We start from the raw sequence: 57,671 nt of genomic DNA on the forward strand, positions 1-57,671 counted from the left end.
CGTGGTTTCGCTATGGCGGTGCATCTGGGTGGAATAGGCATGGATCTGGTACCGGCTCGCATCATGCTCGCGCATCACCGGCTCGATAAAAAAGGCGACCGGATGAAAACGCAGGTCCGGCGAGACATAGCCGATGCGCAGGGGCCGTTCGGGATCGAAGGATTGCCGCCACTTGCGCGCCTGCGCTTGGGGAAATCGGGCCGCCTGCTTTATGTGAGCCTGATATAGCGCCTCCGGCGACAGCGCCGGGTCGTAGCAGAGCGTGAACAGCAGGTTGGATAGATAGGCCGGCTTATCCGACAATTCCGCTGCGCGGCGAAAATGCGCGATGCTTTCTTCCTGCATGGCCAATTCGGACAAGGCCAGGCCCAGGCCATTATGGGTGGAGGCGACTTCCTCCACCGCCAGCGCGGCACGGAAGTGCTGGACCGCCTTTTCCAGCTGGCCATCGCCGGCATAGCTGCCCGCCAGGTGGTAATGCAGTTGCGGCGAGCCGGGTGATTCAGCCAATAGCTGCTCGAAACGTTCGATGGCGAGTGGCCACATTTCCGCCTCGGCGGCGGAATGCGCCAGTCGCAGACGGGCTTCGGCCATATCGGGCGCCAGTTCCAGCACCTTTTGCAGGATGTCGATCGCGGCATGCGGGCAATGCCGGCATTGCAGGCAGCTGGCCAAGGCCAGCCAGATATCCGCCCGGGTAGGCGCTAGCCGGCTGGCCGCCTGCAGATACAGTTCCGCGCTCAGATAGCGCTCTGCGGCCAGCAGGCGGCGGCCGGCAGCGAATAGAAAGAGATGCAGGCCAACTCCGCGCAACAATGCTGCCCCCGCTTGCCTCATCCCAGCCCCCGCTTCCGGTCCCTTATCCGTCCGGCAGCTTAGCCGCTGCGTGGCCAGGATGCACGAACCGCTATCCGCTCGCGGCATTCGCACTACACTGACGAACGAGGGACGTTGCGCGGCTTGCGAATGTATCCGATGCTTCGCTCCGGCATTGTTCCCGACGGGGTTCGCCAAGACATGCTGCATATCAATCCGGAACTACTGAGCAACTCCAGCCAGTCCGCCTACGGACGGGCATTCGAGCAAGGCTATCGTGGGCTGCGCTTCGAAGGCGCCCTGGAGCAGGAATTCCAGCGCTTCTATCTGAGCACCCATCTGGTGCGCCTGCGCTGGGCCGGCTTTCTGGCGATTACCTTGTTCGGCCTGTTCGTGCTGGTCGATGTCTTTACCCTACCCCTCTACGTGTCGCAATGGACGGCAAGCATACGGCTGGGTCTGATCATCCCCGCTTTCGGCGTGGGGCTATGGATCAGTTACCGCAGCGAATGGCACCACCATCTGCAGCTGTCGGTATTTATCGCTGCATTGATCACCGGCCTGGGTACCGTGGGGGTGATTGCGGTCGCGCTGGCACAGAACTATCCCATTCCTTACGAAGGCATCCTGCTGGTCGCGCTGTTCATCTACTTTATCGCCTGCCTGCAATGGTGGCGTGCCTTGCTGGCCAATCTCGTGACGGTGCTGGCCTTCGTGATCATGGAAGCCCTTTGCCAGACCGACCCTTCGCAGCGGCTTTACCAGATCATCTTTATGTTTACCGCCAATGCGGTGGGCGCGACCGGCAGTTATTTTCTCGAATACAGCACCCGCACCACCTTCCTGGTGCACGCCCTGCTCAATGAGCTGGCCGAACGCGACGGCCTGACCGGCCTGTATAACCGGCGTACGCTGAACAACCACCTGGACAAGGTATGGCGACAAGCCATCCGCGATGGCCGCCAACTGGCCCTGGCCATGATCGATGTCGATTACTTCAAGCGCTACAACGACCACTATGGCCATGCCGAAGGCGACCGCGTGCTGAGACAGGTGGCCGACGTCATTGCAGGCCAGGCTCGCAGGCCGCTGGACCTTGCCGCCCGCTACGGCGGCGAGGAATTCGCCCTGGTCTGGTACCAGCCCACCGCCAGCGAGCTGGCGCCCATGGGCGAGCAACTCAGGGAAGCCATCGCCGACCTATGCCTGCCGCATGCAGGCAGCGAAACCGGCCGGCTCAGCGTCAGTATCGGCATCGCCCTGTTGCGCCCCTCGGGGGAACAACATGCCGAAACCTTGCTACGCGCGGCGGATACGGCTCTGTACGAAGCCAAGCAGGCGGGGCGCGACCGGGTCGTGGTGGTGGGGACGATTTAAGGAAAACGGCGGTACCGGACGATACGCTTGGCTATCCTGTGCATCGCCGTACGCGGGCGGATGGTCAGGAGGCGGTTCGGATGAGGGCGGCTGGAGGAAGGGGCGATCGGCGCAGAGTGACCACATAAAAGGAATACCTCGGTCATTTAGAATATGGAATGTTCAACCTTAGGGATAAAGCGGTCCGAATCGCTATTCCGTTCCTGCCTGAATTTTCCGTAAACCAACGCATCTATATAAGCGACTTGAGAGTGCATGGAGTTCAGGTTTTTGCCTGATTGGCAGGTGAAGGCGCTAAGCGTTAAAAAGTCAGGCGCACATTTGGTATCGCCCTGACAACCCATTAACGTCCGCCTTCCACACACTGCCGCCATGAGCACCTCGACCCCGCACGATGCGCTGTTCAAGAATTTTTTGACCGATCCCAATACGGCGCGAGATTTCCTGAAGGTGCATTTGCCGCCTGCGCTGCGCGACCGGTGTGATTTGAGTACGCTGCGATTGGAATCCAGCTCCTTTATCGAGCCGGATTTGTGTGCCTTCTACTCGGATATCCTGTATTCGGTCGAAACCGCCGGCCAGGATGGGTATATCTACGTGTTGATCGAGCACCAATCGACGGCGGAAAGGCACATGGCTTTCCGGCTGATGCGTTATTGCATTGCCGCGATGCATAACCATCTGAAACAAGGCAATGATCGCCTGCCCTTGGTGGTGCCGCTCCTGTTCTACCACGGCCGTGCCAGCCCTTACCCCTACAGCACCGACTGGTTCGAACTTTTCGATCAGCCCAAAACCGCCATCGAGCTTTATACCCGCCCCTTCCCGCTGGTCGATATCACGGTGATACCGGACGAAGAAATCCTCCAGCATAAGGGGATTGCCCTTTTAGAGCTGGTCCAGAAGCATATTCGCCAGCGTGATATGCTGCAATTTGTTGAGGAACTGATCTGGTTGATGCAGTCAAATCCATGTACCCCCGATCAACTGAGAAGCCTGCTGAATTACATCACGCAAGAAGGGGGTACCAGTCAGCCTCAAGTGTTGTTTGAAGCCTTGGCAAGTGGTGCGCCACAGTATGGGGAGTTTGTGATGATGACTATTGCTGAAATGTTTGAGCAGCGTAGCCTGGAACGCGAGCAGCGCGGTCTGGAGCAAGGTCTGGAGCAAGGTCTGGAGCTTGGTAGGCAAAAGCTGATACAAGTCGCTCGCGGGATGCTGGAGAAGGGTATGGACAAAGCCGCTGTGATGCAGCTAACCGGCATTGGCGAGTCGGATCTGGAGGAGTAAGCCACGATGGCCGGGTGTGGATTGCTTGGCGCTAAAGCGCCAACAACCACGCACCACCCGCAAGGAGTAGGCCGTGGTTGTAAGGCGCTAAAGCGCCAACAACCACGCACCCGGTACGGTTCGGTGCTTTAGGTCAGCGAGCGTTCATCAATGCCTTGCAGGTATCGAGCATACGATTGGAATAACCCCACTCGTTGTCGTACCAGGCCATCACCTTGACCAGCCGGTTATTGGTGACCTTGGTCTGGCTGGAGTCGAAGTTGCTGGACGCGCGATTGTGGTTGAAATCCACCGAAACCAGCGGCTTGGTCACGTAGCTGAGGATGCCGTCCTTGGAGGCTGCCGCGGCCGCTTCCAGGATGGCGTTGACTTCCTTGACGCTGGTATCGCGGCTGGCGCTGAAGACCAGGTCGACCAGCGAGACATTGATGGTCGGCACGCGTACCGCCAAGCCGTCCAGCTTGCCGGCCAGTTCCGGGATCACCAGGCCGATGGCGGCGGCAGCGCCGGTCTTGGTCGGAATCATGGACATGGTGGCCGAGCGGGCGCGGCGCAGGTCGCTGTGGTACAGATCGGTCAGCACCTGGTCATTGGTATAGCTGTGCACGGTGGTCATCAAGCCGGCTTCCATGCCCAGCGCGGCATGTAGCGGCGCCACCAGGGGCGCCAGGCAATTGGTGGTGCAGCTGGCGTTCGAAATGACCGTATGTTCCGCTTTCAACACCTGGTCATTGACGCCATAGACGATGGTGGCATCGACATCGTCGCCGCCCGGGGCGGAAATCACCACTTTCTTGGCGCCGGCGGCCAGGTGAGCACTGGCCTTGGCCTTGCTGGTGAACAGGCCGGTACATTCGAATACGACATCCACTCCCAGTTCGCGCCAGGGCAACTGGGCCGGATCGCGCACGCTCAGGTAGCGGATGCGGTCGCCGTTGACCAAGAGATGTTCACCCTCGTAGCCCACCTCGGCGGCGAACTTGCCATGCACGGTATCGTATTCGGTCAAATGGGCATTGACCTCGATTTCGCCCAGGTTATTGATGGCGACGATCTCGAATTCGTCACGGCGCTGATATTCGTACAAGCCCCGCAGCACATTGCGGCCGATGCGGCCATAACCGTTGATAGCGATACGTATGGTCATATTCTTTTCCTTTTACCTGGGTTGGGCGATGGGCATATCGCTGGGGGAGGCTAATGTCGTTAAACCTCTGTGGGTCTTTCTTATTGCATCGTAACGGTCCGTCTCATGGCACCTCGTGGCCCGAGGCGGCTTCCAACAACTCGAACCAGGCTTGCCGGTCCAAATCCAGCGCCTGGGCGGCCTGCAACTGCTTGATCCGGTCCAGCTTGCCCGAGCCGATCACCGGATGGATACCGGCCGGATGGCGCAGCAGCCAGGCGATGGCCAATTGCTCGGGGCTGGCATTCAATTCCGCCCCCAGGCGTGCAAGTACCGCGCCCAGGCCGCTGCTGGCCGGCGCTGCCGCCAGGCGGCCACCGCCCAAGGGCGACCAGGCCTGCGGCATCACGCGCCGTTGCTGGCACTGGTCCAGCGTGCCGTCGAACAGCGCGTCGGTGTGCAGCAAGGACAACTGGACCTGATTGGCGGCCAAAGGTTCTTCGAGGCGGCTTTGCAGCAGCTCGAACTGGCGCGGCAGGAAGTTCGATACGCCAAACCGCACCACTTTGCCGGACTGCTTGAGCTGGGCGAAAGCCGCGGCGACTTCGTCGGCATCCATCAGCGGGTCGGGACGGTGCAATAGCAGCAGGTCGAGCTTTTCCACGCCCATGGCGGACAGCGAGTTGTCCACCGAAGCGAGGATATGGGCCGTGCCGGTGTCGTAGTGCTTGACCCGGTGGGCGGGCCGATGGGCACTGCGCAGCGCGATGCCGCACTTGCTGATTACCCGGATACGCGAACGCAGGCCGGGCACGGTCTTCAGCGCCGCGCCGAACATGGCTTCGCACTGGTAGTCGTGGTAGATATCGGCCAGGTCGAAGGTGTCGATCCCCAGCTCCAGGCAAGCTTCCACCAGGTCGGCCACCTCGGCGGGCCGCATGCCCCAATCGCCGATGCGCCAGATGCCCATGATCAGGCGGGAAAATTCCTTGTCCACGCGGTGGTCCCCATCATTCCGATTGACGATCAATCCATTGCTTCCAGTAAAACCGTGCCGGCCGCTTGCAGCTTGACTCGGCCTGCGATGACCGTGACGCTTGCGCCACTATAGGCATCACGCAGCTTTTCGCCGTCGCGGAACACGTCCTGCACCGGAATCTCCACCGCACCGGTGGCAAAAGGCGCCGCCACCACACGGTCTTGTCCCAGGACCCGCGCGAAACTGTAGGGCATCTGGCTTAAGCGCTGATGACTGCCCCGTGCCAGCGCCACGTGACGGGCGCGGAAGCTGCCCAGCTTTTGCCAGTGGGCCAGCACGGCAAGGTCGGGACTGGCCCAGTTCATATCGGATCGGGTGGCCTGTTGGGGGTCGCCCGCGCTGGCCGGACCGGCCGGACGCGCGCTTTCGTCGCCATAGAATATCTGCACCCCGCCCGGCGCCAGCAAAAGCGCGCTGCCGGCCTGCATCAGGCGGTCGCGGCGATAGAGCCGGGTATCGTGGGAAGAGAGATAGGACAGCACATCGAAAGTGCGCCCGCCGGCCCTCCCCGCCGCCAGTGCGAGGGCGTATTCGCTGTACAGACGATCCAGTTCGGCCGGCTCGTCCAGTTTGCGGTCCTGCAGATCGAAATTGATCAGGCTGTCGAAGCCCTGCTGATAGTAGTCATCGCGCTCCACCCCATGCGGGAACACCTCGCCCACCATCCAGAACGGCGCGTCATCCACCTTCTTCCGAGGGTGGCGTGCCTTCCAGTCGGCCAAGGCCGCGTTGGAGGCCGTCTTGAGTGCCTGCCAGCTAGCCGGTTCAACGTGTTTGGCGGTATCGCAGCGGAAGCCGTCTATGCCGTATTCGCGTACCCAGTCGCTCAGCCAGCTGACCAGGTATTCGCGCACCGTGGCATTCGGCAAGGGTTTAGCGCGGCTATCGCTTTTGCCCGCCAGGAACGGGGGCAGGCCCACCGGCTGGGCGTTATCGGTCCGAAAGTCCGGCAGAAAAGCCAATTGCTTGCTGAAATCGTCACTGCCGCCTTCGCGGTAGCCCGCCAAACCGGCGCGAACCCAGTCGCCGCCCCACCACTGCGCCCAGCGCTGCTTGTCGGCGTTGTAGTCTATCCAGCCGTGGTAATCGGACAGCGTGTATTTTTGCGCCGCCTCCGGCCAGAGCACCGGAATGGACAATTGCGTGGCGGTCTCGATATCGAGATAGCCGGGATGATTCATGACGACATCGAACAACACCCGGATGCCTTGGGCGTGCGCGGTATCGACCATTTCGCGCAATTCTTCCGCCGTCCCCATATTGCGGTCCAGCACGGTGTAATCGAGGGCGAAATAACCGTGGTAGCCATAGTGCTTGAACTCGGCCTTGCCACCCTGCACCCAACCATGGATCTGTTCGTAGGGCGCGCTGATCCACAGCGCGTTCACGCCCAGGCGCTGAAAGTAGCCTTCCTTCAAGCGGCGGGTCAGGCCGGCCAGGTCGCCGCCGTGGAAGCTGCCGATCTCCTTATCGCCGTCCGGGCTTCGGCCATAGCTGCGGTCATTGGCCGGATTGCCGTTGAGAAAGCGATCGGTCAATACGAAATAGACGATGGGATTGGCAGCCATACCGGCCACGGGCGAGGTCTCGGCCGCGATGGGCGCGGCCGGGGCGACGGCTGGCCGGGGCATGCCCGCACAGCCGGATAAGCCAAGCAGCGCCACTGCCAGCAGCAAGGATTTGCACGCCATACCGCTTATCCCTTGACGCCACCGGCAGTGAGGCCGGCGGTCATCCAGCGCTGTGCCAGCAGGAAGACCAGGGAGATAGGCAAGCCGGACAGGATGGCGGCAGCAGCGAAGTCTCCCCACAGGTACTTCTGCTCATACAAGAACATCTTGATACCGACCGCGATAGTGAGTTGGTCCTGTTGCTTGAGCAGCACCGAGGCGATCGGATATTCGTTCACCCCCTGGATAAAGGCCAACAGGAACACCACCATCAGGATGGGCACGGCCATGGGCAGCAGGACGTGGCGGAAGGCCTGGAAAGGCGTGGCCCCATCGACCTTGGCGGCTTCCTCGATCTCCACCGGAATGGTGTCGAAATAGCCTTTGATGGTCCAGATATGCAGGGCGATACCGCCGGTATAGGCCAGGACCAGGCCGCCATGGCTATCCAGTCCCAACCAGGGCACATAGTTGCCCAGCTGATCGAAGATGGCATAGATGGCCACCAGGGCCAGGACGGTGGGAAACATCTGTATCAGCAGCAGGCCATTGACGAGCTGGGTCTTGAACACAAAGCGCATGCGGGCGAAGGCATAGGCGCAGGAGGTGGACAAGACCAGTCCGATCACGCCCGAAAGCGCGGCCACCTTGATGGAGTTCCACAACCACAGCAGTACCGGGAATTCCGGCTGGATCAGGCGGCCGTCCGGCGCCTGGTAGGCGATACCCAGGGCCAGCTTCCAATGCTCCAGGCTGATCTGGCTGGGAATCAGGTCGCCCGAGGCGAAATTGCCGGGGCGCAGGCTGATGGCCAGGATCATCAGGAAGGGGAACAGGATCAGGCCGATAAAGCAGATCAGGCCCAGATGGGCAGCCAGCACCCGCCAGCGGTGGGATTTGTCGAGAACGATAGCCATATAACAGTACTCCCCAGGCCGGCACCAAGCCGGCCTTCTTCAATAAAGCGGCAGCAGGCTAGTGCGCCCCGCCCTGGTTTGCCTTGGTCAGCCGCAGATTCAGTAGCGACAAGGCCGCCACCATCAAGAACACCACGGTGGAAATCGCCGCCGCCAAACCGAAGTTCTGGCCGGAATCCTGGAAGGCGATCCGGTAGGTGTAGGACACCAACAGATCGGTGGTACCGGCCGGCACCTTGGTATCGAGGAAGTCCGGCCGGCCATTGGTCAACAAGGCGATCAGCACGAAGTTGTTGAAATTGAAGGCAAAGGCCGAGATCAGCAGCGGCGTGATGGGCTTGACGATCAGGGGCAGCGTGATCTTGAGGAAATTGGTGACCGGACCGGCGCCGGCAATGGCCGAGGCCTCGTACAGATCGGCCGGAATGGCTTTGATCAGGCCCATGCTGAGCAACATCATATAGGGGAAGCCCAGCCAGGTATTGACGATCAAGAGCATCACCTTCGCCAGGAAAGGGTCGGTGAACCAGTGTGGCTTGATGCCCAGCAGCCCTTCCAGGATCAGGTTGATCTCGCCCGCGTTCTCGCTGAACAAGCCCTTGAACACCAGGATGGAAATAAAGCCCGGTACGGCATAGGGCAGGAACAGCAGTACGCTATAGATCTTGCGAAAGCGCAGCGCTTCCCAGCACATCAGCGCCGCCAGCACGAATCCGACGGAGAAGGCGAACAAGACGGTCAGCGCCGAGAACAGCACCGTCCAGCCGAAGATGCGCAGGAATGGATCGCTGAACGAGCTGTCGGTAAAGATCCGTTTGAAGTTGTCCCAGCCGACATTGACCTTGAAACCGGGCTGCAGCGCTTCGCCGCCGGCGGTTTCAAAAAAACCGGTCTGGAAATTCGGCTTGATCGACGTGCCGTCCTGCTGGTTCTTGAAGCTGCCGTCGGCACTTTCGACATAGAGTTTGCGCACGGGAGCGAACTCGCGCAGACCGGACGCGCTGGCCGACTGGCCGCCGGGCAGCTGTAGCGTCAGCTGTTTAAGGGCTTTCAGATGGGCGATCAGGGTGCGGGTATCGACCGGCTCGCTCAGGGGCGCGTCGCTGCTCTCCTGCCGCTTGGCGGGCACGCTCACCGCCAGGGGCTTGAGGGCCAGCGGGCCGGTGACGAAGACATCGCCCTTATCGTTCTCAAGACGCAGGCGGTAGCTCGGCCCATCGGCGTGCAGCGTGAAGGCATAGCTCTCGCCATCGACCACATAGCTTTCGTCCAGGAAATACTGGCGCGCACGCTCGAAGCTCAGCAGGTTTTTCGAGCTGTAGTTGCTGAAGCCTATGCCGAAGGTGTAGGCCAGCGGGAACAGCACGAACACAACCGCCGCCAGCAAGCCGGGGAATAGGTAGCGGAAGGCGTAGGCCTTGGCGGAACTGTAGACGAAGACCGCCACTCCCAGGATGGCCAGGCAGACCACCGCCAGCAGGGCTTGCCCCGCGAGGTAGATCTTGAAGGTGAGAAACAGCCCTGCCAACAGGACGAAGCCCGCGACCAGCAGCAATATCCAGTGTTCCAGCTTGCGCGTCATGCTCGTGTCTACTTTTTGAATTGAAACAATCTCCCGCCGCACCGAGGCGGCGGTAGGCTGTGGGCCGGAATCATCCGGCCCACGCCGGTACTAAAGCCCGTTCAGACGATCACTGGCCCTTGATGCGCTTGGCAGCGGCGTCCAGGCCATCCTTGGGCGACTGGCGTCCGCCGGTCACGTTCTGCAGGGCCGAAGCCATCGACGACCAGAAGCGGCCCATTTCCGGGTTGTTCGGCATGGGGTTGCCGGCCTGGGCCGAAGCCATGGTCGCCATGATATTGGCGTCGCCGGCCAGTTCCTTGAAGAAGGCCTTGCTGGCCGGCACGCCCAGCGGCACGTCGGCGTTGATGGTCTTCAGGCCGTTCAGCGACAGCAGGTGGTTTTCGATGAAATCGACCGCGATCTCCTTGTTCGGCGAGGCGCGGTTGACCATGCAACCCAGCACGCCGACAAAAGGAGCGGCCTTCTTGCCCGCCACGGTGGGGATAGCCGCCACGCCGAAGTTGATCTTGGCGTTCTTCAGGTTGTCCCACGACCACGGGCCGTTGATCATCATGGCGATATTGCCCTTGGCCATGCCCGCTTCCATCTCGGCGTAACCGGCGCCCTTGGGCATCGCACCGCTGTCGATCAGACCCTTCAGGGTTTCCACGCCCTTGAGCGCGCCGGCATTGTTGACGCCGGTGTCGGTGGCGTCATAGCTGCCATCGGCCTTCTGCTTGAATGGGTAGGCGCCACCGGCGGCCAGCAGCGGCCAGGTGAAGAAGGTATTGGTGTAATCCCACAGAATGGCCTTCTTGCCCTTGGCGGCCAGCTTCTTGTCCAGCGCGGCGATTTCCTCGAAGGTCTTGGGCGGATTCGGCACCAGGTCCTTGTTGTAGACCAGCGAGACCGCTTCGATGGCGATCGGGTAGCCCCAGGTCTTGCCACCCAGCGAGAAGGCCTTCCAGGCCAGCGGATCGATCTCTTCCTTGATTTTCTTCGACGGTGTGACCGGGCTCAGCAGGCCGGCTCCCACCCACTCGCCGGCGCGGTCGTGCGGCCAGCAGAAGATATCCGGGCCCTTGCCGGCCGAGGCGGCTTGCTGGAACTTGCCGGTGGCGTCCTCCGGGTGCTCGACCAATACGGCCACGCCGGATTTCTTGGCGAAATCCTCGCCCACCTGCTGGACACCCTTGTAGCCCTTGTCGCCATTGATCCACAGCAACAGCTTGCCGGCTTCCGCCGCGTGCGCCGTACCGAAGCTGGCGGCGATCACTGCGGCAATCATGGTTTTACAATTTACGGTCATGGTCACTCCATTCGTATTGTCGTTGAGGTAAAACCGGTTCGTTGACCGGCGTTTACGCTGCCGTGTGCCGCGCGAATGCGGCACCGGCCTCGTTAAACAAGTAACAGCGGTTGGCTGGCAGCTGGACGGTGATGGTTTCTCCCGCCTTGGCGGCATGGTCGGCATCGGCGCGCACCACCAGGTGCTCGGCAGCGCCCGCCACCTGCAGATACAGTACGGTCGCCTCGCCCAGGTGCTCGACCGCGATCAGTTGGCCGCTGATGGTATTGCCTTCGCCGCCGAAGCAGCCGTGTTCCGGACGGATACCGAGGGTGACGCGGGCACCCACCTGTCCGTCGCGCGCATCGACCGCGGCGCCGACCTGGCTGCCATCCGCCAATTGCACGGTGGCCAGTTGGTCGGTAGCACTCAGCAGCCGGCCTTCGATGAAGTTCATCTTGGGGGAGCCGATAAAACCCGCCACGAAAAGATTGCGCGGGTGGTGGTACAGCGCCAGCGGCGAGCCCACCTGCTCCACGTTGCCGGCATTGAGCACCACGATGCGGTCGGCCAGGGTCATGGCTTCGACCTGGTCATGGGTGACGTAGATCATGGTGGTATTCAGCTCGCGATGCAGCTTGGTGATCTCGATCCGCATCTGGACCCGCAAGGCGGCATCCAGATTGGACAGCGGTTCGTCGAACAGGAATACCTCGGGCTTGCGCACGATGGCGCGGCCAATGGCTACCCGCTGCCGCTGGCCACCGGACAGCGCCTTGGGCTTGCGTTCCAGCAAGGGCTCGATCTGCAGGATCTTGGCCGCCCTATCCACCGCCTGCTTGATCTCGGCCTTGCCGACGCCGGCCAGCTTCAAACCGAACGCCATGTTCTCCGCCACCGTCATATGGGGGTACAGCGCATAGCTCTGGAACACCATGGCCACGCCACGCTGCGAAGGGGGTACGTCATTGCAGCGCTTGCCCTTGATCATCAGATCGCCGGCACTGATATCTTCCAGGCCGGCGATGGTGCGCAGCAGCGTGGACTTGCCGCAGCCGGACGGGCCGACGAACACCACGAATTCCCCGTCGCGGATGTCGAGGTCGATGCCGTGCAGCGTTTCGATCTCGCCGAACGATTTGCGGATGCCGCGCATCACTACTTCGGACATGTTTCTCTGCTCCCTTGTTGGGTTCCAGCCTCCCGAGGGAGCCTGGTCAATTCTCGATACGGGCGAACAAGCCGCCAAAGCCATCCAGCGCCAGCTCGCCATCCGCCAAGCTACCGCCGCCCAGGCCATGGCCCGTCAGCAGCCGCGCCGACCGTAGCTTCCTGGGCAGCGTGAACGAAACGGGCCGAGCACCCAGGTTAAACGCGCATACCACCGTTTGCCCGTTCAGTTCGCGGGTAAACAGCAGCAGCGGCTCCGGGCAATCGATAAAGGCGATATCGCCGGTCTTGAGCACGTCCTGCTGCTTGCGCCAAGCCAGAAAGCCGCGGTAAAAATTGAGCGTCGAGTCCGCATCGCCTTCCTGGCTATCCACTGCCCGCGCCAGGTGCGCCTGCGGTACCGGCAGCCAGGGTTTGGCGCTGGAAAAACCGCCATGCGCCAACTCGCCCTGCCAGGGCATGGGTGTACGGCAGCCGTCGCGGCCCTTGAAGTCCGGCCAGAACGTGATGCCATAGGGGTCTTGCAGCTGTTCGAAGGGAATATCGGCCTCGCGCAGGGCCAGTTCCTCGCCCTGGTAGATGCACAGGCTGCCGCGCAGGCTGGCGGACATGGCCAGCAGCAGCTTGGCTCTTTGCGCATCCTCGGCCGGCACGCTGCCGGCCTGGTTCCAGCGGCTGAGCACCCGGGCAACATCGTGGTTGCCGATGGACCAGCAGCCCCAGCCGGCACCGCCGTCCTGCTTGCCGGTCTTTTTCAGCTGGGCCTCCAGCTCCTCGACCTGCTGGCGGATATAGGCGGCCGAGCCATCGCCGGTCAGCAGGTTGAAGCTGTAGGCCATATGCAGCTTGTCGCCGCCCGAAGTGTATTGCGCCATCAGCTTGAGCGAGTTGTCGTCGCCGACCTCCCCTACCGAAGCGGCGCCGTATTGATCGAGCAGCTGGCGCAGTTGCCGCAGGAAGTCGATGTTCTCGGCTTGCGATTTATCGTATTTGTGCGCTTGCAGACCGTAGGGGTTCTCGGCGCTGACGGTCTTGCTGTCGCGCGAACGGGCCGGCGGGTTGCGGCGCAACTTGGCATCGTGGAAATGGAAATTGCAGGCATCGAAGCGGAAGCCATCGACGCCGCGCTCCAGCCAGAAGCGAACCGTCGCCAGCATGGCGGCCTGCACGGCCGGGCTGTGGAAGTTCAGATCGGGTTGGCTGGAGAGAAAATTGTGCAGAAAGTATTGGCGCCGGCGGGATTCCCACTGCCAGGCCGAGCCGCCGAATACCGACAGCCAGTTATTGGGCGGGGTGCCGTCCGCTTGCGGGTCGGCCCAGACAAACCAGTCCGCCTTGGGATTGTCACGGCTGCTCCGGCTCTCGCGGAACCAGGCATGCTGGTCCGAACAATGGCTCAGGACCTGGTCGATGACGACCTTGAGGCCCAGCTCATGAGCCTTGGCGACCAATGCATCGAAGCCGGCCAGATCGCCGAACAGCGGATCGACGTCGCAATAGTCCGATACGTCATAGCCGAAATCCTTCATCGGCGATTTGAAGATGGGCGATATCCAGATCGCGTCGATGCCAAGGCTGGCCACGTAGGGCAGCTTTTCGCGGATGCCGGCCAGGTCGCCCACGCCGTCGCCATTGCTATCGGCAAAGCTGCGCGGGTAGATCTGGTAGATCACGCCGCCGCGCCACCAGTTCTGAGGGTGTTGTTGTGTCATGCCATTCGCCGGATTGAGTGCGCGACAAAACCGCCCGCCTCCGCGACAGGCGGAGACGAGCGAATTCGCTCTTTCAAGACTTTGCAGCCGGGCAGCCCAAGGGCTACCCGGCGTCAGCTTGGGGGACTAGCCGTGACGGCTTACCACCAGGCTTCCATCTGCACGCCGTAGGACGAGCCGCTGGTCTTGTTGGCATAGGCCGCAGCGCTGTCATGGCCACCGGCTACGCCGCCGGGGTATTTCTGCGTGGCGCCGCTCATCTGCGACAGGGCCGACTTCTGGGCCGCATCGTTCCACTTGGCATAGGTGTAGTAGGCACGCAAGACCGGGCGGGCCCAGAAGCTCTTGCCCATCGACAACTGCGGAGCGATGGTCAGCTTGCTGATGCGCTGGGTATCGCCGGCCGAGGGCTTGACGCTGGTGGTACCGGCTTCCAGGGCCAGGCTGTAGTTCTGGCTGAAGTGGTAGACCGGCCGGGCGATGGCGGTGAAGGTCTTGGCGGCCTTGGCATCCTTGTACTTCTCCTGGCCGTAGCCGAGGAAGACAGCGCCGTTCCAGTTGCTGTCCTTGGGTTCGAACACCAGGTGTTCGATCACGCGCCAGGACTTCTTGCTGTCACCGGTGAAGCCGGCGGACTGGTCGAGGTTGGCGGCATCCTTGGCATACTGGAATACCACGCTGTTGAAGCCACCCAGGTCGAACGGGTTGTCCTGGCTATGCGCCACGGTGAAACCGAAACCGTTCTTGCCGTCGGCCTTCTGGCCGGCGGCGTTCTTGGCGGCGTTCTTGCCCACCAGGTTCACGCCGAATTCCAGCGAACCGCCAGGATTGGCGGCGATGCCTTCGATACGGAAGTCGTGGTTGGTAACGGCCTTGACGTCATCGCCGTTATTGCGCATCAGCGCATAGGAGAATTTGCCGAAGCCCAGGTCGACATTCTCGATACCCGCGCCAGGGCCGGTGTTGGCCGACCAGAAGAAGTCGGCGATATGCACGTCGTGACGCTTGTAGAAGCGCTTACCGGCCCACAGGCTGGCCTTGGACAGCGCGCCGGTGCCGATATTGCCGGCTTCCACCCACACTTGGCGCCAGGCCGGGGTGGCTTCTTCCCAGTCACCCTTCTGGGCGGTGGAGAAGGCCAACATTTGGTGGAAACCGAAATTCATGCCATCGCTCTCGCCCATCTTGGCGTCGAACGACAGTTCGCCATAGGTCTCGCATTCATTGCCCAGACGGCCGGCACTGGCTACCTTGCCGCCGAAAGCCGGTGCGCCGGCCAGGCCGAAACAGACTTCGCGGCCACCTTCGGACGCAGCGCCCGAACCGCTACGGATGTAGCCATGGTAATCAACGGCGGCAGCCATGGCAGCTTGCGCCGTAAAAGCCGCGAACAAGGCGGCGAACAACTTGGTCTTGCGATTCATCGGATCACTCCTCTCCGTTTGGTTGGATAAACCAGCCGCTGTCGCCGCGACCGGCCTGGTGGCACACACCATGGCCCCCGTACAAGCCGGGGGGGCGTGATCGGCGTACCCTACGGAGAGATGGGCCGCCTCACTACGCCTAACCCGATTTCGGTCCACGTGCACCGTCACCGGGTGAAAATAAGCACTTCTCTAAGTGGAAGTGGCTTTGAAAACCGGGGCATGTCCCGCCGCGAGGCGAGAAATGCCCGATGGACTAGCCGGCCAATGCCGCCGCCGCGCGCGCCAGGCGCGCGATGGCGGGCCAGTCGCCCGCCGCGATCCTATCCTTGGGCAATAGCCAGGAGCCGCCCACGCAAGCCACATTGGGCAAGGCGAGGTATTTGGGCGCGGATTCGACCGTGACACCGCCGGTCGGGCAGAACAGCACATCGGCAAACGGGCCGGACAGGGCGCGCAGCATGCCGATGCCGCCGGCCTGTTCGGCCGGGAACAGCTTCATGGCATCGAAGCCCCATGCCTGGGCGGCCATCACCTCGGAAGGCGTCATCACCCCCGGCAGCAAGGCGATATCGGCCTGCTTGGCAGCCAGTGCCAGTTCCTCGGTCAGGCCGGGGGTAACCGCGAATACCGCGCCGGCCGCCTTGGCCTGGGCGAACTGCTCCGGCCGCGTGACGGTACCGATACCGACGATGGCCTCGGGCAGCGCGGCGCTGATGGCTTTGATGGCGGCGAGCGCGACCGGCGTCCGCAGCGTCACTTCCAGTACCCGGATACCGCCGTCCAGCAAGGCCTGCGCCAAGGGCACGGCATCTTCCAGGCGGTCGATGACGATGACCGGCATGACCGGCGAGGCGCGCATGATGTCACGGATTTTCATTCTGCGACTCCTGGACCCTCTAGATTAGAAAGTCCTGAAAAAGGGTTGAAGCCGACTGGCCGGCCGTTCCACTGCCCGGCCAAACCCCAGGCGACATTAACATTCAATGACATAGACATATTCTTGCCGCCGTCTCCGCCTATTTCCACGCGACAGGGCGCGGAGACCGGTCGAGACAGCTGTGAATTAGTACCGAGGTTCCATAAAACTCATCGCGCCCTGCTCGGCGCCAGTGGCGGCTTGCCTGAATACCGCGAAAAGCTCGCGGCCATAACCATGTTCGTTGGCGGACAGATCGGCGCTGGCCAGCTCGCGCCGGGCCCACTCCTCATCCGCCACCAAGGCCTGCAACACGCCGGTTTCGGCGTCGAGGCGAATGATGTCACCGTCGCGGACCTTGGCCAGCGGCCCGCCGGCCAGGCACTCGGGGGTGATATGGATGGCGGCCGGCACCTTGCCGGAGGCGCCCGACATGCGGCCATCGGTCAGCAGCGCGACCTTGAAGCCTCGATCCTGCAACACACCCAGCGAAGGCGTGAGCTTGTGCAGTTCCGGCATGCCGTTGGCACGCGGTCCCTGGAAGCGCACGACGGCGACCAGGTCTTTTTCCAGTTCGCCGCGCTTGAACGCCTCCAGCAAGGCATCCTGCGAATCGAATACCACGGCGGGTGCTTCGACGATGCGATGGGCGGCTTGCACCGCCGACACCTTGATCACCGCCCGGCCCAGGTTGCCCTGCAAGAGGCGCATACCGCCATCGGGCTGGAACGGCGCCGCCATGGAGCCGAGCACCGCGCTGTCATGGCTTACGGTGGGCGAGGCGCGCCAGGCCAGCTTGCCGTCGTCCAGCCATGGCTCGCTGGCATAGCGGCGCAAGCCCTGGCCCATCACGGTATGCACATCCTCGTGCAGCAAGCCGGCGTCCAGCAATTGGCCGATCAGGCAGCCCATGCCGCCGGCGGCGTGGAAGTGGTTGACGTCGGCGCCGCCGTTTGGATAGATCTTGGCCAGTAGCGGCACCACGGCGGACAGATCGTCGAAATCGGTCCAATCGATGGTGATGCCGGCAGCCTTGGCGATGGCGACCATATGGATGGCATGGTTGGTGGACCCGCCGGTGGCCATCAGCCCGACCAGGCCATTGACGATGGCCCGCTCATCGATGACGTGCGCCAAGGCAATCGCCTCCGTGCCCAGCGCGGTGATGGCCGCCGCCCGCTGGGCCGCCGCCGCCACCAAGGCTTCGCGCAGCGGCGTGCCAGGATTGACGAAGGCACTGCCGGGCAGGTGCAGGCCCATGATCTCCATCAGCATCTGGTTGGAGTTGGCGGTGCCGTAGAAGGTACAGGTGCCGGCACCGTGGTAGGACTGCTCTTCCGCATCCAGCAGGCCCTGCCGGTCGATCTTGCCTTCTGCGTAAAGCTGGCGGATGCGGGCCTTTTCCTTGTTTTCCATGCCCGAAGTCATGGGACCGGCCGGCACGAAAATGGTCGGCAGGTGGCCGAATTGCAGCGCGCCGATCAACAGGCCGGGCACGATCTTGTCGCATACGCCCAGGCACAGCACGCCGTCGAACATCTGGTGGCTGAGTGCTACGGCAGTACTCATGGCGATGACATCGCGCGAAAACAGGCTCAGCTCCATGCCGGCCTGCCCTTGCGTCACGCCGTCGCACATCGCCGGCACACCGCCGGCGAACTGGGCGGTGGCGCCGACCTGGCGGGCGGCCGCCTTGATCATGGCCGGGTAGTATTCCAGGGGCTGGTGCGCCGACAACATATCGTTGTAGGAGGACACGATGGCCAGGTTGGGCTGGCGCTGCTCGCGCAGTAGAATCTTGTCGCCGGCCGGCGAAGCGGCAAAGGCATGGGCCAGATTGGTACAGGACAAGCCCTTGCGGACCGGCTCCTTGGCCGACCACGCGGCTACCCGCGCGAGATAGGCATCGCGACCGGGCCGACTGTTGCGGCGAATCCGCTCGGTCACTTCGATCAAACGTGGATGCAGACTCATATTTCCCCCTACACCCCACAAAGAGGGCACTGCTGCTGCGATGGATTTGAATTACAAGGCACGCCATTTTCCGCTGTATTACAGCGCGCCTAAATTGTTGCGGATGGTAGTTTTACTGCAATAAAATGGCAAGCCGGCAATTAAATTCTTACGTCATATGCCCGGCAGTGTTGTGATTATGCTGCACCGGCTTGGTGCCGAATTCAATCAAACGACTGACTGAATTTGCCTGTGCGCACCAGAATGTTGCAATGCAGCACCTGATTAAAGCCTTAATCACGCTAACAAAACTACATTGCGGCACCATCGTAAAAGTAGTATTGTTTCAAAAAAAATTCCTGGCCGCCCTTTTTGGCCTGGCTAATCTCGGCTGATCAACCCCCAATTAAGGAAATAAGGGATGAGTTCCATTCAACCCTTCGACATGGTGCTGTTCGGCGGTACCGGCGACCTGGTCATGCGCAAGCTGCTACCGGCGCTGTATCACCAACACCAGGATAAGCACCTGCCAGAGCAAGGACGCATCCTCTGCCTGGGCCGCAGCCAGCCGGACCAAGCCGCGTATCTGCAGGCCGCCGAAAAAGCCGCCCGCCAATACCTGGGCGACTATTTCAATGACACCGATTGGGCCAGCTTCACCGGCAGGCTGATCTACCTGAAGCTGGATGCCGGCGAAAAGGCCGCCTACGGCGCCCTGGCCGACAAGCTCAATGAATTCCCCGAGCATATACGGGTGTTCTACCTGGCCACCGCGCCCAATCTGTTTGCCGGCATCTGCGAAAACCTCGCGGCGGTGGGATTGAACAAGGGTGGCGCCCGGGTCGTGCTGGAGAAACCGCTAGGGCACGACCTGGCCTCCTCGCAAGCCATCAATGCCCAGGTCGGCAAGCACTTCAAGGAAAGCCAGATCTATCGGATCGACCACTACCTGGGCAAGGAAGCGGTGCAGAACCTATTGGCGCTGCGCTTCGGCAATACTTTTTTCGAGCCCCTGTGGCGGCGCGAATGGGTACGCGACGTGCAGATCACCGTGACCGAACAGGTAGGCGTGGAAGGCCGCGGCGATTTCTACGACAAGGCCGGCGCCCTGCGCGATATGGTGCAGAACCACCTATTGCAGTTGCTCTGCTTTATCGCCATGGAACCGCCGGCCAGCGTCGATCCGGACGCGGTCCGCGACGAAAAACTGAAGATCCTGCGCGCGCTGCGCCGATTCGGTCCGCAGGAAGTGGCGCAAAAGAGCGTGCGCGGCCAATATAAGGCGGGCGCCAGTGCCGGCAAGCCGGCCGTGGGCTACCTGGACGAGCCGGGCATTGCCGGCGACAGCAAGACCGAGACCTTCGTCGCCATCAAGGCCGAGATCGACACCTGGCGCTGGGCCGGCGTGCCTTTTTACCTGCGCACCGGCAAGCGGATGCAGGAACGGCTTGCCGAGATCGTGATCAACTTCCAGCAAGTGCCGCACTCGATCTTCCAGTCGCCGGCCAATACCACCGGCAACCGCCTGGTGATCCAGCTGCAGCCGGAGGAAAGCGTCAAGATGTACTTGCTGGCCAAGCAGCCGGGCGACCAGATGAAGCTGAAACAAGTGCATCTGGACCTGGATTTCGACGAGACTTTCAAGAGTCGCCGGCCGGACGCCTACGAGCGCCTGCTGACCGATGTGATCCGTGGCCGCCTGACCCTGTTCATGCGGCGGGACGAGCTGGACGAAGCCTGGCGCTGGGTCGAACCCATCCTGGACAGCTGGGAGCAAAGCGACGACGCCCCGAAGCAGTATACGGCCGGTAGTTGGGGCCCCGCCGCCAGCTCCGCCCTGCTCTCTCGCGACGGGTTTTGCTGGCACGAAGAAGGTTGAAACAGAACTAACTATAATGTCGGGCCGTGGCCCGACATTATCATTACCTACATACCGTACACATCCCGCTTTGCAGGCTTCCCGAGCAGGATGATCAGAGGCACTATGGCCGACTTAACCCTCCGCGAGTACGACTCCCGCGTCGATCTCGATATTTCCCTGGCACGCGAAGTGGCCGCCGCACTGGAAGACGCCATCTCGGCGCGCGGCGCCGCCAGCCTGGCCGTCTCGGGCGGCAAGACCCCCATTGGCATGTTCCAGCAATTGCGCCAGATGCGCATGGACTGGAGCAAAGTATGGATCACGCTGGTGGACGACCGCTGGCTGCCGGTGGACCACCCGGACAGCAATGAGCGGCTGGCCCGCGTCCATCTGTTGAAATACCAGCTGGAAGCAGCCCATTACGTCAGCCTCCACAACGATGCCGCCACCCCGGAAGCCGGGCTGGCCGAAGTGGAAGCGCGTCTGCGCGCCATCCCGCAGCCCTTCGATGTGCTGATCCTGGGCATGGGCGAGGACGGCCACACCGCCAGCCTGTTCCCCTGCGCCGCCGAACTGGAAGACGCGTGCGCGCCGGAAAGCAGCCAACTGCTAACCGCGGTCAATCCGACCAGCGCGCCCTACCCCCGTATCAGCCTGACCTTGGCCGCCATCGCCCGCGCCCGCAATCTGCTGGTTCATCTGACCGGCGCCAGGAAAAAAACCCAGTTCGAGGCCGCCATGGCCAACCCAACCGAGAAATTGCCCATCAAACGGGTGCTGGATGCCGCCAACGGTATCCGCCACGTTTATTGGGCCGAGTGAGCGCATGCCCCTTTCTACCACCTATCCTCGCCTGCTGGCCGATGTCGGCGGCACCAATGTCCGTTTTGCCCTGATTCACCATGCCGGCGCCGGCATCAGCGACGAACGCAACCTGGTCTGCGCCGATTATCCCGGCCTGTTCGACGCGGCCCGCGCCTACCTCGATCCGCTCAAGGTCGCGCCGCGCTGGGCCGCCATCGGCATCGCCACCGCGGTGGCCGATGACCTGATCCGCATGACCAACAACCACTGGGCATTTTCGCAGGCAGCGCTGAAGGCCCAGCTGCAATTGGCCGAACTGAGCATCATCAACGATTTCACCGCGCTGGCGCTGAGCCTGCCGCTACTGGACCAGGCCGAATTGGTCAAGATCGGCGGCGGCGAGCCCGATCCGCACCAGCCCATCGCCCTGCTGGGCGCGGGTACCGGCCTGGGTGTTTCCGGCCTGGTGCCGGCCCACCAACCGGGCGAAGCAGGCCGCTGGATTCCGCTGCAAGGCGAAGGCGGCCATGTATCCTTCTCACCGTTTAATGACAAGGAAGACGAAATTCTGCGTATCCTGCGGCGCGAGTTCGGCCATGTCTCGGCCGAGCGGCTGCTGTCCGGCCCCGGCCTGGTCAATCTTTACCGCGCGCTGGGCGAGTTGAACGGCCAGCCCCCCGCGCCACTCAGCGCCGCTGAAATCAGCGCGCAAGGCGTGGACGGCAGCTGCCCGCTCTGCCGCGAAGTGATCGATACCTTCTGCGGCATGCTGGGCACGGCGGCAGCCAACCTGGCCGTGACGCTGGGCGCACGCGGCGGCCTCTATATCGGCGGCGGCATCGTGCCCAAGCTGGGTGGCTACTTCGCCACTTCGGCGTTTCGCAAGCGCTTCGAACAGAAGGGGCGCTTTTCCAATTACCTGGCGGCGGTACCGAGCTATGTGATCGTCGCCAACAACCCGGCCCTGCGCGGCACTGCCGCCGCGCTGGATGCCCTGGCCGCCCGCCGGGGTGGCTGACACCCCCCGCAAAGCTTGGTAACGAGACAAACGGGGTAACGAGAAAAACAACCATGCTGGAAAAGATCAAATCGCTGCTGAATGAGCTGTCCAAGTCCGAGCGCAAGGTGGCCGAACTGGTGTTGGCCCAGCCGAACTTCGTCGCCCATGCGCCCATCGCGCAAATCGCCGAGATGGCCAGCGTGTCGCAGCCTACGGTCATCCGCTTTTGCCGCTCGGTCGGTTGCACCGGCCTGCAGGATTTCAAACTGCGCCTGACCCGCAGCCTGGTATCGGGCGTGCCCTACGTCCACAGCGCGGTGGAGATGAGCGACACCGCCCACGACCTGGCGGCCAAGCTGTTCGACAATACGGTTTCCAGCCTGATGCGCACCCGCAACGAGCTGAATCCGGATGCCATCGAGCAGGCCGTCGATATTTTGGCCAAGGCAAACCGGATCGAGTTCTATGGCCTGGGCAATAGCGGCATCATCGCGCAGGACGCGCAGCACAAGTTCTTCCGCCTGGGCGTACCTTGCATTTCCTATTCCGACCCGCATATACACGGCATGTCGGCCTCGCTGCTGCGCGCGGGCGATGCGGTGGTGGCGATTTCCAACTCCGGCCGTACCATAGACCTGATCCGCTCGGTCGAACTGGCGCGCGAGGCCGGCGCCCAGGTGATCGGCATTACCCATTCCAATTCGCCCCTGGCCAAGCGTTGCAATGTCACCCTGTACGCCGACACCCCGGAAGACCCGGACTTGTACTCGCCGATGATCACCCGCATCGTCCATCTGGTTATCATCGACATCTTGGCCGTGGGCGTGGCCCTGCGCCGCGGCCCGGAACTGATAGACCAGCTGGAAAAGATCAAGCGCAACCTCAAGGAACGCCGCGTGCGCGGCTACGAGGACCGCTGATCGCGCCGCAGGGTGCTTTTTCCGTCATGACGAATCAACCGTTAAGCGACAACCCAACCCGATGACCGCTCTCACCGCCCTCCCCGCCTGGCAGGACATGCTGACCGCCGCCGACCGGCTCGCCGATGTCGATATGCGCCAGGCCTTCCAGCACGACCCGGAGCGTGCCGCGCGCTACAGCCTGAGCGCCTGCGGCATGCTGCTCGATTACTCCAAGAACCGCATCGACGATGCCGCCTTGGCCGCCCTGTTCGAACTGGCCCGCGCCACCGGCGTGGAAGAACAGCGCGCCGCCATGTTCAGCGGCCAACGCATCAACGCCACCGAGGATAGGGCGGTATTGCATACCGCCTTGCGCGCACCGCGCGAAGCGGTGGTGGAACATGCCGGCGAGAACGTCGTTCCGGCCGTCCACGCGGTGCTGGACCGGCTGTCCGGCTTTGCCCAGTCGGTTCGCAACGGCGAGTGGCGCGGCTTCGATGGCCATGCCATCACCGATATCGTCAATATCGGCATCGGCGGCTCGGATCTCGGCCCCTTCATGGTTTGCGAAGCCTTGAAGGACTACACCGCACAGCATCTGCGCCTGCATTTCGTCTCGACCGTGGACGGTTGGCAATTGGCCAATGTGCTGGCCGGCCTGAACCCCGCCACCACGCTGTTTATCGTCGCCTCCAAGACCTTCACCACCCAGGAAACCCTGACCAACGCCCGCGCCGCGCGCGCCTGGCTGGTAGCTGCCGGTGGCGAGGATGCGGTGGCGCGGCATTTCGTCGCCGTTTCCACCAATACCGAGGCGGTCTGCCAGTTCGGCATCGATCCGGCCAATATGTTCGGCTTCTGGAACTGGGTCGGCGGCCGCTATTCGCTCTGGTCGGCCATCGGCCTGCCCATCCTGCTGGCCATCGGCGACATCCATTTCCGTGCCCTGCTGGATGGCGCGCATGCCATGGACCGGCATTTCGCCACGGCGCCGCTGCATGGCAATATGCCGGTGATACTGGCCATGCTGGGCGTGTACTACGTCAACGGCATGGGCGCCGCCAGCCACTTGATCTCGCCCTACAACCAGCCGCTGCATCGGCTGCCTGCCTATCTGCAGCAGCTGGACATGGAATCCAACGGCAAGACCGTGCGCCTGGACGGCGATGCGGTCGATTACCAGACCGGACCGATTATCTGGGGCGAGCCCGGCATCAATGCCCAGCACGCCTACTACCAGTTGCTGCATCAGGGCAGCCAACTGATCCCGGTCGACTTTATCGCCGCCTTGTCCAATCCGCGCAGCAGCGCCGAGCACCAAACCATCCTGCTGGCCAATTTCCTGGCCCAGACCGAAGCGTTGATGTGCGGCAAGGACGCCGCCACCGTGCGCGCCGAGCTGAGCGCCCAGGGCCTGGACGAGGCGGCCATTGCCGCCCTGTTGCCGCACAAGGTCTTCGCCGGTAACCGCCCCACCAATACCCTGCTGCTCGATGGGCTGGATCCGCATACCCTTGGCGGCCTGGTGGCGATGTACGAGCATAAGGTGTTTGTCCAGGGCGTGGTCTGGGGGGTGAACTCCTACGATCAATGGGGGGTGGAACTGGGTAAGCAGCTGGCCCGCGCCATCGAAGCCGAATTGCGCGGCACGGCGCCCGCAGGCCGGCATGACGCGTCCACCAGCCGGTTGATCGCCCACGTGCGTAGCGCATTGGGAACGTAATGTTGGTACCGCATCATGGCGGCCATCAGGGCCAGCCACGATGCGCGTGACGGGGCTTTACGCTATAAAGGCGAACTTGCCCCAGGGATAACACAATGGAGATAGGCATGCAGCACGCTCTTTCGTCGCGTTTGGGCCAGCTTGGCATCGGCTTGCTGATGACGGTTTCGGCGATGGCATACGATTCCAGCAAGCCGTGGTCGGAGACCGACGACTATGTGCGGCTCGATGCGGTCAATGCCGCCAACCAGCACCCCGTTACTTTCAGCGTGGAGCAACTACAGTCCCTGTTGACCCGCTTCTACAAGAAGGAAGCCGAGAAAGAGCCGGCCCCCTACTTCAGCGAAGACGAAGGCAAGCGCCTGGCCAACTGGCTGGTACCGCTGTTCGCCAAAGCCACCAAGGGCGACGATGTGCTGTTCGGCACCTCCTACCGCCCCGGCAATATGTTCTTTGTGCCCCGCTCGCTCAATGCCGGCCGTTTCTTCGTGGAAAACGGCCGCTTGCACCTGTTGATGGGTATGTGCGCCGAGCCGTTCGATATCAGCTACCAGCGCAGCTATGCCGGCGGCCGTGCCCTTAACCATGGCAGCCGCATCAAGCCGGTCAATGGCGCGGGCTGCGAACTGCTGGCGGGCAACGGCGTCGAACGGGTGAACAACCGGCCCGATTGGCTCAGCATGGATATCTCGGCGGCACTGGCCAGCAAGCCCGTGACCACCTTTGCGCCAGCGGCGGCGCCCACCACCTTCCAGCCGGCCGCAACGCCTGGCGTGCCGCCCGCGGCCGCGCCGGCGCCTCGGCCACCTGCCAGTGCGGCGGCCCCGGCACCCACCAGCCCAGCGGTGGCCGCCCCGATCAGCAAGATCGAGGAACGGTTATTGCTGCTCAAGCGTCTCAAGGATACCGGGCTGATCAATGCGGCCGAATACGAGCAGAAGCGCGCCGCGATCCTGAAGGAACTGTAGGACGAGGGGCGCCTACAGCGTCCCTGCCGTTGAACGCGGCAATAACAGAGGCCGGAAAGGCCCACAACACTCGCTCCACCCAAGCAGCAGAGACAACATTGGCAGCGCAAGCCCCTCACTACGCCGATCCCGCATCGGCCCGGTTTCTTGCCGCACGGCCGCCACCCGGCCGTGCGCGCCGACCTATCTCCAAACGCCCCGCTGCCGCCACCCCGCGGCACGGCTGCGTGCTGTCCCGCATTCATATAACGACAAACCCACAAGGTACCCAAGATGGCTGAGCAATTCGACGATCTCGATCCGCAGGAAACACGCGAGTGGCTGGATGCGCTCGATGGCGTGATCGAAACCGAAGGACCGGTGCGCGCGCACTATCTGATCGAGAAGCTGATCGAGGAAGCGTCCGAAAAAGGCGCCAATATTCCCTATAGCGCCAGCACGCAATATATCAACACCATCCCGGTCGAAGCCGAGCCGCCGTTCCCCGGCGACACCACCATCGAGCACAAGATCCGCGCCTATACCCGCTGGAACGCGATGGCCATGGTGGTGCGTGCCAACAAGCACACCAATGTGGGCGGCCATATCGCCTCGTTCGCCTCCGCCGCTACCCTGTACGACGTCGGTTTCAACCATTTCTGGCATGCCCCGAGCGAGCAGCACGGCGGCGACCTGATCTTCGTGCAGGGCCATGTGGCGACCGGCATCTATTCGCGTGCCTATCTGCTGGGCCGGCTCACCGAGGAGCAGCTGAACAGTTTCCGCCAGGAAGTAGGCGGCAAGGGCCTGTCCAGCTACCCGCACCCGTGGCTGATGCCGGATTTCTGGCAGTTCCCCACCGTATCGATGGGCCTGGGCCCGCTGATGGCGATCTACCAAGCCCGTTTCATGAAGTACCTGCAGGATCGCGGCTTTGCCAAGACCGAAGGCCGCAAGGTCTGGGCCTTCTGCGGCGACGGTGAAATGGACGAGCCGGAATCGCTGGGCGCCATCGGCATGGCCGGGCGCGAGCGGCTGGACAACCTGGTGTTCGTCATCAACTGCAATCTGCAACGCCTGGACGGCCCGGTGCGCGGCAACGGCAAGATCATCCAGGAACTGGAAGGCGAGTTCCGCGGTTCGGGCTGGAATGTGATCAAGCTGGTCTGGGGCACCAAGTGGGATGCCCTGTTCGCCCGCGACAAGAAGGGCCTGCTGGCCAAGCGCATGATGGAAGTGCTGGACGGCGAGTACCAGGTGATGAAGGCCCGCGACGGCGCCTATGTGCGCGAGCACTTCTTCAATACGCCTGAACTGAAGGCGATGGTGCAGGACTGGTCGGACAAGGATATCTGGGACCTGAATCGCGGCGGCCACGATCCGGCCAAGATCTACGCGGCCTTCAAGGCCGCCAGCGAATCGCAGGGCAAGCCCACGGTCATCCTGGCCAAGACGGTCAAGGGCTATGGCATGGGCTCGGCCGGCGAGGCGATGAATATCACCCACCAGCAGAAAAAGCTCGATATCGACTCGATCAAGCAGTTCCGCGACCGTTTCGGCATTCCGGTGCCGGACGACCAACTGGAAGCCGTGCCCTTCGTCAAATTCGAAGAAGGCTCGCCCGAGTTGGCCTATATGCGCGGCCATCGCCAGGCCCTGGGCGGCTACCTGCCGCAGCGCCGCAGCAAGGCCTATGCGCTGGAAATCCCGCCGCTGAGCGCTTTCGACGCCCTGCTGAAGGGTTCGGGCGAAGGCCGCGAATACTCCACCACCATGGCCTTTGTCCGCATGCTGACGCAATTGCTGAAGGACAAGCAGATCGGTCGCCATATCGTCCCCATCGTGCCGGACGAGTCGCGCACCTTCGGCATGGAAGGCCTGTTCCGCCAAGTCGGCATCTGGAACCAGGACGGCCAGAAGTATGTGCCGCAGGATGCCGACCAGCTGATGTTCTACAAGGAATCCAAGGAAGGCCAGATTCTGCAGGAAGGCATCAACGAAGCCGGCGCCATGTGCGACTGGATCGCCGCCGGTACCGCCTACAGCACCCACGGCGTGCCGATGATCCCGTTCTATATCTATTACTCGATGTTCGGCTTCCAGCGGGTCGGCGATCTGGCCTGGGCAGCCGGCGATATGCGCACGCGCGGCTTCCTGCTGGGCGGCACCGCCGGCCGGACCACCCTCAACGGCGAAGGCTTGCAACACGAGGACGGCCACTCCCACCTGATCTCGGCCACCATCCCGAACTGCATTTCCTACGACCCGACCTTCGGCTTCGAAGTGGCGGTCATCGTGCAGGACGGCATGCGCCGCATGTATGCCGACCAGGAAGATGTGTACTACTACCTTACCCTGATGAACGAGAACTACAACCACCCTGCCATGCCGGCCGGTGTGGAAGAAGGCATCGTCAAGGGCATGTACCGGCTCAAGGCCGGCGCTGCCGGTGACTTGCGCGTGCAGCTGATGGGCTCGGGCACCATCTTCAACGAAGTGATCGCCGCCGCCACGCTGCTGAGCGAGGATTGGGGCGTACAGGCCGATCTGTGGAGCTGCCCGAGCTTTACCGAGCTGGCCCGCGACGGCGTAGCGGTGGAACGCCACAATATGCTCAACCCGACCGCCGAGCCCCAACAAGCCTATGTGACCCAATGCCTGCAGGACAGCGAAGGTCCGGTAGTGGTGGCCACCGACTATATGCGCCTGTTCGCGGAGCAGATCCGGGCTTTCGTGCCTCGCCGCTACGTGGTGCTGGGCACCGACGGTTTCGGCCGCTCGGATACCCGCGAGCAACTGCGCGAGTTCTTCGAAGTGAACCGGCATTACGTGGTGATCGCCGCGCTGAAGGCCTTGGCCGATGACGGCAAGCTGCCGCGCGCCAAGGTGGCGGAAGCCATCGCCAAGTACGGCATAAACGCCGCCAAGCCGGCCCCCTGGACGGTATAAGGGGTTTGGGTCCGCGACGGCGCTGAACATACGCGCCGGCGCGCCCTCGCTGACGAGAAAAACACGGATAGGATGCGACGTATGAGCAAGCAGATAGAACTGAAAGTGCCCGATATCGGCGACTACAAGGGCGTCGATGTCATCGAGGTTTTCGTCAAGGTAGGCGATGTCATCCAGAAAGACGATTCGCTGATCAGCCTGGAAACCGACAAGGCCACCATGGAAGTACCGGCCAATACCGGCGGGGTGGTCACCGAAGTACGGATCAAGATCGGCGACAAGGTCTCGGAAGGCAGCGTCCTGATCGTGCTGGACACCGATGCAGCCGGAACCGCCGTGGCCAGCCCTGCCGCGCCCGCGCCTGTCGCTGCGCCGGCCCCGGCGCCCGTGTCGGCGCCCGCACCCGCACCGCAATCGGCCGGATCCGCCGCGCCCGTCAGTATCGAGGTCAAGGTACCGGATATCGGCGATTACCAATCGGTCGATGTCATCGAAGTCCTGGTCAAGGTCGGCGACCAGGTCGGCAAGGACGATTCCCTGCTGACGCTGGAAACCGACAAGGCCACCATGGAAATCCCGGCCCCGCAAGCCGGCGTGGTGCAAAGCGTGGCGCTCAAGGTCGGCGATAAGGTGTCGGAAGGCAGTTTGGTGCTGACCTTGCTGGCAAGCGGCGCCGCTTCGGCCGCGCCCACCCCGGCACCGGCCCCTCAGCCTGCTCCTGCCGCGCCAGCACCTGTCCCTGCCGCCGCACCGTCGGCCGTGGCGCCCGCTCCGGCAGCCGCGGTTGCCGCTGCCGTCGATGAATCAGGCTTCCAGACCGCCCATGCCAGTCCCTCGGTCCGCAAGTTCGCCCGTGAACTCGGTGCCGATCTGGCCCGTATCAAGGGCAGCGGTCCCAAGGGCCGGGTCGTGCAAAGCGATATCCAGGCTTATGTGAAGGGCGTGCTGAGTGGCGCCACCCAAGCCGTGGCCAGTGCCCCCGCCGGCCAGGGCGGCGGTGCCGGCCTCGATCTGCTGCCATGGCCCAAGGTCGATTTCGCCAAGTTCGGTCCGGTGGAAAGCAAGCCGCTTAGCCGTATCAAGAAGCTGTCCGGCGCCAATCTGCATCGCAACTGGGTGATGATTCCGCATGTCACCCAGTTCGACGAGGCCGATATCACCGAGATGGAAGCCTTCCGCAAGCAGATGGGCGACGAGCTGAAAAAGCAGGATCTGAAGATCACCCCGCTGGCCTTCATCATCAAGGCCGTGGTGGCCGCCTTGAAGAAATTCCCCGACTTCAATGCCTCGCTGGATGGCGAAAACCTGGTGCTGAAGCAGTACTTCCATATCGGCTTCGCCGCCGATACGCCGAATGGCCTGGTCGTGCCGGTCATTCGCGACGCCGACCGCAAGTCCTTGCTGGAACTGGCCAGCGAGACCGGTGCACTGGCCGCCAAGGCCAGGGACGGTAAGCTGCTGCCGGCTGAAATGCAGGGTGGCTGCTTCTCGATCTCCTCGCTGGGTGGCGTCGGCGGTACTGCCTTCACCCCCATCGTCAATGCGCCGGAAGTGGCTATCCTGGGCGTCTCCAAGTCGTCCATCAAGCCGGTCTGGAACGGCAGCGAGTTCGCGCCACGGCTGATGCTGCCGCTGTCGCTTTCGTATGACCACCGCGTTATCGACGGTGCTTCGGCCGCGCGCTTCACCAGTTATCTTTCCCAAGTGCTCGGCGACATCCGCCGGCTGATGCTGTAAGGAGCCGCCATGAGCATGCAGGATCTGAAAGTACCCGATATCGGCGACTACAAGGACGTCGATGTCATCGAAGTGTTTATCAAGCCGGGCGACACCGTAGCCAAGGAAGACGCCCTGCTTAGCCTGGAGACCGACAAGGCCACCATGGAAGTGCCGGCCAGCAGCGCCGGTGTGGTGCGGGAAGTGCTGGTCAAGGTTGGCGACAAGATCTCGCAGGGTACCGTGATCGCACGGCTGGAGACGGCAGAGGCTACGGCAGAGGGAGCCGCAGCAGCGCCGACGCCCGCCCCTGTTGCCGCGCCCTCGCCTACCCCGGCGGCGCAGCACGTCGGCAGCGCCGATGCGGAATATGATCTGCTGGTCCTGGGCGCCGGTCCCGGCGGTTATTCCGCGGCCTTCCGCGCCGCCGACCTGGGTCTCAAGGTGGTGCTGGTCGAACGCTACGCCACCCTGGGCGGCGTCTGCCTCAACGTGGGGTGTATTCCCTCCAAGGCCTTGCTGCACAACGCTGCAGTGATCGACGAAGTCCGGCACCTGGCAGCCAATGGCATCAAGTATCCCGAACCGGAAATCGACCTGGCCGCCCTGCGCGGCTACAAGGACAAGGTCATCGGCAAGCTGACCACGGGTCTGAGCGGCATGGCCAAAGCCCGCAAAGTGGCCACCGTGCGCGGTCTGGGACGCTTTATCGACCCCCACCATGTGGAAGTCGAGCTGACCCAGGGCAATGGCCAGGACAAGACCGGCGAAAAGCAGGTCATCAAGTTCAAGCAAGCCATCATCGCGGCCGGCTCACGGGTGGTGAAACTGCCTTTCATCCCTGAAGACCCGCGCATTGTCGACAGCACCGGTGCACTGGAACTACGCGACGTGCCGGAACGGATGCTGGTGATCGGCGGCGGCATCATCGGCCTGGAAATGGGCACGGTCTATTCCACCCTGGGCGCCCGCCTGGACGTGGTCGAAATGATGGATGGGCTGATGCAGGGCGCCGACCGCGACCTGGTCCGGGTCTGGCAGAAGATGAATGCCCCCCGCTTCGACAATATCATGCTCAATACCCGCACCGTGGCGGTCGAGGCAAAGCCGGACGGCATCTATGTCCGATTCGAAGGCGCGCAGGCGCCGGCCGAGCCGCAGCGCTACGATCTGGTCCTGGTCGCTGCCGGACGGGCGCCGAACGGTAATCTGATCGGCGCGGAAAATGCCGGCGTGCAGGTAAGCGAGCGTGGCTTTATCGCGGTGGACAAGCAGATGCGCACCAATGTGCCGCATATCTTCGCCATCGGCGACCTGGTCGGCCAGCCCATGCTGGCCCACAAGGCCGTGCACGAAGGCCATGTCGCCGCCGAAGTAGCGGCCGGCCACAAGGCCTACTTCGATGCGCGGGTCATCCCCGGCGTGGCTTACACCGATCCGGAAGTGGCCTGGGTTGGCGTCACCGAGGATGAAGCCAGGAAGAACGGCATCAAGATCGAAAAATCGGTCTTCCCTTGGGCTGCCTCCGGCCGCGCCATTGCCAATGGGCGCGATGAAGGCTTTACCAAGCTGATCTTCGATGCCGACACCCACCGGCTGATCGGCGGCGCCATTGTCGGCACCCACGCCGGCGATATGTTGGGCGAAATCTGCCTGGCCATCGAGATGGGCTGCGACCCGACCGATATCGGCAAGACCATCCACGCCCACCCTACCCTGGGCGAATCCATCGGCCTGGCCGCCGAAGTGTTCGAGGGTAGTTGCACCGATTTGCCGCCGCAGAAGAAACGCTAAGGAAAGCGCCGTCCCGGTTTACGCCGGGATGGCGGCTGTGGGCGCTCACCTGGATTTTGGGCAGCCCGTCTTCGAACGCTTAGCGGCCGCCGCGTAGATACTCCAGCTTACCCTGCCTGGTTTGGCCATCAAAAGTACGAACGTCGAAGGTGCTTTTAACCAGGCCGATTTCCGGCGCATACCAACTGTTTGACTTACTTACTACAAGCGTGGCGCCGCTCCTGGATTGAATCTCCTGATTTGATTCAAACTTGCAGGCGGGCGTTGTGAAATTGCCGGGCAGAACGAGCGTCTCGTTTCCCAGGTAGGTTTCCTTGGCAATGAGTTTAGTGCTGCTTATCTCCGGATTGGACCCAGGGCCGCGCTTGCGATCGACCATGGTCGACGTTTCCAATGTTTCGCCGATGGTAAATGGATAGCGTTCGATATAGGTGGAGGTGTAAGTTGACTCCTCCACCTTTTCTTCGCCTTTTAAAATTTCATCCGAGAGGTTGATATAGGGGTAGTTCTCATAGCTTCTAAAATATCGCCTGTGGCTGATATTATCAGCCGATGCGGGCATGTTTTTAATCGTACGAACCCTGGTCCGTGGGTCGGGCAGCTTTGCGTTATCCCACGTCCACAATTGATCGGACTGTTTTTGGTCATCAAGGGAGTAGCGCATGGTGCGCTGGTCGCCATCGCGCGATATATATAAGCAAGTGTTACGCAGGCTATTATTGCCTGCGGGCGGTAGCTCGGTATCGCTCGTAGCATGGGCGCTACCGCCCGAAAGGAAAAGGCAGGTGCCAAAACAAAGGGCGACAGCTGATAAGGGGAGTTCGGTTTTCAGGTTTTTCATGGGGCAACGCCGAAAGTAAAGACATAATCTTAACGATCTCTACAACTGGCGTGCTTTCGGATTTTTCGAATCCTATCTTAAAGATACTGACTGCTCCCTGGGTATCGCCATTGAGCTTTGTCTTACCTACACCCCCTTACAGATTGGCATACTCATTCTTCCTGCCTGTATCAAGAATATAAAAATGGCGCCTTGATTGGCCCTGCTGGCAAGATGATACGTACCTATCCACCACGATATTATCCTGGACCTTATCCAGCCCAGATTTTTCGAGGACACGCTGAGAAGGTATGTTCAGCGGGTGCACCGTAGCATAATATTTCCCGCCTACATGGTTAATGACCGCCTTGCATGCCTCGGTGGTAAGGCCGCGACCGCTACTCGCCGGGGAAATGGCATAGGATAGCTCCATGTAATCGGCGTACCGCAATTGTAGTTGCATCGGCCAATCCAGCTCCACTCCAGGCACTTCCTTTGGCGCCGCGCCGTTTTTTTTCCTTATTTTCGCCGCATTTTTCTTCAGCGCCGCATTCTCCGGCTTATCAAGCAAATCAAGCGCTGCGCGATTGTTGAATATCCCCTTCACGCTTTCAAGCAAAGCAGGATCATCGAGCAGACGTGCTTCCACCATGCAATATCCCACCATGCCATCATGTGTGATCATCGCCCAACTGTGCAAATCCGTCACACGACGGCCGGGCCGATGCACATCCGCGCTGACCATGGCCCGGTGACTGGTCTTTTGTTGTAATTCCTCTACCGTCATTACCCGGCCGCTCATGAAATACTTTACGGCTTCAGGATTGGTAAAAATCGGGAGCAAGCCTCGGTAATCGGAAGGGAATATAGGCCGCAAGAACAAATTGGCAGTCACTAGGGAGTTGGTGTAGGGCTTAAGATTTCTATCCACATCGATCACGCTGGCATTTGAAACTTCTTCGCTTCTATTTACAAGCACCTCACTATGATTTGAACCGCTTGCCATAAGCGCATACGGATTCGTTGCTATCATTCTCTGCATCATATTTATTCCATAAGTCATATTAAGATTCAGTCAAGCTAATGAACTCTCCTGACTTATGATTCTGCTTATCATCAGTTTTTTTCGAAAAATCACCTATCCGCGCTGAAATTTCCAAGGGCCTGTTATTTGCTCTGGCTAAAAAACCCGGGCCGAAATTTTCGACCCGGGTTTTCCTTGCTGCTACCGCTTCAACGGCTTACATCAAGCGATTCGCACTCAACATAGGACTATGCATCTCGTGCGCCGGCACGGTCTGCTGCCATTGGGCCGCATCCATCGGCGAGAAGCCCGCCATGGCGCTGACCAGGCTGGCCAGCTGCTGGTCCACCGACACCGTCTCCACCATCGGCGGCCGTGGCAGCGCGGCGGCTTGCAAGCCCGCCACCGTGACCGCCTTGGCCTGGATCTGGGTGTTGGTCCAGACCACGCTGTCGCTGAAGGTGAACCGTTCCACCCGGTAGCCGACCGCATTGGTGGCGTCGAAGTAGTTCTCCACCGTCAGCTGGTCGGTCGCGCCGTACTTCAGCACCAGGTTGACGCCGGCCTTTTGCACCGCCGTCACTTCGGTCGACTTCACGTCCTTGAACTGCACCGTGTCGCTGTTGTTGGCGGTGGCGTCGAAGTCCTTGATGACGTCGGCGCCGGCACCCTTGGCCAGCATATAGAAGTCATTGCCGGCTTCGCCTTCCAGCCGGTCCTTGCCATCTTCGCCGTTGAGGGTGTCGTTGCCGGTGCCGCCGACCAGGATATCGTCGCCGGTATTGGCGACATTGCCGTAACCACCCGAGAGGTAGTCATTGCCGTCGCCGCCTTCCAGCCGGTCGTTGCCCAGCCCGCCGAACAGGGTGTCGTCGCCGCCCAGGCCGCGCAGCAGATCGCGGCTTGCCGCGCCGGTCAGCTTGTTGCCGTTGGCGTCGCCGTCCTGCAGGGTCTCGTAGCCGCCCGGGATGGTTTGCGCGGCCACCATCTGCGCGATGGTCGCGGCGGTGAACATATTGCCGCCGCTGGGCTGCACATAGGCAATGGCCATCTCGCCGCCCTTGAAGTGCTTGAGCACCCGGAGGGAGGTGGTCAGCTGCTTGTCCACCACCACCAGCAGGTCGTCGCCGTCGCGCTGGAAGCTGAGGCGGGCGGCGCCGATGCCGTCGGCCAGGAAGATGCCGTCGCTGCCGCCGCCGCTGTTGTCGATGACGTCTTGCGAGGCGCCGTCGAACACATAGCTGTCGTTGCCCGCGCCCCCTTCCAGCCGGTCGTTGCCGTCTTCGCCGTTCAGCTGGTCGTCGCCAGCCCCGCCGATCAGCAGGTCGTCGCCGCTATTGCCGCTGCCGTAGCCGCCGGACAGGTAGTCGTTGCCATCGCCGCCTTCCAGACGGTCATTGCCGGCACCGCCGAACAGCTGGTCGTCGCCACCCAGGCCGCGCAGCAGGTCCTTGCCGCCGGCACCGCTGAGCTGGTCGGCATTGGCGGTGCCTTCCTTGACCTGGTTGAAGTCGGCCGGGTTGGCCGGGCCGCTGCCGCCGGTACCGGGCGTAGGCGGATTCGGATCGACCGGCAGGAGTCGGGCGATATCGGCCGCCGACAGGGCGTTGCCGCTCTTCGGTTGCAGGTAGGCGATGGCGGCTGCGCCACCACTGAAGTGGTTCAGCACCCGTACCGTGCGGCTGGCGTCGCTGACCACGCCGATGAGCAGGTCCTGGCCTTCCTGCTTGAAGCTCAGCTGGGCCTTCTCCAGTTCGGAGAAGAACAGCCAGTCGCTGCCGCCGCCGACATTGTCGATCACGTCCTTGCCCCAGTTGCTGGTAAAGACGTACTTGTCGTCTTCGCTGCCGCCCAGCAAGCGGTCGTCGCCTTCGCCGCCGATCAGCTGATCCTTGCCGACACCGCCGTCGAGCGTATCGTTGCCCAGGCCACCATCCAGGTAGTCGTCGCCGGCTTCACCGGCCACCGTATCGTTGCCGGCCAGACCGAACAAGGTGTCGTTACCGGCACCGCCACGGAGGTGGTCATGGCCAGCCGAGCCGGACAGGTTATCGGCCTGGCTGCTGCCTTGGGTGATGACCTTGGCTTCGATGGCGGCCAGATCCAGCGAAGTGCCATCGGCGAACAGCAATTTATCAAGCTTGAAGTGGGCGGTGCCGATGGGGCGGAACCAGTTTTGCACGGTGATCTCATCCGTGCCGTTGCGGTGCCGCAAGACCATATCGTTGCCGAGCCGCAGGATGCTGATATCCGCCAGGGCAATGCCGGCGCCGAACACCAGGCTGTCCTGCGAAGGGTCGATATTGCTGAAGGCCTGGTCTTGACGGGTTTCGACCAGCAGATCCTTGCCATCGCCCAAATTGAACACATAGCGATCATCGCCGTAGGAACCGTATAGCGTGTCCTGGCCCGCGCCGCCTTCCAGGGTATTGGCATCGCGTTCCTGGTAATCATCGGACGCAACCAGCTCATCATCGCCGGCACCACCGAGCAAGGTGTCGCTGCCTTGATTGCCGTTTAGCTTGTCGTTGCCGGCGCCGCCTTCGAGCCGGTCGCCATCGGTATTGCCATCCAACTGGTCATCGCCATCGTCGCCGCGCAGGGTATCGCTACCGACCCCGCCAGTGAGGGTGTCATTGGCGTCGCCACCGCTGACCAGATCGCTTTCGGCATCGCCTTGCAGCACATCCAGACCCGCACCGCCGAACAGTTGATCGGCCTCCTGGCCACCACGCAGCGTGTCATTACCCGCATCACCTTGCAGGGTGTCGTCCGCCCCGCCGCCTTCCAGCAGGTCGGCGTCGTCGCCACCGGCCAGCAGATCGTTGCCGTCCTGTCCGGCCAGGCTGTCGTTGCCCGCACCACCGCCTAGCGAATCGTCGCCGCTGCCGCCGTCCAGCAGGTCGGCGCCGAGGCCGCCCAGCAGTGTGTCATTGCCGTCCTGGCCGAACAGCTTGTCATCACCGCCCAGGCCATCGATGAGATCCGCTTCGGCATGCCCATAGATGGCATCGGCCGTCTCGCCGGTCTTGAGCACGAGCTGTTTGAGGGTGTCGCCATCCCAGGCCAACCCATTACCAAAGTCAACTCGCTCGATGGCGCCGATTTGGGTCACGCCGGGGCGATCGAAAAACTCCCCCTTGACGAGCAATTGATCGCCCGTGGCCAAATTTTTGAGCAACAGGCTGCCTTCTTCATCGCGGCGCAGCAACAAGTCTTCCGCACGTACGCCACTGAATACGACTTGGTCGGTACCGGCGGCTTCAACGATTTCATCGTTGCCACTACCGGCGGCAAACCGGAATGTGTCGTCGCCTTCGTAGCCATATAGCGAATCGTTGCCTCTCCCCCCCTCGATCAGGTCGTCGCCGTCGCCGGCGAGAACATAGTCGTTGTCATCGCCACCCTGGATGCTGTCCGCGCCACTACCGCTGCGGATGACGTCGTCACCACTACCGCTGCTAATCTGGTTGGCGCCGTCACTGGCCCACACAATGTCGTTACCGCTGCCGCCGTCGAGGGTGTCGTCACCGTCGCCGGTTGTCAGACTATCGTTGCCCGCACCACCGATCAGCAGATCCGTGCCGCCACGACCATCCAAGTTGTCACCGCCTTCGCCACCGTCCAATGTGTCATTGCCGCCGCCCCCTGTCAGACCATCATTGCCGTCCTCACCTTGCAGGAGATTGTTGCCTTCGCCCCCGCTTATGCCGTCGTCTCCCACTCCCCCGAACAGACTGTCATCGCCGAGGTCACCCGCGATGCCATCGTTCCCCTCGCCACCCTTGACCAGATCATGGCCGTCACCGGCATAGATCGTGTCATTGCCCGCGTCCCCGTCAACCGTGTCGTTGTCGGAAAATCCGTAGATCACATCAGCCCGCTCGGTGCCAATCAGCACCAACTGCCGCATCTGCACCGGGTCCACGCTGCGCTCGGTGCCGTTTTCATGACTGATCTTGAGCGTGCCGCGCGGGGTATCGCCGTTGAAGAACGCGCTGAACACCAACATGTCGGTGGGGCTGCTGGGGAAAACGATGGTCAAATTCTGGCCGTCGCGGCGGAACACGAGTTCGTCCGGCGCCAAGCCGGCCAGGGCAATGGTCATTTGCCCTTCATAGGCGTCGTAGACCGTATCGACCCCATCGCCCTTGGCGAACAGATACCGATTGCTACCAATGCCGCCATCCAATTTATCGTTGCCCCGGCCGCCGCTCAGCTGGTCATCGCCCTGCCCTCCAGCCACGGCGTCATCACCCTCGCCGCCTTGTAGCGTGTCGCGCCCCGCTTCGCCGGTCAGCGTGTCATTGCCGTCTCCGCCCAGCAGGCTGTCGTTGCCCAGGCCGCCGAGCAGCCGGTCAACATCGGCACCGCCATTGAGGGTGTCATCGCCTTCGTCACCGAATAGGGAATCGCGGCCGGCGTCACCCTGTAGTTGGTCGTTCCCATCGTCGCCACGCAGCCAATCGTCACCGTCGCCCCCTACCAGCGTATCGCTGCCCCCGCGCCCCTGCAGGGTATCCTGACCGGCCAGGCCGACCAGCGCGTCGTTCCCGCCCAAACCGTCGAGCAGATCATTGCCGGCACCACCGACCCCGACCTTGGCCTGGATATCGGCCGGTTTCCAGACCGTACCGTCGGCAAACACGATCTCGGCAATCACGCCCGCACCCAAACTCCCCTCGCCAAAGAAGTCGCTGACCGTAATGCGATCCGCCGTACCGGTCTGGATCTGTAGATGATTGCCTTCACGCTTGAGCTGCAGGTTCAGCCGGTTGATCGACCCATCGAAACGAATGCGGTCGGTCGCAACGGTCTCATCCGTCATATTGCTGATGACGTCCAGGCCATGGCCGGCCGAGAAGTTGTAGCTATCGCTACCCCGGCCGCCGATCAGCATGTCGTTGCCCGCGCCGCCGTCCAGCACATCGTTGCCGTCGTCACCGGTCAACTGATCGTTGCCCGCATTGCCCAGCAATTGATCGTCGCCGTTCAGACCCTGCATCGTGTCGTTGCCACTCAAACCATCGAGCCGGTCCTTATCGGCGCCGCCAAACACCAGGTCGTCACCGGTCGTGATGGCGACGGCGCTCAACTTGGCCAGTATTTGGGTCTGGTCCAGGCTGGTATTGTCGGCAAACTGGATCTTTTCGATCGCGCCGTTGCTGAGGGCGCCGCTCAGGTCGAAGAAATTGTCGATACGCACCGAAGCGGCGATCGAACCATCCGGCTGCTTGACCTTGATCCATACCGTGCTGATTTCGCGCGAGAACACCAGATCGGCCGCCTTGATGCCGGCACTGAACACCAGTTGATCCACGCCCCCGAGATCGAGCACGGTATCGTCGCCATGGCCCCTATCCATGGTGTAAATATCGTTGCCGAGCAAACCATACAGACGGTCGTCGCCCTCCATGCCACGGAACACCGAGCCTTGCGAGGCACCGAACAGACTATTGTTACCGGTCGTACCGGTTTGGATCTTGTTATCCAGGAACGTCGCCAGCGCGGCATTGGCGGTGGCGATGGCCTGGAAGGCAACGGTCTTTTCCTGGGTATAGTCGGGCGAATAGACACCCAGGTCGTTGATCGTCGCAACCACCGACGCCAACCGGTCCAATTGGCCGTTGTCATGCAGCGCTTTCAGCTTGTCGGCCAGTTTGGACCAGTCGCAGACGAACCCTTCTGCGTAGCTACCAAAATCAGGAAATACGTCTTTGAGTTCGGCGGCGTAGTCGGTCTGCACCAATAGCTGGGCATTGCTGTATCTCTTGAACTGCAGGTACTCGGCAATCAGTAGCGGCGCCGCCACCCCGTGCGGGTTCGGATCGCGCTCGCCCCAACACCAGGTACCCAGGTAGGGCGCCCCGGTGAGGTGCTCCAGCGCCACCAACTGGCGCGCATCCATCACATGGCCGTAGCCCGGGCGACTGTCGCGGCTATGCGGATCCACGGCCGCCGAGCCGGTCCACCGATAGATCAGTTGATCGAGCAGGCTGTTGCGCTGGACCGTATTGGGCGTGGCCAGGTATTGCTGGACCAGCGTCCGCAAGCCGGCATCGAGCACCATGGCATGCTGCAAATCATGCACCCGGCCAAAGCCACGGATATTCGGCAACGACAGCACTTCGTCGGTCAGCACGACCATGCCATTGTCTACCCGCACGCTGGCATCGATGCGGAACCAGACATCGCTGGCGGTCGTGGTGGTACCGTTGGCCAACTGGAGCGTGCCAACCTGCTTGTGGGCATTGCCGTTGGCATCGACTTGGCTAGAGGGTGTATATCCGGTACCGACAGCACGCACGCCGGCCTCGGCCAAACCCCGCAGCTCGCCGGCTTCGCTCAGGCTATTGCCGTTGGCATCGCGCCAGACCTGCAAACCCGCGTAAGCCTTGTCTTGCGCATTGACCAGCCCATCGCCGTTATCGTCCAACTCGGCCAGCACCTGGAAGCCATGCGCGGCCCGCTCGCCGCTTTGCAGCAGGGTGTCGTTGCCGAACAGCTCACGGCCGCTGGTGATGGCGCCGTTACCGTCCAGGTCACGCACCAGCACGCCATCGTCAGCCCCCACCCAGGCGGTCCGTTCGCTCAAGCCGTCGGCATCGAAGTCGAAATAGGCCGATCCCAAGGCGGTGGTTTCGATGCCGTCGCCATCGAGATCCAATACGATGGGCGAGCGCGTCTGCTGCGCCCCACCGGTATTCGGTCCGCCACCCTTGGATTGCTCTACCCGCAGCGTGATGCCGAGGTCCTTGTTGGTGAATTTATTGATGGTCAGGCTATTGGTGGGCAGCGGCGTACCGCGGTTGCTGACGTACAGCGTGTCGCCCACCAATTTATAGGTAAAGCGGCCGTCCTCGCTCTTGTAGATGCCCTCGGGATCGCCGCTTTTACGTTTGCCGCCAGTCAGCACGGCGTAGTCGAGCATGACCGAGCCCTTGCGATCGACATCGTAAATGGTGTCGGACACATCGACTTTGTAGACATCGACGCCCGCACCGCCTTCCAGGCTATCGGTGCCGCCGCCGCCGTCCATCCAATCGTTGCCGCTTTCGCCATGAAGGGTGTCGTTATCCTCCCCACCACAGACGGAATCGTTATCCTCGCCACCCATCAGCCGGTCAGCACCGCTGCCGCCGTTCAAGCTATCCTGCCCATTTCCGCCCAACAGCGTATCGGCGCTCTCGCCCGCGTCCAGAAAATCGTTGCCGTCGTCCCCTTCGAGCTTATCGTCGTCCTTGCCACCGATCAGCGAGTCGTCATTTTCGCCGCCCTTGAGGCTGTCCTTACCTTCACCGCCTTCCAGGGTATCGTTGCCGCTCCCCCCTTCCAGCGTATCCATGCCCTTTTCGCCCTTGATGCTGTCGTTACCGGCACCACCCTTCAGCACGTTATTCGTCTTGTTGCCTTCGATGGTGTCGTTACCCGCGCCGCCGATGGCGTTTTCAATGGCGTCCTCGCCGGTGTAGTTGTCATAGGTAATGGAGATATTGCCTTTCCCATCCACTTTGCTGGTTTTACCGCCTTCGAGGTAGATCTTTACATGGTCGGACAAATCAGCGGCACTCAAGGTGTCGTTGCCACCAGTGTCGTATACGGTGTAACGGCCTTCCTCATCCCCAGTGAGCTTGTAGACATCATCCTGCGCGTGCGCGCCGCTCTTCGCACCCCAGATACGCTGCAGGGCGGTCACATCCAATTGCCTTGGCCCGACCGGTGACGTGGTGTAACTGACGCGGGCCCTATCATGCTGTGACATGACTGAATAGTCATGGTTATTCAAATCTTGCGGGACTGGGGATTCCCACACATGATTTAACCCGAGAGCATGGCCAATCTCATGAATCAGGGTACGGTATGACGGCTTGCCTTTTTTTGGCAGTTCCATATTGTTGTTGTAATAAATGGTATCTGTAGCGGTCAAATAGATGCCGTTCAGACTTACCTTGGAAAAATCGGCGGTGGAAAACCGGAGCGCAGGGGCAGCCCCCTCATCCACCTCCTTAAAAGTGATATTCAGGTAGGTAGCGTAAAAGTTAAAAATCTCTCGAACACTGTTCTTCTCCATGTCGTTCATCGCCCTGACACGGTCCAGTGATTTGCTGGGATTCCACTCTTCTCCTATCGCGGCATAAAATTCAATCGCTTGCGCAGTGGTCAGTGCGCTACTGAACGCATAAGTGATCACATTCCCTACGCCAATCAAGCTGTCGGAGTCGATCATTGCGGCCAGGGTACTATCTTCTATTTTCATTTCTTGGTGTTTTCCGATATTTCTTTAAGCAAATCCGACAGAATATCGACAGACTGGATATATTCAGGGCAAAAGGACTGATAGTTGTGAAACCATTGTTTGGGTGCACTGCCGGCAGCGATTTCCTGTATATAAGGACCTGTAAGTAGAACCTCCTTTGCATCATCCGGCTTGGGCAAGCGATGAAGCAGAAAGAGATAACGTCGCTGCTTCATCTCCTTGGTGAAAAAGGCATAGGCGCCGCAGGGGTCCCCCTCCAACATTCTCAAAGCGATGCGGTCCGAATAGTATTTCGCTTCCTCGGGCTTCCGCGCAAAATGGACGATGCCATCTCGAGTACGCAGGATAACCAAATAGTTATCATCGACGGCTTTGCCTTTGGTGATTGATCTACATGCCTTTTCCTCGGTAGGCAATAATTGATAGGCACTCGTATTGTTTTTTTTGACACCAATCTCTACCTGAGCAATCGTGGCCTCCAGAACGATATTGACCGAATCGAGCACTTGCCGGAATGGCACCGGCGGAGGGGCCTCGTCGCGCGCCCAAGCGTTGCCTGAGCAAGCCAGCAGGAGCATCACTGTCATCGCGTGTGTACTGGACCCTGCAAATGCGCGGGGTGGTGCGAAAGAGGACGACATGCCTCGATAACAATTTCCTATGAAGTCAAACAGCATTTTTTCTCTCCTTGTTTTCATTACTTGTTGTTTTCCGAGATTGCTTCAATCAATTCCCGCAAAATGGCAACAGGCTGGATATATTCCGGGCAGAATGACTGGTTGTTGTGGAACCATTGTTTTGGGGCACTACCAGCTACGATTTCAGGTATAAACGGACCTTCAAGCAGTACTTCCTTTTCGTCATTCGGCTTAGGCAGGTAATTAAGCAGGAAGAGATAACGTCGCTGCTTCATCTCCCTCGTGAAAAAGGCATAAGCATCACAGGGCTCCCCCTTCAACATTCTCAAAGCAATGCGGTCGGTATAGTATTTCGATTCAGCAGGATTGCGCGCAAAATGGACGACACCACCCCGGGTGCGCAGGATAACAATAAAGTTATCATCAACGCGCTTCCCTTTTCTAATCGCTCGGCATGCCTTTTCCTCGGCTGGCAATAATTGATAGACACTCGTATTGTTTTTTTCGACGCCAATCTCGACCCGGTCAATCGTAGCCTCCAAGATGATATTGACCGAATCGAGCACTTGCCGGAATGGAAGCGGCGGAGGAGTCTCCTCGCGCGCCCAAGCGTTGCCTGAGCAAGCCAGCAGGAGCATCGCTGTCATCGCGTGTGCCTGGACTCTGCCAATACGCGGGGTGGTGCGAAAGAGGACGACATGCCTCGATAACAATTTCCTATGAAGTCGAACAGCATTTTTCTCTCCTTGTTTTCATTACTTGTTGTTTTCCGAGATTGCTTCAATCAATTCCCGCAAAATGGCAACAGGCTGAATATATTCCGGGCAGAATGACTGGTTATTGTGAAACCATTGCTTGGGGGCACTGCCATTCTCAATATCCGGCATTGGCAAGCCTGTGAGTAGGACTTCCTTTTCACCTTCTGATTTGGGCAAGTGACTAAGCAGGAAGAGATAACGACGCAGCTTCATTTCCCTGGTGAAAAAAGCATAAGCGCCGCAGGGGTCGCCTTCCGACATTCTCAACGCGATGCGGTTGGTATAATTTTTCGATTCGGCGGGGTTTCGCGCGAAATGGACAATGCCATTCCGGGTGCGTAGGATAACGAAAAATCGATCCTCGGCACCTTTGCGGAATGCACGACATGCCTTATCATCTGTCGGCAATAATTGATAGGCTGTTTCATAATATTTATGGACACCAATCTCGACCTTATCAATCGCAGCCTCCAGGATGATATTGACCGGATCGAGCGCTTGCCGGAAGGGGACTGGTGGAAGGCTCTCCTCGCGCGCCCAAGCGTTGTCGGAGCAAGCCAGCAGGAGCATCGCTGTCATCACGCCTGCACTGGACCCAGCCAATGCGCGGGGTGGTGCGAAAGAGGACGACATGCCTCGATAACAATTTCCTATGAAGTCAAACAGAATTTTTTCTCTCTTTGTTTTCATTACTTGTGGTTTCTCGAAATTTTTTCGATCAAATCCCGCAGGATGGCAACCGGCTGGATATATTCAGGGCAAAACGACTGACTGTTGTGAAACCATTGCTTGGGGGCACCGCCATAGTCGATTTCCGGCATTTGTAAGCCTTCGAGCAGGACTTCCTTTGCACCCTCCGGCTTGGGCAAATACCTAAGCAGAAAGAGATAACGTCGCTGCTTCATCTCCCTCGTGAAAAAGGCATAGGCACCGCAGGGGTCCCCCTCCAACATTCTCAAAGCGATGCGGTCGGAATAGTATTTCGCTTCCTCGGGCTTCCGCGCAAAATGGACAATGCCGTCCCGGATGCGTAGGATAACCAAATAGTTATCATCGACGGCTTTCCCTTTGGTGATCGATCGACATGATTTTTCGTCGGTAGGCAATAATTGATAGGCCCGCGTATTGTTTTTTTTGACGCCAATCTCGACCTGATCAATCCTGGCTTCGAGGACGATATTGACCATATTGAGTGATTGCCGGAATGGCATCGGCGGAGGGGGCTCATCGCGCGCCCAAGCGTTGCCGGAGCAAGCCAGCAGGAGCATCGCTGTCATCATGTTTGCACTGGACCCTGCCGATGCGCGGGGCGCTGCGAAAGAGGACGACATGCCTAGATAACAATTTCCTATGAAGTCAAACAGCATGCCCTCTCCCCTTGATGAAGTTATCTCTATGTGCAACGAAAGTTATTTTTTTCATAAGCCCCTCTTATATCAATCTTTTTTTGTTTTCAGGCTAACGTGCGCCTACTTCTCTGCACAGGCTTGAGGAGATAGATAATTTCGTCCAGCCAAAAAAACCAAGCATTGTACCGATTTACGCAAGACCAAGAAACCTAACCCCTCAAAAAAGCCTAAAGCAACCACCTTAAGCAGAATGTCCATTTACCCGCTATGCCAGCCTGTAAAAGGCTTTGGCGCGTTTAGCCGGGAATAAGGGAGGCACGTAAAGATTACCATTCATGGCAGACCCATCTCAATCTGACTCTCCCTATTTGATCTAGCCTTTACGAGCAGATTACGCGGTCTCGCCCCTCTGAGTGTCGTCCTCACCTGGCCTCGGCCGGCTCCACCGTACTAATCCACAGTCTCGGCCAATCCCACCATCCCTGCCCGCCGCAATGGCCTTGGCGGCCGTAGTAAGCGAGAACGAAATTACGGCCATCAAAGACCCAGTTGCCGATTTCGCCGCAGTCGGGTTTGCGACTGCCCGGTCGTTCATGGTTCAGCGTCCGGCTGGCGGAATTGTATGTGGCATTTGTCAGCCTATAGCTGGGGGTAAACAGTTTTGGTAGCCCCGGCAGAGCGAGACGGGTGGGCTCAGGTTCACCTTGGCGCTGGGCGCGATAGCCGACATAGTCGGCGTTGTAGTCGCTCCCGCCGCAGCGCAGCAGCACAATCGCTTCACGCAAGCTCAGTGCCGCCACTTCGCTCTCCAGCTTGCCCTCATCGCTTGTCCCGCAACCTGGCTCAAGCTCTCTGACCGCTTGCAGCAGGCTAGCGGCTTCCGCAACGCTGACCTCGGGCTCGCCGATTGGAGCGAGGTGCAACACCGGTAGCGGGCGGCCCGGCGGGATCGTTGACGCGGACTTGCTGCCTGTGCGCAGCAATGCTTGCGTGGTGCCAAGCCGGCCTTGGGTTTCATCAATCAGCAGCAGTGCGGCGGTCAAGCCCGTAACTTTGAAGTTGGCCAACATACGGCCTTGTCGATTGGTTAATCGTAGCAATTGCTTGCGCCTGGCGGTGGCAAGCAGTTTGCGGGCTGCTGCACTATTGCGGCTAAGGATCCAGGTTGGATCGTGATGGCCGATTTCCCACCCATCAGCCGACAGGGCTTTGCCATTCAGTCGCAGTTGCGGCAGTGCCAGCTTGTGCTTGGACTGGAAGCGGAGTACCAGCCTGGAATTGTCATCCGAGTCCGGTCGCTGCGGGCCGGGTGCCTGCTCCAACACCATCTCGGGACTGCCTTCATATTGCTTGGCAGTGCCTTTGGTTTGCTCGTAGCCTTTGGCGACGCAAGCGCCGTCGTTGCTGCAAGCCACTAGCCAATCCTTGAATTCTCGATAGACCGGTAACGGTGCGGCTTGGCTGGCGAGGTGGGCGACAGTAAGGAGGATTAGGGGAAGAGGACGTTGGCGCGCAAACCGTGCTTTATGTACACAGTCCGAATTAACGTGACGGGGGTGCTTTTTTTCTAGCGTTACTCCGGCGTTACGCTTGGACTGGTCCGGCATGAGTTTTTCTTTTCTGAATTGTGTCTTCGTCTAGAAACGGGGGGCGTGACGATCCGCCCGCCCGCTGTCTTGCATGTAGGACATCTTGCCGGAATGGAGGACGAGCATGCTCTGGCGTCGCCGGGGCTCATTTATCAGCGGCTGACGACAAATGCTCCTTGCCGTTACCATTTGGTTGCGGGCGTGTGCGAAAACTCACATCTTTTTCACATCGACAAGCCCGCCACCGAGTCAGCGCGCCAAGCCGGCGAATAGGCAGCGCACGTCCCTTATTGACTGCTCTACTTTCGCTTTTCAACGCTAGCGCATGCCGGGATGGGCACACGCGACCACCAGGTGGACGACCTCCCCCTCGCGCTGAGTCACGCCGTACACCGCCAGTAAGCGGGCGCCCAGATGGGCAGCTGCAGTGGCATGACCTACTGGCGGCGCCTGCGAGAGTAGAAAGTCCAAGGTTTGTGAGAGCACCTGCCTCTGGCGTTACTCACCCAATTGCGATGGCACGACCAGATCGATTGGAGTCGAGCCATATTGATGGCGCTGGCGTCGCCAGCCCTGGGGAATAAGCAGACTGGACCGAACCCAATAGCTCTAGGCAAGCTCGGCAGCAAGCGTCATATCGCTGTGGATCACCGTGGCGTTTAATTGGCAGTGCTGGTCACAGGGGCGAACCGGCATAGTTCGATGGTAGACGAGCCCTTGTTGGATTTGCTGCCCTCGGTTCTCGGGCCGGCTGGCCGCGCCACCGACCTGACAAGCTCCACGCCGATAAGGGGTATGACTACTCACGTTGCCGGGCCTCTCTCCGCAAGCGGGGTATCCTGGCGCGAATTGCCAGACGAGGTGTCGAGAGCGGCGAGCCACTGGGCCAGCACCGCTGGGGGGGGAGCGGACACATGCCTGGCTCGCCGTCTTTGGAAAACTGCAAATCCACTTTGAGCGAGGCCTCGATACGCATTACGCCGTGCTTAAGTTGGCGTGTTCGTTGAATTTTTGGCGCATTGTGAATAGGTTGTGTTAGCGGCTCTAAGCTCCTCGACCATCAACCAATTGATGCGTATGCACGCCGGGATACCTATGTCGTCCAACCATTGCGCGGAGGGCCTTGCACTGGCGCTGTTCGACTTGTTCGACCATCGGTGCGTGCTGGGCCCTTGTGTCTCCCCTACCTGTCAGTCCTGGTAGGTAGCGGTACGCGGCGAATGCGAACAAACTCAGAGTCGCCAACGCTGCTGAATTGGTGCGTGGCGGCGATATAAATCAGTCACTAACCTAGATCGCGATTTAGTCGAATTTACAGAATAAAGAATGGAGAATAGCCCACTGAATAATGAAGGACATAGAAGCTATTTGGCATCCCATCATAGAATCCATCGTAAAAGAGGAGTTCGAAATGGCATTTTGCAACTTACCAGCTGGTCAGACCGCAGCTTTGATGTTTATCCTAGCGATCGAGAATAACGCTCAAGCATCTTCCAAAATTAAAGCACTGATCACCGCCAAGGATTGGAAATCGCTTGCCCTCGTGGCATCCTTTGGGACCCCAGACGGTGTTGCCTCCCCAACAATCGACGATTTCACCACTGTTGGCAACATGAGGCCTGGCCTGCAGAATGCCTATTTTATTCTCGCGATTGCGGACGCAAAGAGCGAAGGTGACGGCAAGCAACATCTTCAAGATGCGCTCAACACCCATTGCTGGGATAAAGTCGCCAGCACGATCGTTAGTTCGATTTCAACGACTGGGGTTACCTTTACCGGCCAAGACTTGCATGACGCCTATGCGCCCACCGACAATAGCCCGTGCCAAGGCGGTGACTCGATCCCTGCTCTTGCGGCGTTGATCGGGGCAGGGATGGTGGTAGGCGACTTCTTTTCGAAGACTTTGCCTGATTTCTTTACCAATGATTTCAACAATTTTTTCACGGGCACCGTCGCGAACTTCTTCACAGGCGACTTTGCCAATTTTTTCAAATCTCTCGGTGACAATATCCAGAATGGATTTGAAGATATGACAAATGCACTGAAGGACGCCTTTGGACATCTCGATCCGACCAGCTGGTAATGGTGCCTGTGGCTTACGCATGGACGTCCACGCAGCTTCTCGACATTTTCGGGAAGGCTCTCTGGTCAGGGCCGTCAGCTGCGCGGGTCGATCTTGAGTTTTCGATTCGTCTCCGGGACGGCCATGCCGATTACTTTGGTCGCTTCGGATTCTGGGTAAATGGGGGGCCGGAAGACGCGGCAAGAATTGATTCTATTCTCGAGCATCTAGCCGCCCCCCCCGAAGTGCGTCTTGCCGTGACGCTTGGAACGGTGCGTCTGGGCATCGCTGTCTCATTAACTTCCGATCCTGAGTTCCGGCTATATTTGCATGGCAAGGACGCGTTGTGCGGCGACACCTACACCGCATTCCGATGGCGGTCCGGCGAAGCAGCTCGCCGCTGCATCTACCACTTTCACTACGCTCCCGAGAGCGCAGAGGGGGAGCAACCGGAAAGACTGGTGCATCCGTACTTCCGGGACGCCGCCGCGCAGCTCGCTCGCGCCCCTCGTTTTCGCCAAGCGTCTGGATTCTGGTTGCGCTCGTGCGCTGAGGGTAGCGTCGACCAGGTTGATTTCGCCTTTCCTTGGTCACCCCGTGCGGGAACGCTAGCTGGCCTCGTACCAATACTTGCCGAGTTCTCTGCAGCCGAGAGCGATGATCTCGCAGCCTGTCCAGTTCGCCATGTGGCATTTCCGACAGCTACCGGTGATGCGTGCGTGACGCTTTATTGCTCGGGTGCTGCACAATCCGATTGGCCGAGGTCGGAGGTCGAGCTGCAGGCGCAAGCGCGTACTGCGTCGGCGGCTAGGCACGACCGCTCAGATGCGCTGATCCTAGGTCTCATCGAAACCTGCGACAGTTATTCTGCCTCCGCTCGTGCACTTGACAATTTCTATGGCGGCCGAATCGATCACTGGCAGGCAGTACTCGGCCCGGAAATGCATTATCATCATGGATTGTTCGATTCAACGGGCAGTATCAGCGCCAGCCCCGACGCCATGGCGCGGGCGATGCGCCGAGCCGTCACCGAACTCTATTCGTTCATCCCTCCGGGCGGGAGCATTTACGATGTCGGTTGCGGCTGGGGCGGGCCGATGTCGATGCTTATCCGTGATCTCGGCTGTTCGGTGCTTGGCCTAACCATAAGCCGCACCCAATTTCGCTACATCGCTGGGCTCGGTCTACCGGTGCGCTGGGGCGATGCCGAACGGACATTGCCGCCACGTGAGTTCGACTGCGCGTTGCTGCTCGAATCATTTGAACATGTGCAAGACAAGGCACGGCTGTTACAGCTTCTGAGACCCTTCGTCGATCGTCTCGTCATGCGGGTCAATTGCCAGGATCGATCTCCGGAATGTGCAGTGTTCGCGGGCACCATGCAGATGGTCAGCTCGACAGCGCTTCGCCGCCTTGTCGAGGCGGCAGGATGGCGGGTGAAACATTGGCGCAACCGCCGGAACGAAACGATGCTGACGCATGAGTTCTGGTATCACCGATTGAGGGAGTTGCCCCCGGGGGTCGTGGCGGGTGACCCGCATTTACAGGAATTTCGGGCCTGGTGCGTTCGGGTCCTAGCGAACCGCGTCGAATGGGCTGAAAACAACCCACTAATCGAACTCATTGCGGATTGAAACAGCACTGTTGCGCGGACCGAGCGTGCTTCAAAAACAGGCTGTAAGACACGGGGCAGGCGGGCAGCCTGAACACTCGATGTCACGCTACCCGAACGGTTAACCGGTAACGCGAAATGACGGAAGCGTCGCCCAGCCACTCGCGCCACAGTTTGGCCTGTATGAAAAACTCGCCGGAACCTTGAGGCTGGAACACCCAGCGCCGCCTGCCGCCGGCTCCAGGGGGGTGGAGGTCCGCCAGCGCGAGTTCGGACGACAGCAACATCAGCCTTTCGCTGAACTCGAGGTGCCAGCGATAGCCAGTGGTGGGCGTTTCGTCAAGTTCGAGCGCAAAGGCCCTCTCCTTTGGAAGCTGGCGCACACCGCCATCATCGGCAAGATTAAATGATGGAAGTGTCATCGCGGCGCTCCCGAAGTGTTGACGGCTTTTTCTGGCCAGTCCTGGACCTTCGCGGGGAAAGTCCAGGACTACGCTTTAGGCCGCGCCTCTCTGATGGGTCCAATTACAACCCGTACCTTTCCACCAGGCGGACCAAAAATTGCCGTCGCTTCCGATGACAAAGACATAGGGACCGCCACCTTCGACGGAGACAATGTCGACCACCTCGGTGCTGGTGGCGCTGCCAGGCTAGAGTTGGTTACGCCAATTGTTGTCCGCACCATTCGCCTGATTTAGCTACGGATGGTCGTCTGATCCCCAAACGGCAAGACAAAGCGTCGCATTGGCGTCCACGGTGGCACCGATGGAGGGCCTTGACGGTTACGCCACTTGGCAAGGCGAGATTGCCCCACTTCCTTGCGAAGCCGTCAGGACGTCGGACACAGCGATGCAGTTGACGCCCTGCAGGCGGACTCATGGGTGTTTGCCGTCGGCGGCGTTTACGGCAGAGACTCCAAGAGTGGGGGGATGATCGGAGGCACATTGATCTCGATACGTGAGAAGGATTCGATCGACCACATGCTGGCGTCTATCCCGCACTGACCATAGCCAATGTAGAAATAGCCATCCATGCCCCAGCCAGTGCCCCAGCTGTTCTTGCACAGCCAGGCTTGCTGATTGTCGTCATAACCGATTACGCAGATGCAATGGCCGCCTACTTGGGCGGCGTTGCCGTTGTACTGGTAGACGCCGGATGTATAGCCATAGAAATCTTCATACACAGTGAAGCAGGAGATCAAAGGACCTTGAGTGGAAATCCACTGTTTCATCTGAGCGGACTCCGTCGGAGTGCCGTATGCCGACAAGATGGTCAGCTCGTCCTGCCAGCCAGCGTTGAGCTGGCATCCCTGATCTCCCGCTTCGTAAGTGAAATACGACGCCGGTGCAATGCCGGGCGTACTAGCGTAGCTCAAGGCGCTGGTCACCCACCAGCCGGTGGTGCAACTGCATCCGTCCGTGACCTCTGCACCGCAGTAGAATAGCTGCGCTTCCGACAGGTCCTGTATGGAACTGCCGAGTACTGAGTTCACTGGCATACTGGTGAACAAGCGCATGCTGCCTTCCAGGGTGGCCGCCACGCCGAAGGCAACGCAGGAACCGCAGTTACCCTGATCCTTAATTGCGCTGATGTAGCAGTTGCCGCCCACATTGCGCCAGTCCCAGGCGGGCGGGGTCACGGTCCGGGCACCCTGCACCATCCCCCTAGTCTGCTGGGCCAGGGCGGAAATCCGCTCGCGCTCTTGCAGCGGGAGCTCGGCGGGTCCTGGCACGTAGCCAAGTCGCGCTTTGCGTTGTGCGGCGTTCAGCTGAAGCAGGGAAGTCGGCCCCGCTTGCCAGGTCACGCCCTTCTGCTTATTTGTTGCAAGCAAATCATCTAAGAATTTCTGATCGAGAGCCATGAGTCATCTCCAGTTAAGCCCGGCCACCGTTCGTGGTGTGATTTCAGGCCGAAATAATCAGGTAACGCGATGGGAAGCAACGGAACCTCGCAAAGACCTAGAAAAAACGGTCCTAATTAGCGAAATCGCACTTTCGAGGGGGGTGGTGCGCTTCGGGTCAAAAAGACCAATTCTGACAGGTACTGACGAAATAAAAATCGATTTTAAATCTTAGTCTATTACAAGTGACCTATTTAATTAAGCTGATACCTAATCGTATAAATTCTTACTGAAAGTACGCTCCCCATATAGTGTGGCTTCATTGAAGCTTTAGTGATTATGCAATTTACTCAGTTACCACAGGGTTTCGTAGGGGGAACCGTTAAAAATATTTGCGAACTTGCCCTGCGCCGCATGAATTTCGCGCATTTCTGGTAGCGGTAGACATTGACTATGTCCCATCGCCGTTTCCTACAAAAAATCCGGTTTCCTGCCCCACAGGAATCCGCTAAGCCGTCCGGACTTATAATAGACGCATTCCTAAAAAATAACCCGCAAAACGATCAGCGCTTCGCTTCTGAATTTGACAATTCCTCGTAAGTCCTTGATATTACATGTTAGCATGTGCCACTATGAAATTTTTACCCTACTAAATTTAATAGGACTAGCGGCGTAACTGCAGGGTCGAATAACGCAGTGCCAATAAGCGTGGCTCTCCTTTTTTTTGCAATCCACCCACTTAGGCGATAGTTACGACTGACAACAAAAGAATTGGGGCGCGCAAACCCATGTGAGCCTCGAACGAAGCCGATGTAGGGAGACGGACAATATGCGAGTCATCATTTACGATGAGGCGGTAGCTACCGAGACGCTGGCAGAGGCACTGCGCGAAGATGCGGTCATTGTACTTGAGCTAGCACGCCCCATCGCCCGCGAGATTCAGCACAAGACTAGCGAGCTCTTCGATGAAGGCGAAGTCCCGGTCCAACTTGAAGCACTTTTCGGCCACGACATCGATACGACCTTCGGCTGGCTACACTACATGGTCAATCCCGAGATGTTCCAGCTCTACACTGATGAGGGTGTTTGCACCTTGATCATGAAGGCGTTGGAGCGCCGGCGCCGGCAAGGCAGCCGACTACCTGTCTTTGCCACCTCGGTCTTTTAGACCGTCATCACGCCTGCATGGGACCCGAACAGCATTTTCTATCTCTTTGTTTTCATTACTTGTTATTTTCCAAAATCTTTTCAATCAACTCCCGCAGGATGGCAACCGACTGGATATCTCTAGGGTAGATTGATTGTTGTCGAACCACTGCTGTGGGATAGTGCCAGGCTCAATATCCGGTGGTACACCGGAGAGCAGGTATTCCTTCTCGCTATCCAGCCTGGGCAAGAAGTTATCTCTATATACCATTGTGTTCGGCGCGCTCTAAATTTCTTCGGCGTCCAGAAAGATTCTGCCGTACCGATCTTCCCAGCCTAGCAACGTGGAAAAAATACAATCTGCACAGTTTGATACTTAATTGTAAAACACCAAAAAAAAAGCCGAACATGACACCGACTTACACGAGACCGCGAAACCTCATTCTCGACGCCCACCTACGCAATCACCTTCAGAAAGGTGACCGATAGCCATGCTCGTCTGCAAAAGGCTTTGACGCGTTTATGTCAGAGCAAGGAAACGTGACCCCGGAAATACTAGCCGAGGGCGACACAACCACCAGCCGGCCTCACAACCTTGCTTCACATTCGTTGATTTTCTCTCTAGTTGACCACCGAAGACGCCATAGATGCTTCAGGTCGATTAGCACCGTTAATAAATAATAAGCGAGTAGTTACGCTGTTTACACAATCACCTGTTAAACAGCATTTCTCGAATATCGCATCTGCTAATCTCAGGCCCTCAGAATAAACCTTAACAGCACCAAACGTTAGCCCTCCGCATTCTGCATTTAAATTCCAACTACCCGGCACAGCACTGATCCGGATCGTATAAAGTGTCTTTTTGATTTTGCAAATCTTTATTACTTCGCGAACGGAGGCTACATATTCACCAGTGGCATCATTCTTTTTCAGGTTAAAAGTATCGATCAAATATCCCCCTTTGGATACACCAAGTTTATCTCCGCCGTAAGAAATTCGAAGCACACTTGCCTTGACGTCGCATTCGATGCCAATAAATCTTTGATCATCGCTCGCAACGACCTGCGCCGACATCACCAATAAAACCAACGCTACAGCGTTTTTGCAAATGCGCATTTGCCCCCCTGACTCACTGAGTAGTGTTCTTTGATTCTTAAAAGGGGCGGTATGAAAATCCATCCGCCACTTGTTTTGCAGGGAAAACATCATGCCGTAGAAGAGGACGAGCATGCCATGGCGTCGCCGGGCCTCATTGATCATCCACCGGCGGCGAGTACTCCTTGCCGTTACCACTTGCTTGCAGGCATGAGCAAACACTCACGGCTTTCAAAATAAAATCGACCTCGTCCCATATTGGCTGATGGTGCAAGGGTTACTCTGTGTAGATCAGCTCCGAACAAGAATATTCGCATCCAGGACAAGCGCTTATCGGCTCATGGTTTATCAACCTTCCTGCGCACTTTGAAGTCGAACACAAGCTCCTCTTCCGAAATACGCACGTCCAACACCATGGACTTCCAGTTTGGTCACTGCCTCTGCCAGCGCGTCGAGTTTGCCCTGGGACGCTTCCCCTTCCTGGCCTTTTCACACCGCCCCCACCCAGCCGCCCTACCCCACGCCCAGGCATACACGGCCCATTTCATAGCCTATCTTGGTTGATACGAAGGGAGAGAATGCGCTTATGCCGGCCAGCGACGAAGCAAGTGCGGAGATCGACCGGCTGGCGGCGCTGGCCCGGTATGACATCCTGCACACCGCCGCCGAGGTGGAGTTCGACTTCCTCACCCGCCTGGCGGCAGAGTTGTGCCACACCCAATATGCCTTCGTGGTCTTTGTCGACGATCGCCATGTATGGGCCAAGTCCTGCTTCGGCGTGGCCGAGGTGGCCGCCATGCCGCGCGAGCAGGATTATTGCGACCTGGTGGTGCGTAGCGGTCAGCCGCTGCTGGTGCCGGACCTGACCGACGATGCCCGGACCGCCAATCTATTGCCCACGCTGCAAATGGGCTTTCGCAGCTACGCCGGCGTACCGCTGATCAGCGACGACGGCTATACCCTGGGAACATTGTGCGTATTGGATCGGCAGGCGCGGCCTATCGACGATACCCAATTGCTCCTGTTGCAGGCTTTGGCACGGCAAACCATGGCCCTGGTCGAGTTGCGGCACTGCAAGCGCGAGCTGGAAGCCAATCTGCGCAAGCTGACGCTGTTGGCCAACCAGGATGAGCTGACCGGCCTGATGAACCGGCGCCGCCTGATGGAAAAACTGGCCGAGGAATGCGCCCGCGCCCGCCGCTTCCAGCAACCGTTGGGCTTGGTGATGCTGGACCTGGACCACTTCAAGGCGGTCAACGATCAGTGGGGTCACGGCGCCGGCGATACCGTACTGCTCAATACCGGCAAGACGATTCTGCAGACCCTGCGCGAAACCGACAGCGCCGGCCGCTACGGCGGCGAGGAATTCTGCCTGCTGCTGCCCGCTACCAATCTGGACGGCGCGGCTACCGTGGCCGAGATACTGCGCGGCCGCCTGGCCGGCCACCCGCGCGAACCGGGCAGCGCGCCTAGCCATGTCACCGCCAGTTTCGGGGTCAGCGCAACGGAAGCGGGCGAAACGGCGCGCGCGGCCGTGCTGCTGGAAACCGCCGACCGCGCGCTATACCGCGCCAAGGCTGCCGGCCGCAATCGCGTCGAGCTGGCGCCTTCCGCCCTCTATAGCCAGACCCATCCCACCCATTCCCCAGATAAACACTCTTCCGGAGCTAGCTGATGCAATCATTGCGCACCAAGTTGATCGTCGTGATGACATCCATTGTCGCCCTCGTCGCCATCCTGCTGACCACGGCGTCCTACCACCGCATGCGGGGCGAGCTGATCGAGGCGCTCAGTGCGCAACTGGCCGAAGCCTCCAGCGCCAGCGCCAAGTCCGCCGATGACTGGCTGAGCAATCGCGCCCATATCGTGACGGCCTTGGCCGATGTCTCGGCGCAGCCGGAGCTGGTGCCTTTTCTACAGCTGAGCCTCAAGGCCGGGGGGTTCGACACCACCTATATCGGCTTTGCCGACAAACACATCGTCTTTTCCAAGCCGCAGGATCTGCCGGCCAGCTATGACCCTACCGCCCGCCCCTGGTACCAGCAGGCTGTTTCCGCCGGCAAGACCATCATCACCGAGCCCTACCTGGATGCCGCAACCAAGAAACTGGTGATTTCCATGGCCGCGCCGGTCAGCGGCGGCACGGCGGTCGCCGCCGGCGACGTGTTCATGGACGGCTTGGTCGGCGGCATCCTCGGCGTGAAACTGGCGCACCAGGGTTATGCCTTTGTCGCCGACGGCAAGGGCCAGGTCTTGATCCATGCCGACGAAGCCCACCGGATGAAACCGGCCACCGAGCTTTCCTCCGGGCTGGATGCGGCGCAGCTGAAAAGCCTGGCCGACAGCAACCGCATGCAGGAGCTGGAAGTCCAGGGCCACGCCAAATATATCCAGGTGCGTACCATCCCCAGCACCGGCTGGTATCTGGCGGTGGTGATCGACAAGGCGGATGCGCTGGCGCCCCTCGGCAAGCTGCTGATCTTTTCGATCAGCGTGCTGGTCGTCCTGCTGGCCGTCATGGTGCCTTTGCTGACGGCAACCATAGGCCGCATGCTGGCCGGCCTGATCCGGGTCAAGGACGCCATGCGGGCGATCGCCACCGGGGGTGGCGACCTGACCCAGCGGATCGCGACCCACGGCAACGATGAGATCGCCCAAACCGCCAAAGCCTTCAACCAGTTCCAGGAACAATTGCGCTTGATGTTCGTGGATCTGCAAGCCGAGGCCGGCCACCTGACCGATGGCGTCAACAATATCGCCACCCTCACCCGCCGCATGGCCGGCGACTCGCGCCAGCTGGCCGACCATGGCGCCGCCAATGCCGCCACCATCGAGCAGCTGACCGTGAGCATCGCCCATATCGCCGACTACGCGGGCGATGCCAATCGGCTGGTGGAGAGCACCGGTGAGCTATCGGCCGTGGGAGCCACCAGCATCAGCCGCGTATCCGGTGAAATCGACAATTCCGCCAGCGCCGTTCGGGAACTGTCGACGCTGTTCACCGAAGTCAACCGTAGAGCCGACGATATCGGCGGCATCGTGCAGGTGATCAAGGAAATCGCCGACCAGACCAATCTGCTGGCCCTCAATGCAGCCATCGAGGCGGCCCGCGCCGGCGAGCAGGGACGCGGTTTTGCCGTGGTGGCCGACGAGGTCCGCAAACTGGCGGAACGGACCGGCCAGGCCACCCAGGAAATCTCCGGCATGATAGGCAGCATGCGCGATGCCACCCAGGGCGCTACCGGCAATATGCAACGCACCTTGGGTTCGGTCGAAGCAGGCGCCGGGCTGATACGCGAAACCGCCGGCAATATCGCCCAGATCCAGCAGCGGATGGGGGAAGTGGTGAGCAATATGCGCGAAATCGCCCACTCCACCAGCGAGCAACGCCAGGCGGCCACCCTGATGGCGCAGAATGCGGAAAGGGTCACCGCCCAGATTCAACAGAGCGACGAGGCGCTGCAATCGATGACCGGCACCCTGGGCGAGTTGGATCAGTTGGCCAGCGGCATCCGGGCCA

General features: G+C 60.3%; 39 protein-coding genes and 1 pseudogene (2 of these 40 only partly in view). 17 read left to right on the top strand and 23 right to left on the bottom strand.

What is annotated here, in order from left to right:
• Positions 1 to 816 carry the 5' portion of an O-linked N-acetylglucosamine transferase, SPINDLY family protein gene (locus FNU76_RS23315; protein ID WP_179958265.1) on the bottom strand. It extends 957 nt beyond the left edge of the window, so the window shows 816 of its 1,773 coding nt (coding positions 1–816); it begins with the start codon at positions 814 to 816; its stop codon lies off the left edge, out of view.
• Between the two features lie 150 nt (positions 817 to 966).
• On the opposite strand from FNU76_RS23315, the gene FNU76_RS23320 reads away from it, so the two are divergent.
• Positions 967 to 2,193 carry a GGDEF domain-containing protein gene (locus FNU76_RS23320; RefSeq protein ID WP_144280424.1) on the top strand — a complete coding sequence of 409 codons (1,227 nt, stop codon included), beginning with the start codon at positions 967 to 969 and terminating at the stop codon, positions 2,191 to 2,193.
• Between the two features lie 372 nt (positions 2,194 to 2,565).
• Entirely contained in the window at positions 2,566 to 3,483 is a 918-nt protein-coding gene (locus tag FNU76_RS23325; protein ID WP_144280425.1) for an Rpn family recombination-promoting nuclease/putative transposase, read from the top strand.
• A gap of 133 nt (positions 3,484 to 3,616) precedes the next feature.
• On the opposite strand, the gene gap is transcribed toward FNU76_RS23325, so the two are convergent.
• From gap to edd, 11 genes are all read right to left on the bottom strand, one after another.
• On the bottom strand, positions 3,617 to 4,630 hold the full coding sequence (gap, locus tag FNU76_RS23330; protein ID WP_144280426.1) for a type I glyceraldehyde-3-phosphate dehydrogenase: 1,014 nt from the start codon (positions 4,628 to 4,630) through the stop codon (positions 3,617 to 3,619).
• 103 nt (positions 4,631 to 4,733) lie between these two features.
• Positions 4,734 to 5,606 carry an aldo/keto reductase gene (locus FNU76_RS23335; protein ID WP_223879159.1) on the bottom strand — a complete coding sequence of 291 codons (873 nt, stop codon included), beginning with the start codon at positions 5,604 to 5,606 and terminating at the stop codon, positions 4,734 to 4,736.
• 29 nt (positions 5,607 to 5,635) lie between these two features.
• Positions 5,636 to 7,339 carry an alpha-amylase family glycosyl hydrolase gene (locus FNU76_RS23340; RefSeq protein ID WP_223879160.1) on the bottom strand — a complete coding sequence of 568 codons (1,704 nt, stop codon included), beginning with the start codon at positions 7,337 to 7,339 and terminating at the stop codon, positions 5,636 to 5,638.
• Positions 7,340 to 7,344: 5 nt separating this feature from the next.
• Positions 7,345 to 8,235, bottom strand: coding sequence for a maltose ABC transporter permease MalG (malG, locus tag FNU76_RS23345; RefSeq protein ID WP_144280427.1), 891 nt, complete (start codon positions 8,233 to 8,235; stop codon positions 7,345 to 7,347).
• A 58-nt stretch (positions 8,236 to 8,293) separates the two neighbouring features.
• Positions 8,294 to 9,817 (bottom strand): maltose ABC transporter permease MalF, encoded by a 1,524-nt coding sequence (gene malF / locus FNU76_RS23350; protein WP_144280428.1) that lies wholly within the window; start codon positions 9,815 to 9,817, stop codon positions 8,294 to 8,296.
• A 109-nt stretch (positions 9,818 to 9,926) separates the two neighbouring features.
• Entirely contained in the window at positions 9,927 to 11,108 is a 1,182-nt protein-coding gene (gene malE, locus FNU76_RS23355) for a maltose/maltodextrin ABC transporter substrate-binding protein MalE (protein ID WP_144280429.1), read from the bottom strand.
• Positions 11,109 to 11,160: 52 nt separating this feature from the next.
• The gene (locus FNU76_RS23360; protein ID WP_144280430.1) at positions 11,161 to 12,258 is read right to left on the bottom strand and encodes an ABC transporter ATP-binding protein; all 1,098 of its coding nucleotides are present in this window, start codon (positions 12,256 to 12,258) and stop codon (positions 11,161 to 11,163) included.
• Positions 12,259 to 12,304: 46 nt separating this feature from the next.
• Complete coding sequence (locus FNU76_RS23365) at positions 12,305 to 13,969, bottom strand: alpha-glucosidase (RefSeq protein ID WP_144280431.1); 1,665 nt, start codon at positions 13,967 to 13,969, stop codon at positions 12,305 to 12,307.
• A gap of 140 nt (positions 13,970 to 14,109) precedes the next feature.
• The gene (locus tag FNU76_RS23370) at positions 14,110 to 15,393 is read right to left on the bottom strand and encodes a maltoporin (RefSeq protein ID WP_144280432.1); all 1,284 of its coding nucleotides are present in this window, start codon (positions 15,391 to 15,393) and stop codon (positions 14,110 to 14,112) included.
• Positions 15,394 to 15,649: 256 nt separating this feature from the next.
• Positions 15,650 to 16,273 carry a bifunctional 4-hydroxy-2-oxoglutarate aldolase/2-dehydro-3-deoxy-phosphogluconate aldolase gene (gene eda, locus FNU76_RS23375; protein ID WP_144280433.1) on the bottom strand — a complete coding sequence of 208 codons (624 nt, stop codon included), beginning with the start codon at positions 16,271 to 16,273 and terminating at the stop codon, positions 15,650 to 15,652.
• Between the two features lie 186 nt (positions 16,274 to 16,459).
• Complete coding sequence (gene edd, locus FNU76_RS23380) at positions 16,460 to 18,286, bottom strand: phosphogluconate dehydratase (RefSeq protein WP_144280434.1); 1,827 nt, start codon at positions 18,284 to 18,286, stop codon at positions 16,460 to 16,462.
• 400 nt (positions 18,287 to 18,686) lie between these two features.
• Between edd and zwf the strand changes: the two genes are divergently transcribed.
• The 9 genes from zwf to lpdA all read left to right on the top strand — a co-directional run bounded on the left by zwf (position 18,687) and on the right by lpdA (position 31,961).
• A complete protein-coding gene (gene zwf / locus FNU76_RS23385) occupies positions 18,687 to 20,144 on the top strand; it encodes a glucose-6-phosphate dehydrogenase (protein ID WP_144280435.1) in 1,458 nt (485 codons plus the stop codon).
• Between the two features lie 105 nt (positions 20,145 to 20,249).
• The gene (gene pgl, locus FNU76_RS23390) at positions 20,250 to 20,948 is read left to right on the top strand and encodes a 6-phosphogluconolactonase (RefSeq protein ID WP_179958266.1); all 699 of its coding nucleotides are present in this window, start codon (positions 20,250 to 20,252) and stop codon (positions 20,946 to 20,948) included.
• A 4-nt stretch (positions 20,949 to 20,952) separates the two neighbouring features.
• A complete protein-coding gene (locus FNU76_RS23395; RefSeq protein WP_144280437.1) occupies positions 20,953 to 21,948 on the top strand; it encodes a glucokinase in 996 nt (331 codons plus the stop codon).
• A 53-nt stretch (positions 21,949 to 22,001) separates the two neighbouring features.
• Positions 22,002 to 22,850 (top strand): transcriptional regulator HexR, encoded by an 849-nt coding sequence (hexR, locus tag FNU76_RS23400; RefSeq protein ID WP_144280438.1) that lies wholly within the window; start codon positions 22,002 to 22,004, stop codon positions 22,848 to 22,850.
• Between the two features lie 61 nt (positions 22,851 to 22,911).
• A complete protein-coding gene (gene pgi / locus FNU76_RS23405) occupies positions 22,912 to 24,555 on the top strand; it encodes a glucose-6-phosphate isomerase (protein ID WP_144280439.1) in 1,644 nt (547 codons plus the stop codon).
• A 107-nt stretch (positions 24,556 to 24,662) separates the two neighbouring features.
• On the top strand, positions 24,663 to 25,523 hold the full coding sequence (locus tag FNU76_RS23410; RefSeq protein WP_144280440.1) for a hypothetical protein: 861 nt from the start codon (positions 24,663 to 24,665) through the stop codon (positions 25,521 to 25,523).
• Between the two features lie 273 nt (positions 25,524 to 25,796).
• The gene (gene aceE, locus FNU76_RS23415; protein ID WP_144280441.1) at positions 25,797 to 28,451 is read left to right on the top strand and encodes a pyruvate dehydrogenase (acetyl-transferring), homodimeric type; all 2,655 of its coding nucleotides are present in this window, start codon (positions 25,797 to 25,799) and stop codon (positions 28,449 to 28,451) included.
• Between the two features lie 81 nt (positions 28,452 to 28,532).
• Positions 28,533 to 30,188, top strand: coding sequence for a dihydrolipoyllysine-residue acetyltransferase (gene aceF / locus FNU76_RS23420; RefSeq protein WP_144280442.1), 1,656 nt, complete (start codon positions 28,533 to 28,535; stop codon positions 30,186 to 30,188).
• Between the two features lie 9 nt (positions 30,189 to 30,197).
• Positions 30,198 to 31,961, top strand: coding sequence for a dihydrolipoyl dehydrogenase (gene lpdA, locus FNU76_RS23425; protein WP_144280443.1), 1,764 nt, complete (start codon positions 30,198 to 30,200; stop codon positions 31,959 to 31,961).
• A gap of 79 nt (positions 31,962 to 32,040) precedes the next feature.
• Here the strand turns inward: lpdA and FNU76_RS23430 are convergent, their stop codons facing one another.
• The 8 genes from FNU76_RS23430 to FNU76_RS23465 all read right to left on the bottom strand — a co-directional run bounded on the left by FNU76_RS23430 (position 32,041) and on the right by FNU76_RS23465 (position 46,414).
• The gene (locus tag FNU76_RS23430; RefSeq protein ID WP_144280444.1) at positions 32,041 to 32,802 is read right to left on the bottom strand and encodes a hypothetical protein; all 762 of its coding nucleotides are present in this window, start codon (positions 32,800 to 32,802) and stop codon (positions 32,041 to 32,043) included.
• Positions 32,803 to 32,938: 136 nt separating this feature from the next.
• A complete protein-coding gene (locus tag FNU76_RS23435) occupies positions 32,939 to 33,826 on the bottom strand; it encodes a GNAT family N-acetyltransferase (RefSeq protein WP_179958267.1) in 888 nt (295 codons plus the stop codon).
• A 196-nt stretch (positions 33,827 to 34,022) separates the two neighbouring features.
• Positions 34,023 to 41,567, bottom strand: coding sequence for a calcium-binding protein (locus tag FNU76_RS23440; protein ID WP_179958268.1), 7,545 nt, complete (start codon positions 41,565 to 41,567; stop codon positions 34,023 to 34,025).
• A 491-nt stretch (positions 41,568 to 42,058) separates the two neighbouring features.
• The gene (locus FNU76_RS23445) at positions 42,059 to 42,739 is read right to left on the bottom strand and encodes a hypothetical protein (RefSeq protein ID WP_144280447.1); all 681 of its coding nucleotides are present in this window, start codon (positions 42,737 to 42,739) and stop codon (positions 42,059 to 42,061) included.
• A 20-nt stretch (positions 42,740 to 42,759) separates the two neighbouring features.
• Complete coding sequence (locus tag FNU76_RS23450; RefSeq protein ID WP_144280448.1) at positions 42,760 to 43,347, bottom strand: hypothetical protein; 588 nt, start codon at positions 43,345 to 43,347, stop codon at positions 42,760 to 42,762.
• A 108-nt stretch (positions 43,348 to 43,455) separates the two neighbouring features.
• Entirely contained in the window at positions 43,456 to 44,148 is a 693-nt protein-coding gene (locus FNU76_RS23455) for a hypothetical protein (RefSeq protein WP_144280449.1), read from the bottom strand.
• A complete protein-coding gene (locus FNU76_RS23460; RefSeq protein ID WP_144280450.1) occupies positions 44,148 to 44,825 on the bottom strand; it encodes a hypothetical protein in 678 nt (225 codons plus the stop codon). The genes FNU76_RS23455 and FNU76_RS23460 overlap by 1 nt, the downstream gene beginning before the upstream one ends.
• 404 nt (positions 44,826 to 45,229) lie before the next feature.
• A complete protein-coding gene (locus tag FNU76_RS23465) occupies positions 45,230 to 46,414 on the bottom strand; it encodes a DUF1176 domain-containing protein (protein ID WP_144280451.1) in 1,185 nt (394 codons plus the stop codon).
• A gap of 393 nt (positions 46,415 to 46,807) precedes the next feature.
• Between FNU76_RS23465 and FNU76_RS24805 the strand changes: the two are divergent.
• The 3 genes and pseudogenes from FNU76_RS24805 to FNU76_RS23475 form a co-directional block, all read left to right on the top strand.
• Positions 46,808 to 47,435 (top strand): annotated as a pseudogene (locus FNU76_RS24805) (IS5 family transposase); the annotation flags it as partial.
• A 309-nt stretch (positions 47,436 to 47,744) separates the two neighbouring features.
• Positions 47,745 to 48,479: a hypothetical protein gene (locus FNU76_RS23470; RefSeq protein WP_144280452.1), complete on the top strand. Its 735-nt coding sequence runs from the start codon at positions 47,745 to 47,747 to the stop codon at positions 48,477 to 48,479.
• Positions 48,480 to 48,487: 8 nt separating this feature from the next.
• Entirely contained in the window at positions 48,488 to 50,092 is a 1,605-nt protein-coding gene (locus tag FNU76_RS23475; RefSeq protein ID WP_179958270.1) for an SAM-dependent methyltransferase, read from the top strand.
• Between the two features lie 82 nt (positions 50,093 to 50,174).
• Here the strand turns inward: FNU76_RS23475 and FNU76_RS23480 are convergent, their stop codons facing one another.
• Entirely contained in the window at positions 50,175 to 50,492 is a 318-nt protein-coding gene (locus FNU76_RS23480; RefSeq protein ID WP_144280454.1) for a protease inhibitor I42 family protein, read from the bottom strand.
• Positions 50,493 to 50,971: 479 nt separating this feature from the next.
• The gene (locus FNU76_RS23485) at positions 50,972 to 51,931 is read right to left on the bottom strand and encodes a C1 family peptidase (protein ID WP_144280455.1); all 960 of its coding nucleotides are present in this window, start codon (positions 51,929 to 51,931) and stop codon (positions 50,972 to 50,974) included.
• A gap of 808 nt (positions 51,932 to 52,739) precedes the next feature.
• Between FNU76_RS23485 and FNU76_RS23490 the strand changes: the two genes are divergently transcribed.
• Positions 52,740 to 53,078: a hypothetical protein gene (locus FNU76_RS23490; protein WP_144280456.1), complete on the top strand. Its 339-nt coding sequence runs from the start codon at positions 52,740 to 52,742 to the stop codon at positions 53,076 to 53,078.
• Positions 53,079 to 53,677: 599 nt separating this feature from the next.
• On the opposite strand, the gene FNU76_RS23495 is transcribed toward FNU76_RS23490, so the two are convergent.
• A complete protein-coding gene (locus tag FNU76_RS23495) occupies positions 53,678 to 54,286 on the bottom strand; it encodes a hypothetical protein (RefSeq protein ID WP_144280457.1) in 609 nt (202 codons plus the stop codon).
• A gap of 451 nt (positions 54,287 to 54,737) precedes the next feature.
• Here FNU76_RS23495 and FNU76_RS23500 point away from each other — a divergent pair, with 451 nt between their 5' ends.
• Both FNU76_RS23500 and FNU76_RS23505 read left to right on the top strand, forming a co-directional pair.
• The gene (locus FNU76_RS23500) at positions 54,738 to 55,826 is read left to right on the top strand and encodes a sensor domain-containing diguanylate cyclase (RefSeq protein ID WP_144280458.1); all 1,089 of its coding nucleotides are present in this window, start codon (positions 54,738 to 54,740) and stop codon (positions 55,824 to 55,826) included.
• Positions 55,826 to 57,671 carry the 5' portion of a methyl-accepting chemotaxis protein gene (locus tag FNU76_RS23505; RefSeq protein WP_144280459.1) on the top strand. 23 nt of this gene lie beyond the right edge of the window, so the window shows 1,846 of its 1,869 coding nt (coding positions 1–1,846); its start codon is at positions 55,826 to 55,828; the stop codon falls past the right edge of the window. Before FNU76_RS23500 ends, FNU76_RS23505 begins: the two co-directional genes overlap by 1 nt.

The organism is Chitinimonas arctica, assembly GCF_007431345.1.
GTDB classification, from domain to species: Bacteria; Pseudomonadota; Gammaproteobacteria; order Burkholderiales; family Chitinimonadaceae; genus Chitinimonas; species Chitinimonas arctica.

Coding starts and splice junctions, on each gene's coding strand:
- FNU76_RS23320 (WP_144280424.1), top strand. CDS start 967: ATGTATCCGATGCTTCGCTCCGGCATTGTTCCCGACGGGGTTCGCCAA.
- FNU76_RS23325 (WP_144280425.1), top strand. CDS start 2,566: ATGAGCACCTCGACCCCGCACGATGCGCTGTTCAAGAATTTTTTGACC.
- gap (WP_144280426.1), bottom strand. CDS start 4,630: ATGACCATACGTATCGCTATCAACGGTTATGGCCGCATCGGCCGCAAT.
- FNU76_RS23340 (WP_223879160.1), bottom strand. CDS start 7,339: ATGGCGTGCAAATCCTTGCTGCTGGCAGTGGCGCTGCTTGGCTTATCC.
- malG (WP_144280427.1), bottom strand. CDS start 8,235: ATGGCTATCGTTCTCGACAAATCCCACCGCTGGCGGGTGCTGGCTGCC.
- malF (WP_144280428.1), bottom strand. CDS start 9,817: ATGACGCGCAAGCTGGAACACTGGATATTGCTGCTGGTCGCGGGCTTC.
- malE (WP_144280429.1), bottom strand. CDS start 11,108: ATGACCGTAAATTGTAAAACCATGATTGCCGCAGTGATCGCCGCCAGC.
- FNU76_RS23360 (WP_144280430.1), bottom strand. CDS start 12,258: ATGTCCGAAGTAGTGATGCGCGGCATCCGCAAATCGTTCGGCGAGATC.
- FNU76_RS23365 (WP_144280431.1), bottom strand. CDS start 13,969: ATGACACAACAACACCCTCAGAACTGGTGGCGCGGCGGCGTGATCTAC.
- FNU76_RS23370 (WP_144280432.1), bottom strand. CDS start 15,393: ATGAATCGCAAGACCAAGTTGTTCGCCGCCTTGTTCGCGGCTTTTACG.
- eda (WP_144280433.1), bottom strand. CDS start 16,273: ATGAAAATCCGTGACATCATGCGCGCCTCGCCGGTCATGCCGGTCATC.
- edd (WP_144280434.1), bottom strand. CDS start 18,286: ATGAGTCTGCATCCACGTTTGATCGAAGTGACCGAGCGGATTCGCCGC.
- zwf (WP_144280435.1), top strand. CDS start 18,687: ATGAGTTCCATTCAACCCTTCGACATGGTGCTGTTCGGCGGTACCGGC.
- pgl (WP_179958266.1), top strand. CDS start 20,250: ATGGCCGACTTAACCCTCCGCGAGTACGACTCCCGCGTCGATCTCGAT.
- FNU76_RS23395 (WP_144280437.1), top strand. CDS start 20,953: ATGCCCCTTTCTACCACCTATCCTCGCCTGCTGGCCGATGTCGGCGGC.
- hexR (WP_144280438.1), top strand. CDS start 22,002: ATGCTGGAAAAGATCAAATCGCTGCTGAATGAGCTGTCCAAGTCCGAG.
- pgi (WP_144280439.1), top strand. CDS start 22,912: ATGACCGCTCTCACCGCCCTCCCCGCCTGGCAGGACATGCTGACCGCC.
- FNU76_RS23410 (WP_144280440.1), top strand. CDS start 24,663: ATGCAGCACGCTCTTTCGTCGCGTTTGGGCCAGCTTGGCATCGGCTTG.
- aceE (WP_144280441.1), top strand. CDS start 25,797: ATGGCTGAGCAATTCGACGATCTCGATCCGCAGGAAACACGCGAGTGG.
- aceF (WP_144280442.1), top strand. CDS start 28,533: ATGAGCAAGCAGATAGAACTGAAAGTGCCCGATATCGGCGACTACAAG.
- lpdA (WP_144280443.1), top strand. CDS start 30,198: ATGAGCATGCAGGATCTGAAAGTACCCGATATCGGCGACTACAAGGAC.
- FNU76_RS23430 (WP_144280444.1), bottom strand. CDS start 32,802: ATGAAAAACCTGAAAACCGAACTCCCCTTATCAGCTGTCGCCCTTTGT.
- FNU76_RS23435 (WP_179958267.1), bottom strand. CDS start 33,826: ATGATGCAGAGAATGATAGCAACGAATCCGTATGCGCTTATGGCAAGC.
- FNU76_RS23440 (WP_179958268.1), bottom strand. CDS start 41,567: ATGTCACAGCATGATAGGGCCCGCGTCAGTTACACCACGTCACCGGTC.
- FNU76_RS23445 (WP_144280447.1), bottom strand. CDS start 42,739: ATGCTGTTTGACTTCATAGGAAATTGTTATCGAGGCATGTCGTCCTCT.
- FNU76_RS23450 (WP_144280448.1), bottom strand. CDS start 43,347: ATGACAGCGATGCTCCTGCTGGCTTGCTCAGGCAACGCTTGGGCGCGC.
- FNU76_RS23455 (WP_144280449.1), bottom strand. CDS start 44,148: ATGAAAACAAAGAGAGAAAAAATTCTGTTTGACTTCATAGGAAATTGT.
- FNU76_RS23460 (WP_144280450.1), bottom strand. CDS start 44,825: ATGCTGTTTGACTTCATAGGAAATTGTTATCTAGGCATGTCGTCCTCT.
- FNU76_RS23465 (WP_144280451.1), bottom strand. CDS start 46,414: ATGCCGGACCAGTCCAAGCGTAACGCCGGAGTAACGCTAGAAAAAAAG.
- FNU76_RS23470 (WP_144280452.1), top strand. CDS start 47,745: ATGAAGGACATAGAAGCTATTTGGCATCCCATCATAGAATCCATCGTA.
- FNU76_RS23480 (WP_144280454.1), bottom strand. CDS start 50,492: ATGACACTTCCATCATTTAATCTTGCCGATGATGGCGGTGTGCGCCAG.
- FNU76_RS23485 (WP_144280455.1), bottom strand. CDS start 51,931: ATGGCTCTCGATCAGAAATTCTTAGATGATTTGCTTGCAACAAATAAG.
- FNU76_RS23490 (WP_144280456.1), top strand. CDS start 52,740: ATGCGAGTCATCATTTACGATGAGGCGGTAGCTACCGAGACGCTGGCA.
- FNU76_RS23495 (WP_144280457.1), bottom strand. CDS start 54,286: ATGCTCGTCCTCTTCTACGGCATGATGTTTTCCCTGCAAAACAAGTGG.
- FNU76_RS23500 (WP_144280458.1), top strand. CDS start 54,738: ATGCCGGCCAGCGACGAAGCAAGTGCGGAGATCGACCGGCTGGCGGCG.